Raw genomic sequence first — 57671 nt, forward strand, 5'->3', positions numbered from 1 at the left:
CGGAGCTCGCCACTCTCCTCCGGTGAACCGGAGTTCCGCCGGAGCAGGGAATCCCAAAAAATGTTACCTCCGGACAGCTAGGCTTCGCCGGAGTTAGGCTGCCTGGAAATAAGTCTGCTCCGGCCAACATTCGCCTTGTCGGAACAGCATACCACGGAAGACTCCGTTCTCCGACGCACACCTCCTTCAGTGGAGTTCGCCATTCCACTTCCGCAAATAGGGTTCAAAAAAGGCTATCTCATTTTATTTGAGACAGCCTTTTTCTTAGCGTTCGATGTATAAAGATACTTTCTTTTCGATGCGATTTTGAAAAATGGAAAAGATGCTGCAGATTGCCCAATAGATGAGGGCGACCAGAATGTACATCGTCATGTAGTCGAATTCGCGTCCGCCGACGATCTTCGCGTTCTGGAACATTTCCGGAACGGTGATCATCGCCGCCAAGGAAGAGCCCTTGATCAGATCCAATAGGACATTGCTCATCGGCGGAATCGCGATCCGCAAAGCTTGCGGCACAATCACTTTCCGCATGATGAAGGACCATTTCAGCCCCAAAGCATAAGCCGCTTCCCACTGTCCATGATTGACGGAAGAGAGGGAGGAGCGGATGATTTCCGAACTGTAGGCGGCAGAGCTTAGGCTGAAGCCGATGATGGCGGAAGTTACGGCCGTAAATTGGATGCCGATGAAGGGAAAACCAAAATAGAGCAGAAATAGAAAAACCAACGTCGGTGTCCCGCGCATGAAGGAAATGTAAATCCGTGCCGGCCACTGCAATAGCTTGAAGCGGGACATTCTCATCAATGCCAGAAAGAATCCAAGGAGAGTGCCAATGATCATGCTGGTCAGCGATATACCCAATGTAAAGCCCAAGCCTTTCAGGACAAACGGTATGCTGTCTAAAGCCAGCGATGGATTAAAGATATACTGCCATTGTATGCCAGCCATGTTCCAAACACCTGCTTCCTATTTTACGTCGCTGACATCGATGATCGGGAAATCGTAGTTGAGTTGGACAGAAACATCTTCGCCGCCATAGAATTGTTTAGACAACGCCGTCAAGGTTCCATCTGCTCTCATTTCTTCCAAAGCGCCGTTTATTTTATCTGTCAGTTCGTCGTTCCCTTTTTTGATGGCGTAGTTCGTTTCCGATGGGTTATAGAAGATATTATGCACTTTTACTGGGATATCTGGTAAAGCGGCTGTCGCCATTTTTTGCGCATAATAATCGTTCAAAATGACATCTGTCCGGCCGTTCGCGACATCGGATAAATACATGTCGTTTGTGGCGTTGTCATAGATTTTTTCTTCAGCCCCAAAATGTCTAGCAACCTTCATGTAGGTTGTCGTTGCTGCGCCTGCAGCGATCTTTCCTTTCAAATCTTCCAATGTCTTGATGCCGGAATCGTCGGATTTACGGACGACCATTGCTCCGAAGGAATATTTATAAGGAATTGTATAGTTGTATTTATCGGCATTTTCGCCAGCGCGGTCGATTCCGATTGCTGCAATATCAACGGCGCCGCTGTTGACGGATGTTAACATGCCGTCAACACCCATTTCGGTAAATGCGACTTCCACCCCTAAACGTTTTGCCGCTTCACGGATGATTTCGACTTCGTAGCCGGTCAAATCATTCGTTTCTTTAATATGGTAAGAATTAGGGTACAGCGTGCCTGAGGTAGCCACTTTGATCACGCCGGCCTCTTTGATTGCCGACCAGGAAGTATCCGTATTGCTGCTTGCTGTCGCACTTGAGTCGCTTGATGCTGTAGCTCCGCTGCCGCAAGCCGCCAATGTTAAACCTAATAAAGCCGTTAAACCACCGAATAAAAATTTCTTCTTCTTAACCATCCGTTAAATCGCCCCTTTAAAGTAAGTTATAAACTAGACTAAAGATAGCATTAAACGAGTGTGAAGGCAATAAAAATAATACAGAAAAATTCGTCTGTTTTATGTATAAATTAGTTAATTTTTGAGCAATCAAAACATTTCCGTTCAAAAATTGATACAGAAAACTATTTTTGTTTTTCGAAAATAGTACAGAATTTAAATAGAATGATACAGAAAAAGGACCCTGGAAAGGGTCCTTTTCTGCAGGTAACTGATCTTCAACGGATGCCGCGCACATTCTCGGCATCGAAGCTGAAGAGGATGCCGTTTCCGGGTTCATCCAGCTGGAGGCACTCCACGATGGCCGCTTCGACGGCACCGGCAACGGAGGATGCCACCAAATTCATGATGATGTCTTGACCGGTATCAAGTCCGATGCCGAACAATATCTGCAACGGATCCGTCAACACCCCTTGCCCGTGGAAAAACGTGCCACCGCGCGAACCGGCTGAGCTTGCCGCTGCGACGACCGCATCGCTGGAACCGGCAGGCGCAACAGTAAGAAAGCACTCATGTCGGGATACGGAAGGGGCAGCCTGCACATCCAGGATCAGGAGTTCCCCGTGCGTGCCCAAAAGGTGCGCAACGGGGGTGGAAAAGAGGATGCCGCGGTTCGGTTGTTCAAATTCAAACAAAGTGCTGATATGTTCAATGGCAGGCAACGTATTTTCTCGGGAGCTGACCATAAATAATATTTCTTTTTTCACTTCTTGGAAGCCGATCGTCCGCAACAGATTGCTGGAAACCGTACCGGAAGCGGAGAAGATGGTCCCGCCGGTTATCCCTTTTTTCTTCGCTTCCGTCAAAACCTTGCTGGCTTTGCCGATATTGACGATGACAAAAATGACATCATAGAAACCATCCTTTTCAAGTTGAACACTCACCGCGAATCCCTCCTATATCTTCTTATTTTTTGAAATGATACCCAAAAATTGCAGCGACAGAATCGGCATCATGGCTACCATGGCGATCATGCCGAAGCCTTCCAAAAGAACATTGGCATCCGGTGTGATTTCAGCTACGCCTTGGATGAAGGCCAGAATGAACGTGGCCGTCATCGGACCGGATGCCACACCGCCCGCATCAAACGCCATCCCGATGAATAGGTTAGGTACTCGGTAGGAAAGGATGATTGCCATCAGGTATCCCGGCACGAGGAAATGCCACAGCTCCAACCAAGGGACAAGCACGCGGATGACGGACAAGAGGACGGCCAAGCCAACCCCGATGGATAGGGCAAGTAACACGACAGTACGCTTTACACTTCCATTTGTAACATCTTCTATCTCGTGCGTCAACACATACACAGCGGGTTCCGCCAAAATGACCAAAACACCCAACAGGAAGCCGATGACAAGTACGGGAATCGAACTAGTCATGCCGGCAATCAGCACCCCCAATTTCCGGCCGACTGCCATGAAACCGGCATTGACCCCCGTCAAGAAGAGCACAAGACCGATGAACAGGTAGGCCATCCCGAAGAAGATACGATTGAATGACGCTTTCGGCAGCGTAACTTCGGAAAGGAAAAGGTGGTAGATGATGAAGATGAGCAGAATCGGCGAAACGGCCAAGAGAATTTCGCCGGCGATCTTCGGCAGTTCATGCTGAAAGGGGATTGACCAATGCGTCGTCAAATCGGAACCGGCTGGAATCGTGCCGGAAAGCGGCTCATTCGAATGGACGAATAACCCCATGATCAGGACGGCCAGGATTGCACCGGTGGAGGCGATACCGACCAGACCGAAGCTATCTTTTTCAGCTGATTGGGAGCGGTGGTTCATCGAAGCGACCCCAATCGCCAAAGCCAGCATCAAAGTCAATGGCAAACAAATCGTTTATCAAATAGAAAGTGACACGTTCTTGATTCGGGCAAACGGCCAATATGCATATATTTATAGGCGCGTTTATTCTCCGGGGATTTCATTCGCGGACCGCCGCATATACTTTGACGGAACGGCGGGAAAGCATTAAAATGAAGGAAATAAAGTGTTTCCATGAAAGTTAGGATGATGAAAATGAGCAAAAAAAATAATGGGCTGTTTGGCGCCGCGATGTTGGCAGGGGCGGCCGGTTACCTTTACCTTCAGAACACCTGGATAGAGAAGACGGACTATCGCATCCCGGTCAAGAGTTTGGCAGCCGAAAATGAGGGCTTGAAGATTGTTCAGCTGGCCGATCTGCATATGCCGCGGGAACAGGTGGATCTGGAAAGACTGACCGAAAAAGTCAGGGACGAAAAGCCGGATTTCATTTTCCTGACGGGCGATCAGATTGAAGGGGACCGTCCTTTCGACCCCTTTGCGGCAGAAAAATTCTTCCGTGCGCTCGCCGACATTGCACCGACCTACGCCATCACCGGCAACCATGACCGCCATTCGCCGATGTACAACATTTCGGTCGACATCTATCAGAAAACGGGCATCACGTTCCTGGATGACAAAGCGGTCAGCGTCATGGCAACGGGCAGGAAACCGATCGTCATCATGGGGCTGACCGATAAAAAGGCTGCCGTCCAGAAGATGACGAAGGATTTCTTGAAGAAGATCAAAGTACGCAACGATTGGGTGGGGCAGACCAGATTGCTGCTGGCACACCGGCCGGAAAACTTCCTGCGTTACCATGCCGATCCGGAAAAATCGCCGGACCTCACCTTCGCCGGCCATGCACACGGCGGGCAGGTCCGCATCCCGAAAGTGGGCGGACTCTTTGCGCCGGGACAAGGCCATCTGCCAAAACGCACTGCAGGCGTCTATGTCCTGCTTTCCAATCCGGCGAAAAAAATCGTCATCAGCCGCGGCATCGGAGCATCCTCATTCCCATTCCGCATCAACAACCGGCCGGAAATGGTCGTCGTGACCTTGACAAAGGATACGACGACAGCATAAGGAATCAGAATCAGGGACGGCCGGAAGCGGACGTCCCCAACCAGAATGCCTGCCTGAACCGCCATTTGCCCGCCGATTCAGGCAAATCTTACTGTAAACTTTGGATTACATTCTTTTTATGAAAGCGCATTAATATCTTTTGTATTTCTTGTTAAATTGGGTTACACTTAAGGTAATAAGTAGAAGGAGCGTGGATTATCATGGTAAAGAGCTTAATGGATAGGATGCCTTTGAACGATGGTTTTACAATCCCTGGTATTGGTTTTGGGACATGGGATGTCAGCGATGCTGAAGCCGAAGAACTAGTCTTCATGGCCATCATGCGCGGTTTCCGCCTGATTGACACAGCAAGCATGTACAAAAATGAAGCCGGCGTAGGCCGCGGAATCAATAAAGCAATCAATGCTGGTATTTCCAGAGATGACATTTTTGTGGTTACAAAGCTCTGGGAAGACGAAATGGGCTATGACAAAGCGACCGATGCCATCAAAGCCAGCTTTGCCCGCTTAGGATTGCAACAAATCGACTTATTCTTGATTCACCGCCCTAGCAAAGAGGATGGCGTGAACATCGAAACTTGGAAAGCGCTGGAAGATGCGAAAGATTCCGGACGCGTAAAAAGTATCGGCGTCTCCAACTTCTCGCGCGGCGAATTGAAGGAATTGATGGAAAATTCCCGCATCAAACCTGCCGTTAACCAATTGGAGATCAACCCATTCCACAACATGGAAGAGGTGGATGATTTCGGCTACGACAACAATATCGTGTCCATGGCGTACAGCCCATTGGCAAGAGGCAGAGCCTTGGAAGAAGGTAAAGTCATCAAGATCGCCGAAAAATACAACAAAACACCAGCACAGATCGTATTGAAATGGGCTGTGCAACGCGACATCATTCCAATTCCGAAAACAAAGGATCCCGACCGTATGAAGGAAAATCTGGACCTGTTCGACTTCATGTTGACGGATGAAGAAATGGAAAAAATCACCCGCATCAAACAAGCCAGTAATTTTGAAAGAGGGCACCAAGACCACAATCTCGGCAAGAGAATCGGTGTTGACACCCACACTCTAAAATAATCAATAAGAATATGCCAAAAAGTCAGTGAAACAGCTTTTTGGGACGTAATCCCACATAACTAACGGCTGGAAGTCTTCGGATTTCCAGTTTTTTTTCGGAGTTTTGCAAATCTTGCCATCCTTGGCAGTGGTTAGACAACCTTCTATGGAAAAAAGGTATAATGGAAAGAAAAGAAATGGAATGAGGATGGAACGAGAATGAATTTTCACTACGACGAAGAGGCTATTCGCTATCTGAAGGAAAAGGATGCCGCATTGGGGGCGGTCATCGACCGGATCGGACCCATCGAGCGGCCGATCGACGCGGACCTTTTTTCTGCTTTAGTCAATAACATCGTCGGCCAACAGATTTCGATGAAAGCCCAGGAGACGGTGTGGGGAAGGATGCTGGCTAAATTCGGGGCCATCACACCGGAAAATATCCAGCGGGCGACGGTAGAGGAAATCCAGCAATGCGGACTCTCCACCCGCAAAGCGACCTACATCCATGAAGCCGCAGAAAAAGTGATTACAGGGGAATGCGACTTGGCTGCGCTGAGGGACATGAGTGATAAGGACGTGATCGACAAGCTGTCGCAATTGCGTGGCATCGGCAAATGGACGGCGGAGATGCTGCTCATCTTTTCGATGGGCCGTCCGGACGTGATGAGCTGGGATGACCTGGCCATCCACCGCGGACTCAGGATGCTGCACCATCACCGCAAAATCACGAAGGAACTGTTCCAGAAATATAAACGCCGCTACTCGCCGTATGGTTCGGTGGCGAGCCTCTACCTGTGGGAAGTGTCCGTCGGGATCCTCCCGGAGATGAAGGACTACGCGCCGCTGACGGAAGCCGAGAAAAAGAAGCGCCTGAAGCAGCGCAAAGAACTGAAGCGTGCCGAAAAGCAAACCTTATGACGGAGAGCACCGGTTCCCTTGATAAATAATTTTATGAGCAATGCCCGGCGAAGCACCGCTGAACGGTTATTTTTGAGGAAATCAGTTCGAAATAACCGGCGAAGCCTCGTTCACCGGTAATCTGCCTTTAGAAGAAGCTATAATTCTCGGTGAGGTGGGCCTCGCTGGGTATTTCCAATCAAATAATATCGGAATACCCGGTGAAGCCCTGGTTGCCAAAAGACCTCAAACGTCGCACTGTGATGTTTGGGGTCTTTTGGCGGGGAAACAACTTTTTTCCGTCAAGGTTGATCGGCTTGTACGGCGCTTGAACGAAGGCATTTCTGATTGTGCCGCCCCTAGAACTATTGTATGCGATATTCTCCAAAGGCGGTCGGTTCTCGTTAGTTTCGTTCATCCAGATTCTTACGTACGACGGGTGAAAAAAGCTTTTTGGAAAGCGCTTTCGCTTCGTGTTCAACTGCCTGTCTGCTATACTAAATATGTGGAAAACTGCTCATGGATTTATGCTTAGAAGGAGGAAAAAAGAATGGACCAACTGACGAATGCCTTGCAAGGGTTGTGGGTCTCTCTTGTCAACATGCTTCCCAAGCTCCTCGGCGCCCTGTTGCTGTTGCTATTGGCCTGGATTGTCGCCACACTGGTGAAAAAAGCTGTGGTGAAGGGATTGGACACTTTCAAATTCGATGACAAATTTGTGAAATGGGGGGTTGCGAGCACGAAGGAAGATGCACGCCGCATCTTTGGTTCGCTTGGGAAGGTCTTCTACTACCTGATTTGGCTCTTCTTCATTCCGGGTATTCTCTCGCAGATCGGTCTCTCCAATATCGCCGCACCGATCACCAACATGTTTGATAGCTTCCTGGCCTTCCTGCCAAACCTCTTTGGAGCAGCCATTATCTTGGCGGTTGGCTATTTCGTGGCCAAATTCGTCAAAGAGCTAGTTCAAAGCTTGCTGGAATCAATCAATGTTGACCGTTGGATTTCCAAGTACACCCAGAACACGAATCAGAGTGCGCCATCCGGCCCTACTCAAGTACAGGCACAGAAGAATACGATTGCCCGGGTCCTGGCCAATGTCGCCTTTGTGACAGTCTTGATTCCGGTACTGACTATGGCGCTAGATACGTTGCAGATCCGTTCCATCTCTGTACCGATCGTGAATGTGCTGAACCAGGTTTTGTCGGCTATCCCGAATATACTGATAGCGGTGATCCTGCTGATTGTGGGGACCCTGATTGCCACATTTGTGGCGAATCTTCTCGAAGGACTGTTGGAGAACGCTGGAATCAACCGCTTCTCCCACTACCTGAACCCTAATGGGAAATCCCATCTCAGCCTCTCACAAGTAATCGCGAAGGTTGTACAGGCTGTCATCATTGTCTTCTTCGTGGTGGAGGCACTGCATGCGCTGAAACTGGAGGTGCTGAACACCATTGGGGTTGCGATCATTGGCTACCTGCCATCCGTCCTGATTGGCCTCATTATTTTGGGATTGGGAATCTTTGGCGGGAATGCGCTCTCCGCATTCCTGAAGGAGTCTACCGGCAGCGCCATGATGGGCGAGACGGTCAAATACCTCCTGTATATATTGACTGTCTTCATGACGTTGGATCAGCTGAAATTTGCTTCCACGATTGTGACAACAGCCTTCCTCTTCATCATTGGCGGCCTGGCCGTGGCATTTGCCCTAGCATTTGGTCTGGGCGGCAAGGAATTTGCCAAACACCAGCTCCAAAAACTTGATCACAAGATTGATGAAGAAACAGCGAATCCTTCCGGCGACGCCGAGAAGACGGAAGCAGAAGAAAAACTGTATCCGTTTGAATAACATTAACACTGCAAGAAGCAGTAACCACTACAAGCTGTCTGTTGACATCCTGGTTCCTTTTGGAGCCGGGATGCTCTTTTTTTGTGAACAATTCTCGCCGAGGCTCTGCTCACCGGCTATTATGAGGAAATCAGGGGCAAAATACTCGGCGAAGCCTCGTTCACCGGTAATCTGCCCTTAGAAGAAGTTGGAATAACCGATAAGGCCCCGCTCGCCGGAATTCACGAAACAGAGAAGAAGATACCAGAATCCCCGGCGAAGCCGCGTTCACCGGTAATATGCCCTTAGAAGAAGTTGGAATAACCGATAAGGCCCCGCTCGCCGGAATTCACGAAACAGAGAAGAAGATACCAGAATCCCCGGCGAAGCCGCGTTCACCGGTAATATGCCCTTAGAAGAAGTTGGAATAACCGATAAGGCCCCGCTCGCCGGAATTCACGAAACAGAGAAGAAGATACCAGAATCCCCGGCGAAGCCGTGTTCACCGGTAGTATGCCCTTAGAAGAAATTGAAATACCCGATGAGGCCCTATTTCACTTGATATTGCGTCTGAAAAAGTCAACTGGAATTTAGTTTTTCAAATAACATCCCGCTTTTCTTCACGAAGGCATGGGGTTATCGATAACGAAAACGCGGACGATAGTGTAAAATAAGAACGAAACGGTAAAAAACGAATAAATTACAGGTAAGGGGATATAGCTATGATTTCATTAGGCATCATCGGAACAAGCAGCATCGCGCACGAGTTCGCCAAAGCGGCGATCGATTCAGGGGAATTCCGCATCAAAGCCGTATACAGCCGCACACAATTCAACGCCCAAAGCTTCGGTGAAGGCTACGGCGCGGATATTTTTATGACTGATCTGGAGAAATTTGCAGCATTGGAGGAAATCGATGCCATCTATATCGCGTCGCCCAACAGTGTGCACTTCGAACAGGCCATGCTGGGAATCGCGAACGGGAAGCATCTCATCGTCGAAAAGCCGATCTTCTCGAACACGAAGGAATGGGAAGCAGCCTTTGCCGCAGCCAAAGCCAAGAACGTCTTCGTATTCGAAGCCGCGCGCCATCTGCATGAACCGAATTTCGCCATCGTCAAAAGCGAAGTCGCCAAACTGGGTGAAATCGACGGGGCATCCTTCACCTACGCCAAGTATTCTTCCCGTTACGACCAAGTGCTTGCCGGCGAAGAACCGAACATCTTCTCGCTGAATTTCTCCGGGGGCTCCCTTGCCGATTTGGGCGTCTACTTGCTGTACGCGGCCATCGCCTGGTTCGGCGTGCCTGATGACGTGGACTATGCCGCGAAGAAGATCCAAACGGGCGTGGACGGCGCAGGGACGATGATCTTGCGTTACCCTTATTTCACGGCTACGCTGCATGCCTCCAAAATCTATAATTCCTTTGCCACATCGGAAATTTACAGCGGCAAGAAGACTCTCGTCTTGGACAACGTCAACATGATCCGATCCATCGAAATGATGGACGGGGAGAACGAAGAACGCTACCAATTGGCCGAAGCTTCCGCCGGACATCCCATGGCCGATGAGGTGTGCGCTTTTGCCCGCGTCTTGAATGATGCCGAAAATCCTGTTATGATGGAAGACTATGAACGTTGGACGGAAACGAGCCGCGACGTCAACCGGATTATGGAAACATTGCGCAGAAAAGCAGGCATCGTCTTCGCTGCGGATGAATAAAACGAAACCTATACAAATTGGAAACAATGATGGAGCCTGTGTCCTTTCGCATCGGAAATGGCGCACGCTTCATACAGAAATGAGGACACAAATATGATGATGGAAGAATTGGCAATGCCATTCGAGAAATACTGGCGCGAACTGTCTTTTCAGTTGCCGACACCGATCCAGGAGAATGTCTATAAACCCTTGACCGAAGGCAAAGATGTGGTCGGGTTATCCCCAACGGGAACAGGGAAGACACTGGCTTACGCCATCCCTTTGCTGCAAAAGACCGTAGCGAACAAAGAGTTGCAGCTGATCGTCCTTGTCCCTTCGCAAGAATTGGCGCACCAAGTAGGACGCGTCCTTTCCGAATGGGGCTCCTTGAAGGACCTGAGCGTGCAAGTGATCATCGGTGGGGCAAACGTCAGCCGCCAGATCGATAAATTGAAAGAAAAACCCGAAATCGTCGTTGGGACACCGGGCCGCCTGATGGAATTGGCGACCCAGAAGAAATTGAAACTGCACAACGTCAAGACAGTCGTCTTGGATGAAGCCGACTACCTGTTGAAACAGGAGCATCTCTCTTCCTTGCGCGAATTAGTGAAAAAAATGCCGGGCGAACGCCAAATGGCCTTCTTCTCGGCAACGAACAGCGAAAACCTGAAGGACATCGAGAAATGGTTCAACACGAAGCCGCTTTGGTTCGATACGACCAGCGATGGCCAGTTCACCGATCAAACCGTTCACGGTTACATCGAGGCGCCGAACCGCAAACGTGCGGAAATGCTGCGCCGCCTAGGTAACCTCGAAGGGATGCAAGCATTGGTATTCGTGAATTCCACCCAAGAATTGGATTACTTGGCGCAAAAGCTGCAGTTTGAAGGCATCAACGTGCGCATGCTGCACAGCGAATACGGCAAATCCCAACGGAAGAACGCTTTGGAAGAATTCACCAAAGGGAACGCGACCTTCCTGTTGACGACTGACGTTTCGGCACGCGGAATCGATATCCCGGAATTGCCGTATGTCATCCACTACGATATTCCGTTATCCAAAGAGGCATACCTGCATCGGTCCGGAAGAACCGGCCGGATGGGCAAAAAAGGGATCGTTCTGTCATTGGTGACTGACCGCGCTATTCGTGACGTCAAGCGTTTCGCGCCGCACCCCGATGAAGTGAAAGAATTCTTCATCTACGGCGGCGAGCTTGTCGACACCTTGCCGAAACGCGAAGAAACGAAACCGCGCAGTACAGAAGGGAAACCGGCTGCCGTCAAAACGCCGAAGAAAGCGGTCGAAAGACCAATGGCGGATGAATCAGGGGAATACAGACCCGAACCCGTCAAAAAAGCGAAACCGAAAAAGAAAGTCCGCAACAAATCGCAAAAAAATAAAGGCGCCAGAAGAAAACCGAGCGCCGAGCAATCGGAACAATAAGAAAGATTACGACTCAATCCGCAAATTGTGGATTGAGTCGTTTTTTTTTCGGTAAAGGTAAGGGATTAAAAGAAAGAGTCGCACCGTTGCGACAAAAAGGTAGGACGTGTATAATTTAGAGCGACATAGCGTAGCATTAGCTATTGGGAAACCTACGCTCAGTAGGGAAAGGGAAGGAAACTGTAAATGGTAACCATCAACGACATCGCAAAACAGGCCGGCGTCGCGAAAAGCACGGTTTCGCGCTACTTGAACGGCGGAGCGGTCAGTGAGAAGACAAAGGCGAAGCTGGATGCCATCGTGGCGAGGAACGACTATACGCCAAACAAGTTCGCCCAAAGCCTGAAGGCGAAACGGACGCATATGGTCGGGGCCATCATCCCGCGCTTGAATTCCTATGCGACGAATGAAGCCTTGAAGGGGCTGGAGAACAGCTTGCGTCTTTCCAAAAATCAGCTCCTCATCACCAATGCGGACCAGAACCGGGAACGGGAAATCGAAGCCATCTACACATTGGCCAAGCAAAAGGTCGACGGCATCGTGCTGTTCGCCGCCGAAATCACTCCGGAACACGAAAAGGCCTTCGAGGAAAGCGCCACCCCCGTCGTCATCGTCGGGCAGTCCCATCCGAACTATCATTGCGTCATCCACGACGATGAAAAGGCCGGTTATTCCGTGGGTGCATATGCGGTTGCGAACGGGCATCGAAACATCCTTGTTTTCGGCGTGGATGAGGCGGACCAGGCGGTCGGGATCACTCGCCGCAAGGGAATCGAAAAAGCCTTCGTCGGCAAGGACATCACCTATACCTTCGTCAAGACGAGCTTCTCCATGATGGATGCCTACAAACTGGCGTTGGAGGTACTGCCGGAAACCAAGGCAACCTTCATCATCGGTGCGACCGATAATATCGCCATTGGGATCATGCGTGCGGCCCACGAGCTGCAGATGGACATACCCAATCGGCTCTCCTTGGCCGGCTTCGGCGGCTATGAAATAACGGAAGCCGTCCATCCGCGGATCACGACCGTCCACTTCCCTTTCCATGAAGCGGGCATCTTGGCGGCCGACATCCTGCTGCAGCTCATCGAAGGAAAAGAAATGCCCTATGTGGAAAAACTGGACAACCACCTGATGATCCGAGAGTCGACGCAGGCAATAAAATAAAGGTTTCATGAATGAGAGAGCCTTAGGAATGTTGAGAGACAATTGTCCTCTTACTGTTTCTGAGGGTCTTTTTTTGTAGAACAAGGCGCTGGACATTAAATTCCCGGCGAAAAACTGTTCAATGGGAATAGCAAGTGAAATATATGTTAAATGCACGATGAAGCCCTGTTCATCGTGCATTACAAGAGAAAAGTGCGTCAAAAAACCGGCGAAGCACTGTTCACCGGGAATCAGAAGAGAAAAGTGAGTAAAATTCCCGACGAGCCTTTTATCATCAAAAAACGATTGTTACCCTAATTGCAAAACTGGTTGACAGTTATTTTTTTCTATGTCATTATTGTATTTTAACAATATCCGAATGATGGGAGACAAAGAAATGAGCGAACAAGAACACAATTTATACGCAAAAGAGATGTCCAAGAAAAAATTATCCACCAGGGAAATGGTTTTATGCGCTTTATTTGCCGCACTCATTGCGGTTGGCGCATTTATCCGGGTGCCCGTACCGGTTGTGCCGTTTACGTTCCAATTTCTCTTCACCATGCTGGCCGGTCTTTTGCTGGGGGGAAGACTCGGGGCGACGAGCGTATCGCTTTATCTTATGATGGGTCTTGCCGGCTTGCCTGTATTCGCTGAAGGGGGCGGCTTCGGCTATATCCTGAAGCCGAGCTTCGGTTACCTGATCGGCTTTTGCGTGGCGAGCTACGTGACCGGTGTGATGGCGAACAAGGATGCGTATCCGACGTTCAGGCGTCTGCTTCTGGCGAACTTCGTCGGACTGGCCATCGTTTATGCGATGGGGCTGGTTTATTATTACGTCATTTGCAATTATGTGATCGGCACCCCGATCGCGATGTGGCCGCTGTTCTTATACGGCTTCCTTTTATCCGTACCCGGCGACATCCTGCTCTGCTTTTTGGGCGCATCGCTCGCCAAACGGCTGATTCCGGTCATCAGAAAAGGTCTTTGAGGGAGGGGGAGACAGGGACAATGACAAGACTGGAAGAAATCAAAGACAAGATCTACGCAGGCGAATACATCTCGAAGGCTGAGGCTTTGGAAATCAGCGAAGCGCCGCTCCAGGAACTTTGCACAGCGGCAAATGATATACGGGAACATTTTTGCGGAAATGTTTTCGATATCTGCACCATCATCAACGGCAAAAGCGGCAAATGCTCGGAAAACTGCAAGTTCTGTGCGCAGTCCCAATTCTATCGCACGAAAGTAGACGCCTATTCGTTGCTCGGAACGGAAGCCATCGTGGAGCAGGCCAAATACAACGAGGAGCGCGGCGTGCTGCGCTATTCCATCGTTACATCCGGAAAACGCTTGTCGCGCAGGGAGGTCGACAAGGTATGCGATAGCCTGCGTGCCGTTCAAGAAGAATCCGACATTGCGCTATGCGGCTCTTTCGGGCTTTTGGATGAGACGCAATTCGCCAAGCTGAAAGCAGCGGGCATCACAAGAGTCCACAACAACCTTGAGACCTCAAGGAACAACTTCCCCAATATTTGCACAACCCATACCTATGACGATAAAATCGCCGCAATCCGGGCCGCACAGCAGGCCGGTCTGACCGTTTGCAGCGGCGGCATCATGGGGTTAGGCGAGACGATGGAAGACCGGATCGACATGGTGCTGGATCTCCGCGGACTGGGCATCCGCTCCATCCCCATCAATATGCTCAGCCCCATAGCGGGTACGCCCTACGAAGACAACGAAATCGTGACGGATGAAGAGATGCTCCGCATTGTCGCGGTTATCCGCTTTCTGGTGCCGGATGCCTTCATCCGATTGGCGGGCGGCAGGGGACTCCTTGCCGATAAGGGACGGCAGTGCTTCTTATCCGGTGCCAATGCGGCCATTTCCGGCGATATGTTGACGACGGACGGCATCACGATCGAGCAGGACATGAAGTTGTTGGGCGAACTAGGATTTGAGGTGACGTTGCGGGATGACTAAGGGTCTTTTTGTCACAGCGACCGGTACGGATATCGGCAAGACGTTCGTGACCGCGCTCATCGTCAAAAAGTTGCGTGCTGCGGGATACAACGCAGGCTACTACAAGGCTGCGCTCAGCGGGGTGGAGAAGACAGAAGCCGGGTTCCTTGCCGGGGATGCCGGCTACGTGACCCGGTCAGCGGGCATGGAAGAGGATCCGGGAAAGTTTGTTTCCTATGTCTATGAAAATGCCGTATCGCCGCACTTGGCGGCGCAATTGGAAGGGAATCCCGTTGAGATGCGGGTTGTGAAGGCTGCCTATGCCAAAGCGACAGCCGAATATGACTATGTGACGATGGAAGGCAGCGGCGGGATCGTGTGCCCCATTCGTTATGACAGCGGGGCGCATATCCTTCTGGAGGATATCATCAAGGAATTGAAGCTGAGCACAATCCTCGTAGCCGATGCAGGGCTGGGGACCATCAATGCGGTTGTGCTCACGATAGCATACATGAAGCAACGCAACATTGCGGTGAAGGGGATCATCTTCAACCATTTCCACGCAGGCAACGTGATGGAGTGGGATAACAAGAAGATGGTCGAAGCGCTCACCGGCGTTCCCGTGATCGCCTTCGTGAAGGAGAATGATACGGAAATCAGCATGGATGCGGACGCCCTGGCCGCATTGTACGAATAGGGGGATGGAAATGGATTTAGTGGAAAAGGATTTGAAATACATCTGGCATCCTTGCTCACAGATGAAGGATTATGAGGAGCTGAAGCCGATCATCATTGATAACGGCAAAGGCGTCTACCTGTATGATAAAAACGGGAAGGAATACATCGACATCGTCAGTTCCTGGTGGTGCAACCTGCTGGGGCACCGTAACCCCACCATCAATGAAGCCATCATCAGCCAGTTGGGTCGGTTGGAACACGTAATCTTTGCAAACTTTTCCCACGAACCGGCAATCGCGTTGTGCGAACAGCTGATGGAAGTGATTCCGAAGGGGCTTTCCAAGTTCAACTTTTCGGATAACGGCTCTGCGGCTGTGGAATGTGCGCTGAAGATGAGCTTCCAGTACCAATATCAGACCGGCCACAAAGAGAAGACGAAATTCATGTGCCTGACGGATGGCTATCACGGCGAAACTTTGGGCGCACTGTCCGTCGGGAGCATGGATTTGTACGCAAAAATATATAAACCCATGCTGATGGATACGGTCCACATCGAATCCCCGGACTGTTATCGTTGTCCTTTTGGGAAGAACCGGGGCAACTGCAGCTGCGAATGCTTCGCCTATGCCGAAAAAGCCTTCGCTGCGCATGGGGAAGAAACCTGCGCCATGATCGTGGAACCGCTTGTGCAGGGCAGTGCCGGCATGCGCATTTATCCGGCGCTTTACTTGAAAAAAATGCGGGAGCTTTGCGACCGCTACGGCGTCTTGTTGATCGCCGATGAGATTGCGACGGGATTCGGCCGGACCGGCAAGATGTTCGCCTTTGATCATGCCGGCGTCAGCCCGGACATCATGTGCGTCTCCAAAGGGCTTACGGGCGGATATCTGCCCATGGCCATTACCATCACTACCGATAAAATATACGATGCGTTTTATGCGGAGTATAGCGAAGGGAAGGCCTTCATGCACAGCCATACCTACAGCGGCAATCCGCTAGGGTGCGCTGCTGCGCTCGCCGTCCAGAAAGTCCTCCGGGAAGAGCACATTTTGGAGAAGGCGGCAATCCGTGCCGAGTATACGACCAAGCGGCTGAACGAAGCGCTGCTGGACCATCCGAATGTAGGCGAAATCCGTCATATCGGCCTCATCCATGCCATTGAACTGGTTACCGACAAACAAGCAAAGACAGGCTTTGATGGTAGCCTCAGAATCGGCTATCAGATCTATAAAAAGGCGCTTGAGAACGGATTGATTCTAAGGCCGCTCGGCAATGTCCTCTATTTCAATCCTCCGCTGACGATAACCGAAACGGAAATCGATAAAGCAATCGCCATTTGTGCAAACGCCCTTTCCGAAGTCCTCGGCAAATAGTGCTGTTTGGGTATTCACATTCAAACGGGATCGGACAGCAACGGCTTACGGCTGACTGCAATTTTCCTTTACGTGTTCGCGCATTCTATCACAATGCTAAAAAGAAAACAGTTGCCATCTTATTGAATAATGAAAATGTTGCGCTGATTTATTTGTGAAATAATGTATAATGATAGGATGTTATTTTAAAGGAGGAAAAGAGAGAACATGAATGATGCAAAAAGGTTGAAAAAATATTTGGCGGTTTTAGGGGCATTCGTCTTTTTGGGTTTAGGTGGCTGCGGCCAAAAACAAACGGCGGAAACAGACAGCAGTGCGCAAGAAACAACGGAGCAAACGGCTGAAAAAGGAAACGAAGAGCAACTCGACTATGGAAATCAAGAAGAATGGACCTTTGAGTCAGGGAAAATGCAATCCCCGATCAACATCGAAACGAGCAAAGCCGAAACGATGAGCGAGGACGGCTCCATCACGTTGAACTATCTACAGGATGCCATCGATGTGGTCGATAATGGGCACAGTATCGAAATAAAGGATGGCGGGCAAGCGTTGATTGCCGGACGCAGTTTTGAACTGACGCAATTCCATCTGCATTCCCCAAGCGAACATACGCTGGATGGGGAACACTTCCCGATCGAACTTCATTTTGTCCACAAGGCACAAGACGGCCGCCTGGCGGTCATCGCGGTTTTCTTCAAAGAAGGGACAGCGAATGCTGCCTTTGAAACGATCTTGGATGATGTGAAGGCAAACGAAGGAACAGCTGCTGCGAGCGGGATTAGCCTAAACGTCACCGAGTTGCTTCCGGCGAATAAAAGCTATTACCATTATTTAGGCTCATTGACGACGCCTCCTCTTACCGAGAATGTCGAGTGGTATGTGATGGCGAACCCGGTGGAAGTATCCGCGGAGCAGATCGCTGCGTTCAACGAATATTATGAAGGCAACAACAGAGAAGTCCAACCATTGGGAGAACGTGCTGTTTTGAAATATGAAGAGTAGCGAACACTATTTGATATAATTCCTATCCGACCAAGCTGTTTTCCCCCAGCAAGGCGGGGTATTTGGCGAAAATAATGTCGGGAAAACCTTCCGAAAAGGCCGCGACGTTTTTTTGGATTGCGTCATCCCCAAAATAACCTTCCGCGGTCCCTATGGCAGGTTATTTTGGGGATGACGCTCTATTTTAACCCGCCGAATCGATTTCGGCGGGTTATTCTGTTCTTTCCTCTGTCAGTCAGTCCAACACTGCGACAAGACGTCCTTTTACTTCACCTTTTTTCAATCGCTCCAGACCCTCAGCGACTTCCTCAAAGCTGATTATCGCTAATTGCGGTTTCAATTTACCGGTTTTGAAGTAATCGTAGACACCTTCAATATCTTCCGGGGTGCCGCCGTTGCTGCCTTTCAAGGTCAATTGTTTTGTGATCATGAGATAGGTGCTGACTGTGGATTGCAGAACACCCATACCAACGATGACGACAGTGCCTTTGAAAGCTACGGCATCCAACGCATCGGCAGTAGTTGCCCCGAAACCGGCATAGTCAACGATCAATTCCGGTGCATCCGCTTTCAATTCTGGGACCGTCTCATAAACCTTTTTGCAGCCGATCTCAAGGGCCAGCTTGCGCGCTTCAGGGCTTTTATCGACAGCATACACTTCGCAGCCTTCGATAAGGGCCATCTGAGCAGCGAATTGTCCTAGTCCACCGATGCCGATGATGCCGACTTTCATGCCAGCTTTCGCTTTGCCTTTCGTGAACATAGCATGATAGGATGTCATCCCTGCATCCGTCGCGGCTGCGCCCTGCACAAAACTCACTTCATCCGGCAAATGAACGCACTGGACAGCGGGAACCAACAATTTCGTAGCATAGCCACCATCGCGATAGTAACCGATCGCTTCACCGGTGACGGGATGCATGGGACAAACGCCAACGCGGTCGCCGACTTTGAATTCAGTGACGCCTTCGCCGACTTCGCTGATGACACCGGCACATTCATGCCCGAAGATCACCGGAGCAGCGGGAATCAACGCCATCCAGCCTGGATCTTCCAATGCGGCAACGTCGGAGTGGCACAAGCCCGCAGCTTTCACATCGATGACCACTTCACCAGGTACAACTTTTGGATCATCCTTTTCGATAAGCTTGGGTGCAACTCCAGTTTTTGTAAATAACCAACCTCTCATATACAAAACCTCCTATTAAATTGTACAAATATGATACGTTTACAGTAATTTTATTGCTTGAATATGTCAAAAAAAGCAAAGGTAAACAAATGTAATGACCGCGTATTTTTGTTTGTATAGGCCATTCTTGCTATTTTCGTAATGCGGTTACAAAAAACGAGCTTAAGCGCTATAGGCGTTATTTTTTTGTTATACTGTAACGAAAAGTTCAGTAAGCAGGAGGAAAAAAATGGGAGAGATAGCAGCAAAAGCCGCCTCGCTGATTTTGATCATCGTAATCGGCTATGGCATCAAACGGAAAGGTTGGGTTAGCGCGGAAGATTTTCCAAAAATTTCAAAAATCGTTCTGCGGATCACGTTGCCTTGCGCCTTAGTGACGAGTTTCAATAACTTCGATATCACCTATAATCTTTTGTTCTTGACCGCCCTTGGCATCGTCGCCAATCTGATCCAACAAGTAACCGGTTATCTGCTAAACCACAGGAAGGGCGGCAAGGCGCAGGCGTTCGGCATCGTCAACATCGGCAGTTACAATGTAGGTGCTTTTGCGATGCCATACATTGCCGGGTTGATGGGACCGCAATCGATCATCTTTGCTTCCCTGTTCGATGTTGGCAATTCTTTCGGAGCGGCCGGAATCGGCTATGGTTGGGCCCGTTCGGTTGCGGATGAAAAGGAAAAGACGACCGTACGGGGCTTCCTCAAGCTCATGTTTCTTTCCCCTTTGTTTGACACATATTTGTTTCTGTTATTGATGCGTCTCTTTGATCTGCAGCTGCCGGCTGCGGTCATCACCTTCACGTCCACGGTCGGCGGCGCGAACACTTTTCTGGCGATGCTGATGATCGGGATAGGACTGGAACTGGGATTGGATGCCCACCGATTCAAGCTGGCCTTCAAATATTTGGCCATCCGCTATGGCTTCTCATTGCTTTTTTCCATTCTGATCGTCCTCTTCCTTCCGGTGTCGCTGGTTGTGAAGACGATCCTCTGCATGCTGTTCTTTGCTCCGATCGCTTCCATGGCGACCGGTTTCACCGAGGAAGCGGGTGGGGACGTCGAAACATCCGCCTTTATGAACTCCGTTTCCATCCTGATTGGAATCTTTGCGATGCCGCTGGTTTTGGCGATCATGGGATAACCGACGAGAACGATAGACAATAAGCTTCTAAAATAATGCAAGCCGCATAACACTAGGATTGGTGTTACGCGGCTTATTTTTTTTCGGATGGCTACGGCATTAGGGCAATCCTGACTGGATGGTTTCATTATTTTTGGTAAGTTACGCAAAAACATCAATGCCGAGAACAGATTGCTTGTCATCCGTATTGATAACGCTTTCTGTTTTGGGGTGCTATAATTGTTCTTATAAGAACAATTAATTTTTGTGGAGTTGGCGACTGCTGACAGGGCAACTGCTGAAGAGGGATTCCGAAAAGGAAAGGAACGAGACGATAGTAGAATAGGTGACTGTATTCGACGCTAAATGTAATAATCATACTCTGCTTTGATTCGCAAAAAAATCTAAAAAAGGGGACATCTATCATGCTTATTCAGAAAATTCAGAAAATATCGATCACAATCTTCAGTTTATTTTTGCTTTCCTTCATGGCCACTGGGACGGCATCCGCAAATACAAATATGAAGACAATCGATTATGTTGCTCTGGGCGATTCACTGGCAGCTGGTCAGAATCCATATGGTACCGAACATGGATATAGTTATCCAAACAGCATAAAAAATATGCTGGCAAGTTCAGGGAATCCAGGTAGTTATCAAAACTTTGGCGTATCTGGCTATACAACATGGGATATTCTAAATCAACTTAATAACCCTAAAATCCAGAAGTTCCTTACTAATGCCGAAATTGTAACGCTCGATGTAGGGGCCAATGATATATTAGGTCTTCCTGCAGTTCAAGCTTATTTGGCAGCACCTTCAGCTTCAACACTATCTACTGCACAGACTGTAGTTATGGCAGAGCTCCCAAACATTGGGTACAGAATCGGTACTATAATCAGCTCAATAAAAGGTATAAACCCTACTGCAAAAATATATGTTATGGGTTATTATGACGCATTCCCAAGTAATCCTGAGCTTATAGGTCTTATACAGGGATTAAATGGCGCCATATTAAGTGCAGCTGCTGCAACCGGAGTAACTTATGTTAACACCTGGGGTACAGTTACTCCAGCCGATCTTCCTAATGCTAGTGACATACACCCAAATCACGAAGGCTACAAAGCAATTTCAGCTGATTTTTGTTCAGTTATTGCAGATGATTTTTGGGCAGCTATTGCTACTGGATTATAAACTGAAACAAACTGCCCCGGGTTCAAATTACTCTGAACTTGGGGCTTATATTTTAGACTATCACTACTTTGCTTAGGAAATTCTTTTCCCAAGTAATCTATAATTTGCACCTTTAACTTCAACGTTTTCTGCAAGGAGAAGGGATAGCTTATGAAAAAACGTACGAAAACAGTGAGTGCTTGCCTACTTGCCATAATGATCTTATCTGGCTGCAACAGCGTGACTTCTGCGCAGCAGGGAAGCGCCAACGATAGCACGTCGGCTCAAAGTGTTAGTAAGGAAGCAAACTCGGGAAAGAGTGCCTCGGCACCAACCAGCGAAAGCAAGGCGAATGCCCAGGCGGTTCCGGTGACATTCCCCGACAAAGTCATGGAACAGTATGTGCGGAGGCTCATCAAAAAAGCCAGCGGAGACATCTACAGAAGTGATGTGGAAGCGATCGACTTCCTATATTTGGGGAATAAGGAAATCACCGACATCAGTGGAATCGAATATTTAGTAAATTTGAAGACACTTCACCTGAACAACACCGGAGTAAGCGACATAAGCGGTTTGGCCGGCTTGGAGAATCTGCAATATCTGGACTTGAGCCATACAAAGGTTGAGGACATCAGCGCATTGGCTAGCTTGACCAATCTGGAAATCCTTTATCTGAACGATAATCCGATTGCCGACATCGCTTCCTTGTCAAGGCTGACGAAAATAAAGACACTTTACTTGAATATGACCTCCGTAAGCGACATCAGTCCGTTGGCGAATATGGCCACTCTTCAGACGCTGAATGTGCGCAACACCAAAGTCAAAACGATCGATGCCCTCGCATCCTTGCGGGAATTGAACTATCTCGGCATGGGGAACACACCGTTGGAAACGATCGACGCCCTGACGAATGTGACGAGCCTAACCTTTTTGGAAATGGACAACACCCAAGTTGCTGACATCGGACCATTGGCGGCATTGGTCGATTTGAATGCGCTGTATATGAGAGGCACAAAGGTGAGCGACATCAGTCCGTTGTCTGCATTGACGAACCTGAATACATTGGACATGAACGATACCGCAATAGCGGATATAGCGGTCCTGGCGGCGTTGACCAATTTGACGCGGCTTGGGATGAACAACACCAAAGTCAAGGAGTTGGACGGCTTGTCCGGGTTGACGAAATTGATGCATCTCTCATTGAACAACAACGGCTTAAGCGACATCACAGCCTTGGGCGGCTTGACGGGATTGATAAATCTAGATCTTTCCGATAATCAAATCAGCGACATAGGCAGCTTATCCGGGTTGACGAATGTGCGGCATCTGAACCTGTCCGCCAACCAAATCGAGGACCTCCATGCCTTGGAAAGCCTGGCAAACCTGTGGTATCTAGATGTGTTGAGAAACCCGGTCAGCGATGTCAGCCCTTTGATGGGATTGAACAAGCTGAGCAAACTCTACATAAGCGGCGATGAAATCAGCGCCAACGATCAGGAGCTTTTGGGAGAAACGTTGCCGAATTGCGATATCGACTGGCAGTAAAGTGGATGAGCAGATAACTGGGATGGATTGCCGATTCGTAGCAATTATCCTTACGAATGGAATAAGTAGCTGGAGGAAGTGTTTCCATTTTGACTGTAGTGCTACCTAATGTGCACCGCCAACTGTTAGAAAGAAAACTAACAGTTGGCGGTGCATTTTCTGCTCAGAGTGTTCTGAAGTGACTTTAGCGGAATTGTTTATTAAAATATAGGAAAGCGTATACATCTAGCTGCCAGATTGCCTTTGGATAGGAAAGAAGGAGAACAGATTGGAAAATCAGCCTAACAAAAAGAATAGAAGAGGTTTGAAGATTTTCTTTGGCTTATTGCTCGTGATATTGGTCAGTTTTTCTGTTTATGCGTATTCAGTCTATCACAATGTGAACAATACGGCGGAAGCTATGTATGCCCCCGTCGAGACGGAGGATTATCGGGATTTTTCCGGGACGGCGGCAACTTCAGATTCTACTGCGGCAACGGAAGACAGTACAGCGACTTCCGAAGCGGTTGTGATGTCGGATGAGGGTGCGGCGACGTCAAATACAGCAGCGGCCTCCAGTCCGTCTGAACTTGTGGAACGCGGACAAGCCATATCGATTCTGTTGTTGGGTGTCGATACCGGGGACCTCGGCAGAACCGAACAGGGGCGTTCCGACTCCATGATTGTGGCAACAATCAACCCGACTACCGAAAAGACCACCTTATTGAGCATTCCGCGTGATACCTATGCGGAGATCATCGGTCATGGGACCTGGGACAAAATCAATCACGCCTATGCCTTCGGAGGGACAGCCATGTCCATCAATTCTGTCCAAAAGCTGCTGGATATCCCCATCGATTTTTATGTGACAGTGAATATGGCAGGCATCAAAGAGGTTGTGGATGCGGTCGGCGGAATCGATGTGAACAGCCCGCTAGCCTTCAGCCAAAACGGCTATGACTTCGTGGTAGGTGCGAACCATTTGGCTGGGGAGGCTGCATTGGCATTTTCCAGGATGCGCTACGAAGATCCGGCAGGGGATACCGGGCGCCAAGGCAGACAGCGCCTGGTCATTGAAGCGGTCCTTAAAAAGATGGCTACACCCGAAACCTTGCTGAACTATCAGGATATCCTGGCATCGCTTTCCACCAATGTGCAGACAAACTTCCAGATGTCTGATTACTTAATGCTGCGAAGCAACGAATATCTGGCAGCTGCAAATAACGTCCAGCAAGAACAGCTTGGCGGAGCGGGCGGCATGATGGACAGCATCTACTATAACTTTGTGGATGATGCCGAATTGGCGCGCGTCCAATCCATAATGCAGGCACAGCTCGAGTTGGAATAGGATGAGTGACGAAATATCTAAGGAAAGGATTTCCGGCGTACCGATCTTGGATCAGTGGGAATTAATCGAATAGAAAATAATAAAGGAACCGGGGCATATCATATTGATATGCTCTTTGCTTTTTGTCTGGTAGGGAGGACTGTGGGGAACCCGCCGAAAGAGGTTCGGCGGGTTGAAATACAGGGTACTACCCAACACTGACCCGCCACAGATGCCGCGAAAGGTTATTGTTGGGATGTAACAGTCCAAAAAACCGCCGCCGACTTTTCGGAAGGTTTTCCCGACACCTATCTGCACCGAATAACCCGCCGGCTCTACCCGAATCAGCATACGGGAAAAGGAGCTGTTACATTTTTTTTCTGAAGTTCACCTGATTGGCCTGGCGTGGTCGGGTGGACAGGCTGATTGTCCATCAAATCATCCGTGGATTGGTATTTTTGTTGTCGTCAGGTATGCTTAATCGCCAAAAAAATAATCTCGAAAATATTTTTTGAAAACGCTTGACTTTATTCGTGAAAGGGGTTACTATTTGGATATAGAGGAACCGGTTCCGGATGAACGGAAGCAAGCTCTTATTCTTTTAATTGAAAAAGGAACCGGTTCCGAAAAATGCAACTATTTTATCAGGAAAGAAGGAATAGGCAATGGATTACAAGAAAATAGCGGATGAGTTACTGAAAGATATCGGGGGAAAAGAAAACGTACAGGCAGCCACCCACTGCGCCACCCGTTTGCGTCTCGTATTGAATGACGAGGACAAAGTGGATCGTGCGAAATTGGAAACGCGTGACGAAGTCAAAGGAACCTTCTCGACAGGCGGACAATACCAGATCATTCTGGGTGCCGGAACAGTCAATGAAGTTTATAAAGAATTCATCAAAGCGGCCGGCATCGATGCCATGTCCAAAGAACAGGTGAAGACGGCAGGCAGCAAAAAACTGAATCCTCTGCAACAGGCAGTCAAGACGCTTTCCGATATCTTCGTACCGATCATCCCAGCCATCGTAGCTTGCGGGTTAATGATGGGATTGAACAACGTCTTCACCGCACCGGATCTGTTTGTGACCGGAAAATCGCTGATTGAAGCTTATCCCGCCATCTCAGGCCTAGCTGCCATGATCAACACCTTCTCTAATGCCGCATACGTCTTCCTGCCTATCCTGATTGGATTCAGCGCCACGCAAAAATTCGGCGGCAATCCTTATCTGGGAGCGGTACTGGGTATGTTGATGGTCCATCCGGATCTATTGAACGCTTACAGTTATCCGGCAGCCATCGCCGACGGTACGGTACCTTACTGGAATATCTTCGGATTTGAAATCGCAAAAGTCGGCTATCAAGGAACGGTATTGCCAATCCTGTTTTCAGCCTTCATCCTTGCGAAAATCGAATCGTTCCTGCACAAACGGATCCATTCTTCATTGGACAACCTGATCACACCATTGGTTTCGCTTTTCATCACCGGCTTCTTGACCTTCGTTTTGATCGGCCCACTTACGCGTACGGCAGGGGATGCTATGACGAGCGGCTTGGTTTGGCTCTATGACACAACCGGCCCGGTAGGCGGCTTCATCATCGGTCTGTTCTATGCACCACTCGTCATCACTGGTATGCACCACAGCTTCATCGCAGTGGAAACGCAGTTGTTGGCAGACATCGCAAAAACCGGCGGAACGTTCATTTTCCCGATTGCAGCTATGTCGAACGTATCACAAGGAGCAGCGGCATTGGCCATGTTCTTTATCTTGAAAGATGAAAAAACGAAAGGTTTAGCTTCCGCATCTGCCATTTCGGCCTATCTAGGCATCACGGAACCGGCCATGTTCGGGATCAACCTGAAATATCGCTATCCATTCTATGCGGCAATCATCGGATCCGCCATCAGTAGCGCCTACATCACTTTATTCAAAGTGAAGGCAGTCGCATTAGGTGCAGCTGGTATCCCAGGAATCATCGCGATCACGCAAGGCAAGCTTTTCCATTACGTCATCGGCATGCTTATCGCAACGGTGATTACCTTCAGTCTGACGTATGCATTCAGCACAAAAGAATGGTCAAAAGCGGTTGAAAAAGGAGGGAAGGCTGCCGGAACACCAAAAGCTTTTCGCTTATTCAACAAGGCAGAATAAGGAAGAATGGCTTACCGACACAACCGGCCGCCGTTTCATGCATAAAAGAAAATTTGAAGAGCGTGATTGGCAATTGTAAGGAAATTTCCGCAGCGAAGCCCATCATAAGGGGAATCACGCTGCGGTTTTCCTTATGAAACCATTACGTTCAGAAAGGAATATCACAAATGAAAGAATGGACTCGCGCGGAGCGCTATAAAAAAATAACGGATCATCCGGAAGAATACTTTGTGGCATTGGCGGAAAAGGTGGATGCGTCTGCGTTTCGGCAGCACTATCATATCCAACCCCATACAGGGTTATTGAATGATCCGAACGGGTTCATCCACTTCGACGGCAAATGGCATCTGTTCTACCAATGGTTTCCTATGGGGCCGGTACACGGCTTGAAGCATTGGTACCATGTGACTTCTACGGATCTGGTCCATTGGCAGGATGAAGGGATCGGGCTTTTGCCCGATACCGCCTACGATAGCCACGGCGCCTATTCGGGCAGCGGCTTCGTCAAGGACGGTCAGCTGCACATCATGTACACCGGCAATGTCCGCTCAAAAGAGTGGGAACGCACGCCCAACCAGATCGTTGCGCGCATGCAGGCGGACGGCAGCTTCGAGAAATTCCTTCCGCCGGCCATCCAAGGCATCCCGGAAGGCTACACCGATCATTTCCGCGATCCGAAAGTGTGGAAAGTGGAGGATACGTATTACGCCATTTTGGGAGCCCAGCGGACAGATGAAACAGGAACCGCAGTCGTCTACGAATCTGCGGACGCTTTGTCCTGGAAGCTGAAAGGGGAACTGGACATTCAATTGCCGGACTTCGGCTATATGTGGGAATGCCCCGACCTGTTCGAAATCGATGGCCAGATGGTATTGCTGTTCTCGCCGCAGGGCCTTGAACCAGAGGGCGACCATTACCAGAACATCTTCCAGACCGGCTATGTCATCGGCAAGGACTTCCAACTGGACAGCTTGGATTTGGAAAATGATGGCTTCCACGAGCTGGATGCCGGCTTCGATTTCTACGCAACCCAGACGGCTGAGAGCCCGGACGGAAGGCGCATCCTGACCGCATGGATGGGGCTGCCGGAAATGGCGTACCCGACCGACCGCGAAGGCTGGGCGCATTGCCTGACTTTGCCGAGGGAATTGGGCATCCGCAACGGCAGGCTGATCCAACGGCCGGTCCGCGAATTGGAAGAGCTGCGCACCAGCAAATCTATTGCCGAAGAGGGGACCCTGAAAGGCAAAATAGCCTTCGAAAGGGAAGGCCGCAACAGCTATGAAATGAAGCTGACGTTGGACTTGTCGGAACAGGCACCGGTGACGGTCAATCTCTGCGAAGACGATGACCAGGAGAACCGCTTCAGCATCACAATCGATCCAACAACCAAAAAAATAACCATCGACCGCAGCGCCTGCGGCATCCCGTTCGGCGAAGAATACGGCACGGCCCGTTCGCTGCGATTGGAAGAAATGGATCAGGTAAGCCTGCACATTTTTGTGGACACAAGCTCCATCGAAATCTTCGTGAACGACGGCGAAGGCACCTTCACCTCCCGTATCTTCCCGAACGAGGGCGAGAAGAACATTTCACTCGAATCACCAGAGAAAACTACATTCAACCTGGAAATCTGGGAATTGGGATGACAAAAAAGCTGAGAGCCTAATGGTTTCTCAGCTTTTTTTGCGGTAACGCCATAATGGGACAGCATTATGCTATATGAAGTATTCTTACATCCTGTATCATTTTTTCGAAATTATGGATGTTGATAAAAATAATTATATTTTTTGGAACTCTTTTAAATATTATAAAAAAATGGGATAATAAACCTTATCTGTTCTATCTTTTGCAAAAAGTGCTGATGAACCCAAGACCATATCGGATAAATTCTGATAGGAATGCGAAGCAAAGAATAAAGAATCAAGTAAATATAATTAAATTTGAAACGAAAGAATTCAGTGTAGTCAATTTTGATCATTGGAGGGGATTAGGTGAATGCTCTTTTTTACATATTCTTGCTTTATCTAGCATGGAAAGTTATCTATTCTTTTCATGATTCAGGCTGCCTGTTTGTACTATTTCTGATTTTTTTGATTTTTACATTGTCTTTTCCATTTAACCTTATTCCAATTGCGTGGATCTGGTTCCGGTACATACATATCGTAAACGGATCATCTGCATATCAAGAGTATGTAAAAAGAGAAAGTGCCCAAAACGCACAAGGTGATAAAAGGACAACACAAAATCAAAGCTACACAAATAACACAAATCAGAATCAATACAAGCAACGTTCTGAATACGGCTATAACAGTCAATACTCTACACATTTGAGCACATTAGGACTTTCAACGAATGCTATCCACTCTCATGATGAAATTAAAAAACAGTATCGGACCTTAAGTAAAAGATACCATCCCGACTCGCCTAATGGGAATGAAAAAATATTTATCAAAGTCCAAGAAAGTTATGAGTATTTACGGGAACATTATCCTGAACATTAGATTTACGCAAAGAAGCTATTTTAAAAAAGTGAAACCTTACCCGAAAATGGGACACTCAAAAAAGTGTTCCGTTCGCGGGTTATTTTTGATAATGCGAAAATGATATAATGAACGAAAATCATCCGACCGGGCCCATTTCTGGGATTGACAGTCGGATGGAAGCTTTACTATCGGCAGAAATGACAAATAGAAGGGGTGTCAACAGATGGAGTGGATCTATCAACAACCGGTGAAGATTGTGTTCGGAAACGGGAAAGTCAATGAATTAAAAGGGGTTATCCAGGAATTGGGCAAGGCAAACGGGATACTGGTATGCTCGCGTTCTTTCAAGAAGTCCGGTCTGGCCGACAAGGTTTTCGAACAGGCGGAAGGGCTGCTGACCGCAGTCTTCAGCGATGTCTCGGCTAACCCGGAAGTGACCGAAGTGGATGCCTGCGCAGCGCTCATGAGGGAACAGGGCAGCGGCTTTGTGGTGGCGCTGGGCGGAGGCAGCGTGATGGACTTGGCGAAGGCGGCCGCAACGATTGCGACCACGGAAGATTCCATCACGCTCTATCACGGAACAGGCAAAGAGCTACCTGCAGCACATCTGCCTTTGATTGCCGTACCGACGACTGCCGGGACCGGTAGCGAGGTGACTGGTGTTGCGGTGCTGTCGGACCATGCGTCGGGGAAAAAGGCGCCGATCAGTTCTCCGAATTTTTACCCGGAATATGCCGTCATCGATCCCGAGTTGACGTATACGTGTCCGCAAGCGGTGACCGCCAGTTCAGGGATAGACGTCCTGTGCCAAGCCATCGAGGGCTACTGGAGCGTGAACCATCAACCGATCTGCGACGCGGCCGCTGTCCATGCTGCCAAATTGGTCTTTGACTATCTGCCACTCGCCTACCAGGAGCCTTTCAATGCGTCAGCCCGCGAAAAGATGGCGGAAGCCTCCATCGTGTCCGGATTGGCGTTTGCGATTCCGAAGACGACCTCGTCCCATGCCGTTTCGTATCCGCTGACGAATGTGTATGGCATTCCTCACGGGGAAGCGTGCGGATTGACGATCGATTATTTCACCAGAGTGAACGCACAAGGCAAAGACGGCCAACGGGTAGAAGACTTCGCGAAAGCGGTCGGCTTCGCGGATATGGATGCCATGGCGGATGCGATCATTGAGCTGAAACGGGAAATTGGCTTGCGAACGGACCTGACGGATTTTGACTTGTCGCAAACGCAAATCGATGAACTGGTCCAACTTTGCCATCACCCGAATCTGGACAATAACCCCGTGAAGATTACCAATGACATCCTCTATGATCTGTTCGATACATTAACTTCACAAGCAACAAAAAAGCAGCCATAACCGGCTGCTTTTTTGTTGCTTATGACATGTAGGAAGTTTCAAAAGAAAAACGAGCAATATTCTCGGTGAAACCCCCTCCGTCGAGATTTCAATGGAAAAGCGAACAGTATTCCCGACGAAGCCCCATTCATCGAGAATTTTAAGAGAAAAGCGAGCAAAATTAATGGTGAAGCCACGTTCGTCGGGATTTTGAAGTGGAAACGACTTCATATCAGCCCGACAGCGAGCAAAATACCGACCAAGGCCAACATGACGCCCACGATAATCTTCACCACCCGTAAGGTTACTTTCCCCAGAAGTTGCGCACCGACGAGTGCACCCGCAAAAGCGGCAACGATCGCAGCGGCAACCAATGCCCAGTCGGCATCCCTGCCAATGGTGTTCAGATGCCCGAAGTAAACGGAAAGCCGGGTAAGGTCGATCAAGAAGGCAGCGACGACTCCGGTCGCGATGAAGGCTTCCTTTTCGAGACCCGCTTTGCTCAGGAAAGCGGAGCGGAAGGCGCCTTGGTGCCCGGACAGTCCCCCGAAGAAGCCGCTGAGTGCGCCGCCCAACGGCAGCCATTTCTTATCGAACGCCATCTTTTCGAAGCGCGGGAGCAATTCCAAAAGGGAAAAGCCGATCATCAGGAGCCCGATGACGACCTTGACCGCCGTTATCTGGAATCCCTGTTGGCCGATCGTATAGCTTGTGATTGGCGGTAATTCTGAAAAATAGTTCAACAGCCAAGCGCCTGCGAAAGCCGCAACAATACCGGGCAGGGCGAATTTCAGCAGCACTTCCTTGTCCGCTTTCCGCCCGACAAGCACCAGCTTGAAGGCATTGTTCGCAAAATGGACGACCGCCGTCATGGCTATCGCCGTTTCCAATGGGAAAAACAATGCGAATGCAGGCAAAAGGAGAGTACTCAGCCCGAATCCGGAGAAAAGTGCCAGGAACGATGCACCAAGGGCAACAAGACAGACAATCACATACATCATTTTTTCCACAACCTTTGCTTTTGTCATATGAAAAAATACTAGGAAAGTTACTGCGGACATCGGCAAGACAGTTTGTTTCGTTACTTCTATTGTGCGCCCAATGGAGCGGGTGATGCAAGTGATACGGCGCAGAATACGCATTCACCTTTTTCTATCAAAAGATGAAGTCCATTATGGATGCGGAGTCCTTTATATAATGGCGAAAATCTTTCCAGGCCCACAAGTTTGCCGTAGATTATCCGAAACGGACGGCTGGGCTGATTCTGTTGGGGACACCCGCCACACTGGCTTCACGGCCGAATCTGTTTGCGGAATTGACGGACCCGCTCGATCCCGACTTTGTGAAGAGTTTTGCGGAAAGCGTCCTTTCACACCGGCCGTTTTCAGCACTTGGAAATCGAGGATCAGCCCGTTCAGGACGATGGCGTATTCCAGCAGGCGCTTTTCCGAAAATTTCGTCCCTTTGTCCAACTCGGGCCGGTTCAGGAGGGTGTTCTGGATATCCATAAAAGTAATGATGTATTGGATCAGTATGTGCCGTGGTCGAAAAATATCCATGCGACATGTAGTAGCAAATAAAGAAATAGCCGGATACTCGCGAAAAGATCGCATGGTATACGGCTATTCATGATGCGTACCAATGGGTTTTGTATTTTTTTATATTTCGGACTTACCTTCAAATATACAAAAATACAAAAACCAGACAGCCGCCTCTCTAAAAATAAGAGAGGCGGCTGTCTAGGTTGGTATGGTTTCAGCTAACAAAAAACGGAGGCATAGCTGCAGGTTCTGTAGGTAATTTAGCAATCAGCTTTAACTATAGCTGATTTTCAATAACGCTTTGACGACTAAGACTGTTCTCATATACTTTGAAGAAGGGGTAATAAATGAAGATGCTTAGAACAACTAGACCGCAATAAAAGAGAACGTTTCTGAAGTCCATAGTAGCTAAGTATGCTTGCGCAAAGAATGGCGTAAAAGAAGGATCAATGATATACCCCATGGAAATGATACCACTTAGTTGGGCATAATAAGTCAAAACTAGGTTAATGATAGGTGTCAATAAGAATGGAATGGCCAAAATTGGATTAAAAACAATTGGCAAGCCAAAAATAACCGGTTCATTAATGCCGCAGATACCAGGTATTAACGAAATCTTACTCAAAGTCTTAAGGTGAACCAACTTACTGCGCAGCATCAAGATAATCAATCCTAATGTTCCGCCGGCACCACCTAGAACAGAAATTCTGAACATCTGTAAGTTCATTGCAACAGTTGCTGCATGACCGTTAGCAATTAATTCACTGTTGATACCAGTATTTGTAATCCCAATTGAAAATACAATGGGGAAAATGATGGAAGTTCCATTGATTCCGAAAAGCCATAAAAAGTTACCAAATGTGACGATAGCAATGAATCCCCACAAATTCCCGGAAAAACTTAATGCAGGGGTCAGCAATAACATAATGAATTGCGGGAAAGTACTACCAGTCAAAGCAATAATGATTAAATTTGTTCCATAAATCAAAATGATATTCAGAAACAGCGGCAACATGGAATTAACGAATGCTGTGACAGCTGGGGGAACCGTGTCTGGCATAGAAATCTTCCAGTTCCAAACTTCTACCATCCGAGATATTTCCACGACTACCAAACCGATAATGATGGCTACAAATAATCCATTAGTGCCAAGAAACTCAGTTGAAATCTGCCCATCGACACTGCTTGCAACAACAAGCGTAAAAATTGCCAGAGAGATCATCCCATTCATGGCAGCATTTAACTTGTACTCTCGTGCTAATGAATAGGCAATTCCGAAAGCACAAATTAAACCGAAAATACCCATTGTCATATTGTAGGGAGCAGTCAGAAGCTCATAATTTGCGGAGGCAAAGTGTTTCCAAGCTGCTAAAAAGCGCACGAATATATTTGCTGTTTGTGGGTCATACAAATCAATATTAATGGGTGGGTTGGCAAAAATTAAGAAAAGCGATCCTACAACGATGAAGGGAAGCCCGAACATCATACCTGAGGAAATGGCTTTTAAATGAATTTGATTGCCTATTTTTGTACCTATCGGACTTAACATGCGGTCTAGTTTTTCTAAAAAGGAATCCTTCTTGTTCATTACATCGTCTCCCTATTATCCTATATTTGCCAACTATTGAATACGAATGCGTTTGGAACAGTGTTATTAGGGTCATATTTTTTCAATATGGCTTCGTAATCTTCTTTATAGTGATTGGTCACTTCCATTTGAGGGACGACTTTACTGGCTTCGTTTAAGAAATGGAATGAATCTCGACCCATTTCCATACCGCGAGTCGTATGCTTATCCAAAGCGAAGTCAGGCACCTCAGGAACATATCCCATAGCAAAACTTTTGATGACAATATTTTTTAGTAGATCTGTTGAGCGATCTTTTTCTGATTCAGTTAGGACGCGGATAGCATGAAAGAAAAACATTGCGCGATCGGCTTCATTGTAAGCAAATTCTTTTCGCATTTGGTTGAAGTTATTCACCATCACTGCAGCATTAGGATTTCCCATGCCAATGTCTTCAACAGAGATAGCTAACAGTCTGCGCCAAAGTTTTTCTTCGAATTGAGGCGAGGTGATGTACATTTCATATGCAAATTCACAAGCTTCTTTTGTCATACCGCGACGGATGCATTTTTGTAGACTTGAGATCACCTCATCTCCGTTCAAATTATTTCTCGTGGTTGTTCTAGCCCACGGATCAGCAATATACTTTTCTTTCATAGGTATCGTCTCCATTTCTTTTTCTTGTGATATGATAGGTTTTAAAGAGGTGATCAGTATGAATATTGAAAATTTGTCAAATAAATATAATTTAAATGAAACGGAAAAAAACATTCTCTTATTTATCGAAACACACGCGAAAGAAATCAAATCACTAGGGATCCGCGGTGTCGCGAAGCAGTGTTATACCTCGCCAGCTACTATCATCAATTTAGCCAAAAAAATGAATTTCTCTGGATACAGTGAGCTGGTTTTCAAAATCAAAGGAAATGAGGTAATGGACAAGGAACTTGCTTTGTCTGAAACGACGAAAACATTATTTTATAAAAAGTTAGCAGAACGCTACTATGAGGAATTTGAGAAGATAATGAATGATTATCAAGACAAAACGATCATGATTTTAGGTTCTGGTTTTTCTCAGATTATTGGCAATTATATAAATGAGTCTCTAATCATCAATGGCTTTCGAAGTATTTCGAATTCTCACTTAGAATTGATTCAAAAGGAGTATGCAAAAGAGACACTAATTATTGTAGTCACAGAATCAGGTGAAACGTCTCGATTAAAAGAATTAGTGAAACAAGCAAATGAAAATGAGATTGAGGTGTTAAGTTTCATTGGCAATGCGAATTCAGCTATTGCGGATTATTCCAGATTAGCTATAGCAACCAATGATAATATTCAATTTTCAAAGAATCCTCATGAACCACATCTTTTTTACGGATCTATTTTACTTATTTTCGAATTCCTGCTAAGCAAATATTTAAAGCAAACCATCAGCTGATAAATTCATCTTAACAGGTCAACAAGCGTTAGCCTAGCTTATCAGGCCATTCTAAAACCTGTTTTAAAATCTAAAAACACGTTCAAAACATTAAAAAATAGGAATACCTAGTTGCTTTACAAATGCAGAAAAACAAGGCAGCCGCCTCTCCAACGATGGATGAGGCGGCTGCCTTGTTTTTAGTCTGTAAAAATATGAAAAGCACGTATGTCGGCTGAACGAAGAGCGGGAAATGCGAAAGAGGCTGGACAAAAGTCCCAGCCTCTTTAGTGCTATTACCCAAAAAATACCCGTATCAACACAACAGCCATTAAAACCTGTATCACTCCAACAGCCAACCCATACAGCATGGCTTTCGGTCCTTCCTTGACGATGTCGGCGAATTTGACGCGCATGCCGATTGCGGCCAAGGCGGCGACTTCGAACTGCGAGCTGATTGCTTTCGAACCGGCCAGGACGGGTTCCGGCACGCTACCGAAGCTCCTGATAAGGAACAGGATGAGGAAACCGAAGATGAACCAAGGCACACCGACGGAAAGCTTAGCCTTTTCAGCCGGCTTGGCGATGTCGACGGCCGACCGCGAGAAGAGCGGCTCGCCGTCGACGGTGTTCATACGTCCATAAACGAGCGCCACACCAACCAACAGCAGCACGCGCATCAGCTTGAAGACAGTCGCCAAGGAGACGACCTCGTCATTCACCAACTTGGCGGAAGCGATGACTTGTCCGATCGATTGCACCGTTCCGCCGATCAGCGCGGAAGTCTGGATGGTTTCGCTCTTGTAGAGCAGGGCGGACAGTAGCGGCAAAAGGACCATCAGGAAAGTCCCGGTCACATTGACGATGGTGATGGATATGCCTTTTTCCTTGTCTTCGGCCTTCACGATCGGTGCTACGGTACCGATAGCGGAAGAACCGCAGACCGCATTTCCTGCACCCATCAACAGGGAGAACTTCTTGTTGAAGCCCAATGCCTTGCCCAGATGATAGGTGACGAAAATCGTCAGTCCCATCTGCAGGACGATGAAAAGCAAGCCTTTCGCACCGGCCGTCTTCAGCACCTGGAAGTCGAGGATCAGCCCGTTCAGGACGATGGCGTATTCTAGCAGTCGCTTTTCCGAAAATTTCGTCCCTTTGTCCAACTCGGGCCGGTTTAGGAGGGTGTTTCCCAAAAGAATACCCAGTAGGATGGCGATCAGGGCAGCTCCGAGCGTCGGTAGGAATCTCGCCAATAGCTGGCTCACGGCGGAAATGAGGATGCTCACGGCCAATCCTGGTAGGATGCCATCCAGCTCCTTTTTGATTGCGTTTATTTTCATGTGTTGCTTACACTCCCGTAAAATGACATATGATAGAGTTATTTTACCTGAAGTTTTGTATAAATAAAAATAATGATTTATTATATAGGTATAAGAATAACTAATGGGAGGATCCGCCATGCTGGATTACCGCTACAAAACCTTCTTGACGCTCGTCGAGGAGCTGAACTATACCCGCGCCGCCAAAAAGCTGAACATCACGCAACCGGCCGTCACGCAGCATATGCAACACCTGCAGCAGGAACTGGGCGTCCAGCTGTTCCGCTATGAGGGCAAACAGCTTATCGTCACGGAAAAAGGGAGATATCTCCAGGAACAACTCATCCTTCTGAATCAGGACGTGCAACGGATCCGGAAGCAGCTCACCCAGAATGATGATGCGCCGACCTTGTCTTTCGGTGCCACCTTGACGATCGGCGAGTATGTCATGCCGAGCCTGATCGGGAGCTATCTGGGGGCACATCCCCGCCACCACCTGTCGATGATTGTCGATAATACCGCCACTTTGGTCGAACTGATCAAGAAAGGAAAAATCGATTTCGCCCTCATCGAAGGGGATTTCAACCAAAGCCAGCTCGGTTTCGAAAAGTTCTCCGAGGAGCCCTTTATCGGCATCTGTTCAAAAGACAGCCCGTTATGGCGAAGAGAACAGCCCCTTTCGGCTATCTTCCAGGAGCATCTCTTCGTCCGGGAAGAGGGGTCGGGTTCGCGGCGGATACTGGAGAACGCTTTGTTGCAGGAGGGGACGAATCTCAGCAGTTTCGAACAATCGACCATCATCGGCAGCATCGGATCGATCAAAAATTTGGTAGGACAGAACCGTGGGATTTCTTTTCTGTACCGCATCTCCGTCCAAGAGGAACTGGAGAAGGGGACGCTGAAGGAAATCCCCATCCGCTACTTTGCCGTTTCGCACCCCTTCCATGTCATCCATCTGAAAGAGAACCGGGATTTGGATAAGCTGCGTCATTTTATGTCCTTTCAATCTAACAAATTTTAAAGTGTCCCGCTATCCTCATTTCGGGATATTTCCGCCTCTTTTCTTCCTCATCATTCGGCTTTACGGGGCTATTTTGTGTTTCCGCCAAAGCCACGTTGCGCGTACGTTCTTTTTCGCGAAAAAGGGCAGCGCTGGACGGTTCCAATCCAAATGCGCCGCTCTGTGAATAAGCCACTTGTCCAGCATTAAACCTTTGACAATAGGTGCGTAGTAGTGTAATTTACTATAGGGACTTTACGATAGAAGACAGCTTTTGCCTTCACGTCCGTGTGTCTGTGTAAAGCGATTCCCATAAGGAAAAGTGCACTAACAGAAAGAGGGAAAATAGAAATGAAAATTTTTGACTATGAAGACGTCCAATTAATTCCGAACAAGAGTATTGTTCAAAGCCGCTCAGAATGCGACACGACTGTAGTACTTGGAGGCCGCACGTTCAAATTGCCGGTGGTGCCTGCGAACATGCAGACCATCCTGGACGAAGAACTTGCAGAAAAATTAGCCAGAGAAGGTTATTTCTATATCATGCACCGTTTTGATGAAGCAAGCCGTTTGCCATTCATCCAATCTATGCATGCAAAAGGTTTGTTTGCTTCCATCAGCTTGGGAATCAAAGAAGCCGAATTCGATTTCGTAAATGAATTAGTGGCTAAAAAAGCCGTACCTGAATATACAACCATCGACGTGGCGCATGGCCATTCCGACGAAGTCATTCGCATGATCAAACACGTCAAAGAAGTGATGCCGGAAACATTCCTGATCGCCGGAAACGTCGGCACTCCTGAAGGCGTCCGTGAATTGGAAAACGCCGGAGCCGATGCTACAAAAGTAGGGATTGGACCTGGTAAAGTATGCACAACGAAAATTAAGACCGGTTTCGGGACAGGTGGTTGGCAATTGGCTGCAGTCAGCTGGTGTGCAAAAGCTGCCAGCAAACCGATCATCGCTGACGGCGGGGTCCGTACAAACGGAGATATCGCAAAATCGATCCGTTTCGGCGCAACCATGGTTATGGTAGGCTCGCTATTGGCAGGCCACGACGAATCACCGGGCCAAACCAAAGAAATCAACGGCAGACTGTACAAAGAATACTTCGGCAGTGCTTCCGAATATCAAAAAGGCCAGCGCAAGAACGTGGAAGGCAAGAAAATCTTGACGCCTTACCGCGGAACCATCGTCGATACATTGAACGAAATGCGTGAAGATCTGCAATCATCCATCTCTTATGCAGGTGGGAAAGACATCACTGCCATCCGCAAGTGCGACTATGTTTTGGTTAAAAACTCCATCTACAACGGCGACAGCAACCAAGGCATCATCGAAGCCGGCCGCAGCTCATTCGGCGAAGGCGATACGATCCTTTAAAACTGCAAAACTATTTCTGAACACAATCCATATAGAAAGAGACCCTTACATGAAAGTGTAGGGGTCTCTTTCTTGAAACAAAAGTTTATTTTTATAATTTTATTTATAGCGTAATAGGGAAATAGTTAAGCCTATGAACAAGATGGCAATGCCATAATGCTTGAAAAGCAGGCACAGTCAACTCATTTGTCAAAAATTAAAAGGATATTTGATTATGTATGCGTTTACATTATTAAAGCAGGGAAAACACAAAAAAGTACAATTTCGTATTTTTTATATATTTATAACGGAAAATTAACTTTTTGCGAAGGGTAATGTCAACATAAAATATATTTTGGATAATGGTAAATCCATTAGGAAATTAGCTTAATTGCAAAAAAACATTTAATTTAAACATATTTTAAAAATGAATGACGACAAATTGGATGAATATAACGAATTAAAGAGTTTTTTTTTACATTTTATCAGGAAATGGAAATCTGAAAAGAAGGATGCTATACTATGTTCAACAAAGGAAATTCTTTGTTGGCAGTACAACAGAAGTTTGAGAAACGACAAGGATGACGATCGGCCAAAGATTGTCATTGCCGCAAAAGACACTTGCTGGGGGTAGATTTGTATTAATCAATTAACATTGAAGCAGTCACATGCTATTTCTCTGGTAACCCATAGATGCGATCCTTTTCTCCGATTTACAAACCTTCATAATAATTAAACTGTTTTTACAAGAAGATGACTCATCCTCAATCAATGATGAAATTCCTCGCTACAAATAATGAATAATGCAATCTATTTTATGGGTTTGTCAGGAAAAACGTGGATGAAAAAACTGCTTCACGCAATCTGCAGGTTAGGACATAACTGTCCTGGCCTGTTTTTCCTTTTTCGAGAAGTCCGGGGCTGCCTGTGTTGGATTAACGAGCAAAGGGATACGGTCATCGATCGGCTCTGCGTACGTAATTTATCCTATAATTAACTTTTGCCACAGAAAGTGCTCACCTGGATTTGCACCTGAACAAACATCATACTTATCCTATTAACCAAATGATATTAGGGGAATACTTTGCTGGTGCTTTTGCCACTTGTTCATGCTGAATATCCTTGCTGGACAGGTTGGCATCAGTAGTGATTTCCTTTAAAAACAAACTACTGCTACCCATTACTCCTAGAACTATGGACAAAACAATAAACTTTTTCATGATAGCTACCCCTTTTCTGAAAAATATTTTTTCTTGATAATTACATTATAAAGAAGAGAAATGCAATCTGGTATAATTAGTCGTATAATACTATTAAAAAGAAGAAGGTGCAGCCAATGAAAAAAGAGTTCGGAGAAGTTCTTAAAGATATCAGGATAGATAGGGGGTATTCTCAACAGTATGTCGCAGAAGGCATTATGGGGCAATCAGCTTACTCAAAAATAGAAAGAAGTGAAATGGAACCTACTTTTCGAAAATGGTTGGCAATCCTGGAAAAACTGAATATTTCAGTAGATGAGTTCCGTTACATATTAAACAAAGAAGACTTGACCACAAAAGAAAAGCTAATCAATGAATTTTTCTCCTTGAATTATAATCACCTTGATGATTTAAAATGGCTTAAAGATGAGATAGTTGCCTACTTAAAGGAAGAGGAAGACTATCTGTTGAGAGACCTTTACTACGCATGTGAAAGCCTGATAGTTTTAAATGAAACTCAAAACGTAGAAAAAGCACAATTCTTTGCCAAAAAAATTTGGGAACGTATGGAGAAATTTGATAAATGGTATTTATTGGATATCCGATTAATAAACACCATATTATTTATTTTCCCGATTGATGTAGCCGTGAACATCGGTGAAAGAGTAACCGAACAATTAGTCCCTTACCATAATCTAAAGGAAGCTGAAATTCCATTGATCAATGTAGATATTAATTTAGCTGTTTTGCTGTTTGAGGATAAAAAATATCATGAAGCACTTTCCTACTTGGAAAAAGCGATTCCCTTATGCAAGAAATATCAAAAATATATTCAACTAGCACTTGCCTATGCCAGAAAAGGGATCATCTTACAAAAAACAGGGAAAATGGATGAAGGTGCCGAGCACATCGAGAAGGCATACGCTATATTAAACGCTATCGAAGACAGGAAACTAATAAATGACTTAGAAAAAGAAGTTTCGCATTACATGAGTATGTAATGCGAAACTTCTTTGGTTGCGTTCTGAAACGCAAGGCTTAAAATTGCTGTGTGCTTAGATGCGTTTCATCACACTCTCTATTAGTTGAGTTCTGAATTGCAGAGGATTCCGCCTAAGTGGTCTAGTCCGCATGGGCAAAATAAAAAGCCCAGCTTTCCAATAAGTTGGGCTTCGTAAACGTGTTCTGAAAGTCAACTCCGGCATGCGTTTCGCTTTTTTCTGTGGTTGCTCTGCGAGCAATCCTCAAAAAAGGTTCCAACGATCCGGAGCTAAACGACTTTCATCACACTCTCTATCATTACGGTCCTAAGAAGAATTGAACTTCCGACACCTCGTTTAGGAAACGAGTGCTCTATCCGCTGAGCTATAGGACCAATACAACACTAGTTATTTTCTCACTTATCCGGGTAATTGTCTAGACCATATTGACCGAAATTTCCGATTAAATGATAAAAAAAGCCTGAAAGGGGGCCTTCAGGCTTAAGAAGTGGGCAGAATCATTTGTTTTCCAGGGTATCGATGCGGGTTTCCAGCTCAGCGACAACCGATTGTAGGGAGGACACTTCTTCGTTAAGCGTGTCCACTTCGTGCTGGAGCATTTCGATGTCGGAGGGCACAACTTCACCTTTGTTCGGTTCGCTCAGCTGCTGGAACAGGAACGTAAGCCCAAAAATAAGCACGACCGCCCCGAATATGTACAGCCAACTTTTGCGCGAGGTATCCTTCGGGTTTCGCGTCGGCTTCAAATCTTCCAAGTTCTCAAGCGTTTTTTTTGTATCTCCCACAGGTAACACCTTACTTTCGTATAATGGCAGTATCTTCGTGTGATGATTTACCTTCATTATAGCCTATCGCCTGATGGAAAAAAAGCGAGGCCCCCTGCGGTAAGGAATTTTTAAATATTCCCGGCGAGCGCGGATGCTCCGACCAAGGAGACGTTCGCCGGGGAACAGAGTCTTCCGGGGTACCCAGCCCCGGCGAGGGGAATGTTAGCCGGGGCAGATTTATTTCCGGGCAACCGAACTCCGGCGAAGCCTAGCTGTCCGGAGGTGATATTTTTTTTTGTCTCTTCTCCGGCGAAAGTGCGGTTCACCGGAGAAACGCGGCTGCTCCGACCAAGGAGGCGTTCGCCGGGGAACGGAATCTTCCAGGGTACCCAGCTCCGGCGAGGGGAATGTTAGCCGGGGCAGATTTATTTCCGGGCAACCGAACTCCGGCGAAGCCTCGCTGTCCGGAGGTGATATTTTTTTGGATTCTCTTCTCCGGCGAAAGGGCGGTTCACCGGAGGAGCGCAGCTGCTCCGACCAAGGAGGCGTTCGCCGTGGAATGGAATCCTTCGGAGTGCACTGCTTCGATGAGCAATCTGTTGGCCGGAGGAGACTCGATTCCGGGCAACCGAACTCCGGCGAAGCCTAGCTGTCCGGAGGTGATATTTTTTTTGGATTCTCTTCTCCGGCGAAAGCCCGCTTCACCGGAGGAGTGCACACTTTCGCGGATAATCCACCGCCAGCCCCATCCACCATCCAAAAAAGCCTCCCCGTCGCCGGGGAGGCTCACATGCACTTAATAAATTAGAACGCCCAATCGCCATTGCGGAAGATTGGCATAATCGAACCGTCTTTGCGGATGCCGTCGACGTCCATATCGGGCGAACCGATCATGAAGTCAACGTGGATATTGGATCGGTTCAGGCCGGCTGCGGCCAATTCGTCTTGGGTCATCTCCGTGCCGCCGATGACGCTTGTTGCGTAGGCGGAGCCCAATGCCAAGTGGTTCGAAGCATTTTCGTCGAACAGCGTGTTGAAGAAGACGATGCCGGATTGGGAGATAGGGGATGGATCCGGAACAAGGGCAACTTCACCCAAGCTGCGCGCGCCATCGTTATCCCAGATCAGGTGCTGCAGAACATCATCGCCTTTTTCCGCAGAACAGGTTTCTACTTTTCCGTCTTTGAAGGTGAAAATCATGCCGTCGATGATGTTGCCGTTGTAGCTCAACGGTTTCGTCGATTTCACGACACCGTCGATTCTGCGGCCGTCCGGAGCCGAGAAGACCTCTTCCGTAGGCATGTTCGCGATGAAGTCTTCGCCCTGGGCATTGACGCTGCCGGCGGATTCCCACACGTGGTTTGCAGGCATGCCGACCGTCAAATCGGTGCCGGCTGGCGTTGTGTAATGCAAAGCATCGAATTGTTCGTCGTTCAACACTTGCGCTTTCGTCAACAGACGCGCTTCGTGTTCATCCCAGGCTTTCACTGGATCCGCCTCATAGATGCGGCACGTTTTGAAGATTTCGTTCCATAAGGCGTCGACTTGTTCCTCTTCGGTCGCCAATGCAGGGAATACTTTCGCAGCCCATTTCGCGCCGGCAGCGGAAGCGACCGTCCAAGAAACTTTGTTTGCTTGCGTGGCGATGCGTTGTTCGTGGAACGCCAAGCTGGCAGCCTTTGTGGCGGCAGCCAATTTCTTGCTGTCGACGCCGTTCAGTGCATCCGGATCGGAAGAGCGGACCGAAAGGCGGCTGGCTTTCTTCGCGATCAAATCAAGCGATTCATCGATTTTGTATTGTTCGATATTCGTCAGGCGTTCTTCGGAAGTATGCAAATATTTCTCGCGCGTGATTTCGTCGTCCGCCCATTTGACGATGACTTCTTCAGCGCCCAAGGCATAAGCCTCTTTTGTCAACAGACGGGCAAAGGGTGCCTGATCGACGTCGACGTTGATCAAAACCGTGTGGCCTTTTTGGACGTTGATCCCTTTTGAAACCAACAGTTTTGCGTATTTTTTTAGATTTTCTTCGAAATGTGGTAATACCATTTGCTCTTCACTCCTAAAATTTTCAATTATATAAGCAATATCATAGCACAAATGCAGGCGAAATGGCCAGAAGACGCACTTCCAAGCCTTCCAGAATGGCAAAACAATGCCCGCAAACGCAAAAAAAACCTCAGCCGAAGCTAAGGTTTAGTCTATTTAACCTTGGGGGGATTAAACAGAAGCAATCAAAGTAACTTCGATTGCATAAATATAATCTCATATTTCATAGGAGAACGCAACACTTTTCCAATTAAAAGTATCGAAATTGCCATCCTTGTTGCAATTTTGCTGTACCGGAAAATGCCCAGGAGGGTACCCGAAAGGCATCGCAGCATCGCCTTATGCTCATGCCGTTTCTTCTTCATCACCGAGCACCGCCAATGTCGTCTCCAGTTCGTGTTTCTTCTGCGCCAACTCTTCCATCACCTGTTCGACGCTGTCCTGCAGTTTCTTCAGGTTTTCGAGATTCTTCTCGATGATGGCTTTCGTGCCCCAATCGGAGAAGAGATTATCGAAGAAGATGTCCAGCGCACGCTGGGTGGAGGAGATGGTCTCCAGGTCAGTCTCATAGACGTAATCCAAGTCCTTCAATTCCCGCGCAAAACTGTAGACCGTCTGTTCCAGATGCAGGACCGAAGCCTCGGCCGCGTCCAGCTTGTCGTATTTCAGGAAATCCAGAATCCGTTTGCTGTCTGTGATCAGATCCCAGGCCGAGATGGATTCGGCCGCGTCCAGATTCGACACCATATCGGCGATTGCTTCCAGGACGCTGAAGCCCGCCTGCTGCGCCTCGTTCGTTTCCTTCCATTCGTGCTGAAGGGCGAGGATCTGCTGTTGCTGTTCGCTGATGACTTGCTGCATATCCGGATGCTTGTGCAGCAAGTCATCCCTGATGTTGCGCAGCCGCAGCTTCTTTTCCTCGATGTCGCACTCAATCTCCTTGATGTGCCGGATGGAGGCGATCTTCATTGCATAAGCCTTGTCGAACTCCACCTTGGCGCCGATGATTTCCTTGTATTCCTTCTGGTAGCGCCGGTCGAAGTTGCCGAAAAACTTCAGCAACGTATTGGACAGGCTGTCTGCGGTCAGCTTCTCCAAGTCGCGGTTCTGCTTCTCCAGGTTCGCTATCGCCTTATCGAGCTCCTCCTGATACGTCTTCAGGTTTTCTTCGGCGTTGAACAGCTTCCGCGCCAATGAACCCAACTGCAACATCAATATTTCATATTCCATGCCTACGTCCATCGGTAGGTACACCGCCTTTTTTTAAAAAAGGAAGAGCCAGAAACAGGGGTACCCCGGATACAGAACTCTTCCTTAATGTTTTATTTTTTTTTAAACGCTTCGACGATACTGTTGGAGAATTTTTGCAGGTTCGCAATGTCTTCCTCTTCCGCATTCAAGTCGATCTTCACGTTCTCAGCGCCGATTGTTGCGCCGACCTTTTTGAATTGCGCTTCGAAATCATCGACAGCCTTGCAGTAATATTCATAGAACGTATCCCCCGAACCGACCACACCGGCGATTTTTCCGGTAAAGTCGACGTCTTCCATATCTTCGTAGAAGTCCATGAATTCATCCGGCAGATCGCCGTCTGTACCGTATGTGTAGGTAGCGATGATGTTGATGTCATACTTCAAAAAGTCATCCGGTTCCACTTGGGTGCATTCCTTGACTTCGACTTCCACCCCTAAACCTTCCAGTTGATCCGCAACGATATCGGCGATTTCTTCCGTGTTCCCTGTCAAACTTGCGTATACGATTAATGCTGTTGCCATACTATTCCTTCTTTCATTGTACGATTCTCTTCATACCAAAAGTATACCAAAGTTCGACCGAAAAGGCAGTGAAAATGTCGGGAAATGCGATCCGAATCTTTCGACGCCCCAAAAAACCGGTGCAGCTGCAAGGCGGAACATCAAAAAGACATCTGAAAACGGAAATGTCTGTTGAAAAAAAGGTTGGAACCGTTATAATGGAAAGGCATACACAAAGTACCATTGGAGGATGACAATGATAGCTGAATATACAGAACATACAATAGAGGAAAACGAAGATCATTTCCATTACACAGTAGGGGTGGAGGCTGGCGGCACCGTGACGCGAGCGATCGCCTACAACCGAAACGGCGAAGAAATCGCATCCGTCGAGACGGGCTTCGGCAATCCGCATCTGAACAGGGAAGAGGCATTCCTGAACATCGAATCAGCCATCCAAACGATTTTGAGCGACACGGGCATCGAATCCTGCCGCGGGATTCTGCTTGGTGTGGCCGGATTGGACGAAACCCAGTCGCGGGAGGAGTTGGAGGAGCAGTACGCAGACTTGCCCATCCCGATCGTCGTAGTGAACGATGCCCAGCTGGCATACTACGCCAAGCTGAAGCACGAGGACGGCATCATCGCCGTGGCGAATATCGGCTCGATCCTGTTCGCAAAAAAAGACGGGAAGTTCATCCGCCATGGCGGATGGGGGGATCGATTGGGCGATGAAGGGAGCAGCTTCGACATCGTCAAAAAGGCCGTCCAACAAATGCTGAAACGCAAGGAAGAAGGGCACGGTCCGTCACCGCTTGACCGCGAACTGCTGGAGAGCTTCGGCGCGACGAATGTCTTCGAACTGGTCAGTAACTTTTACGGCAACACCAAGGATTATATCCTTTCCCATGCGGCGGTCATCACCCGCAGCCGCGAACCGGAAGCCATCGCCTTGATGGAGGATGCCGGCAGAACCATCGCAACGGCCATCGACCGGTTGGCGCGCCAAGTCGGCTTCGGCGAAGAGCTGCTGCTGGGAAGCAACGGCACCGTCATGAACAACGGCATCATCGCCAAGACCGTCACCGAATCCTTGGAGGGAGCGGGCTACCGCGTCACCAACGTCCGCAAAGACGTCGATCCGACGATTGGCGCCTACCATTATTTCTACGGACAATGACTACCATATATCAAAAATGATAAATACCGTCGCATGGAGCGAAAGCTTCCGTGCGGCGGTGTTTTTTCGATCCATTCCCGGAAGACCCCGCGCTCCTCCGGTGAACCGCATTTTCGCCGGAGAAGAGACTCCCCAAAAAATATTACCTCCGGACATCTAGGCTTCGCCGGAGTTCGGTCGCCTGAAAATAAATCTACTCCGGCCAACATTCGCCTTGCCGGAGATGGGTATCCCGAAAGATTCCGTTCTCCGCTCAACTCCTCCTTGGTAGGAGCATCCGCGCTCCTCCAGTGAAGCGCACTTTCGCCGGAGAAGAGACTCCTAAAAAAATATTACCTCCGGACACAGCTAGGCTTCGCCGGAGTTCGGCCGCCCGGAAATAAATCTGTTCCGGCCAATATTTCCCTCGCCAGAGCAGGGTACCCCTGAAGGTCCCGTTCCCCGGCGAACGCTTCCTTGGTCGGAGCATCCGCGCTCCTCCGGTGAACCACACTTTCGCCGGAGAAGAGACTCCCCAAAAAATATTACCTCCGGACAGCTAGGCTTCGCCGGAGTTCGACCGCCCGGAAATAAATCTGTTCCGGCCAACATTTCCCTCGCCGGAGCAGTGTTGTTCTTTGGTAAAGACATCCTTGTCGGATCTACTTTATCGCAAAAGGCAAGAACTCCGGTGAAGCCAACGTTCACCGGAGTTCTTGCCTTTCACCATTATCTATGGATTATACATAGTAGCGTCCATGTCCTTTACCAATGGGACGATAACTGCTCCTGAGTATGCGGTAGACGCAATCTTTGTTTGCCACGCCGCACCAATCCGCTATGCGGACGGTTGTGATCTTTTCATTCGGAAACAGCAAACGGAATTCTTCAACATTCTGTTTGATTATATTTGTAGCACTCGACTTCTTCTTGCACACCGGACAAAGGACGGATTTTCCTCCTTTGAAATGCACTGCCGATCCGCAAGCATAACAAACTAATTCTTTATGGAGTTTTTCGTAGCAGAATTCTGGCATCTCGTCCACAAAGTTGTCCGGATTGTGCAGCTTTTTCAACATATCTGCCAGTCGGCTTTGTTCCGGTTCCAACTTGCCTTTCAGTTGGAGCGTCTTGAAATAATGCGGTAACTGACTAGGAAGCAGATAATCCTCATTTCGCTGCGCACCCAACAGTGTAAACTCCGGGTTGACGTAGGCAATATACGCCTCAATTCGCATCTGAATTCTCAAAGCAGCAAGTAGAATTTCCAATCTGGCTCTGGTTTTCTGCAACTGCAGTGTCGGATTTTCCAAGGTAACACCTGTTGTTTTGGTAAATGTCACTGGCCCCCAATAATGCACACCTTGATAGTTTTTCACTTCAAATAGCAATATTCTGTCGGAACAAATCACCAATGAATCAATCTGGAAGATGGATCGATTATGTTTCAACAGCAAATCGTTCAGCACCAGACAGTGCGAATCGAGCGCATCGGTGTACTCGTCAAATCGGCATTCGCCTTCAAACCCTTTCTTCAGACTCATATAGTATTGATAATCGTCATTACTCAGTTTCATGCGCCTATACAATGCTTCGTAAATATCGAGAAGTCGCGGTTTAGCTCGTTCTTTGTATGCGATAGTGCTCACCTCTTATCCTTGTTCACCATTAATATACGTCAATAGCGAACAATTGCTTCAGTATTTGGATGAACATATTCCGACAAGAAAGGTTTTGACAGGGATTGAATGTTTTGCTGACATAGCTTCTCCGGTGAACCACACTTTCGCCGGAGAAGAGACTCCAAACAAAATATTACCTCCGGACAGTTAGGCTTCGCCGGAGTTCGGTCGCCCGGGAACGAGTCTCCTCCGGCCAACATTCCCCACGCCGGAGCAGGGTATCCCGGAAGACTCCGTTCCCCGGCGAACGCCACCTTGGTCGGAGCATCCGCGCTTCTCCGGTGAAGTGCACTTTCGCCGGAGAAGAGACTCCAAAAAAATATTACCTCCGGACAGCTAGGCTTCGCCGGAGTTCGTCCGCCCGGAAACGAGTCTCCTCCGGCCAACATTCCTCCCATCGGAGCAGAATCATTACCGGCAACCTCAACTCCGGGGAACCCACGGTTCACCGGAGCACGCGGCGGCCCCAACACGGTCGCCGCTGTGCCGGGATTCTTCTGCTTGTGCAAAAAAGTTTTAACAAAACCGACACATATCGCTTTACAAATTATACCTACCGGGGTATTATAGTGACAACAAAACAAAAAACATAAAACTTTGTGAAATGAGGATTATATATATGAAACGTAAAATTGTGATCATCGGCGGCGTGGCCGGCGGAGCTACTGCAGCGGCGCGCTTGAGAAGACTGAATGAGGAAGACGAAATCGTCATCTTCGAGAAGGGCGAATACATTTCCTTCGCGAACTGCGGCTTGCCGTACTACATCGGCGGCACCATCCAAGAACGCGATAACCTGTTGCTGGAAACGGTCGGCGGCATGGCGAAAAAATTCAATGTCGACATCAAGAACTTCAGCGAAGTCATAAAAATCAACCGCGACAAGAAAACAATCTCGGTCAAAAATGTGCAAACAAACACAATTACAGAGGAAAGCTACGACAAATTGATCATCTCGACCGGCGCAAAGCCCATCAAACCGGCAATCGACGGCATCAACAAAGCGGAGAACGTTTTCACATTGCGTAACATTCCTGATATGGACAAGATCAAAGCTTATATCAACGAGCACCAAGTCAAGAAAGCAACCGTCATCGGCGGCGGCTTCATCGGCCTGGAAATGATGGAAAACCTATGGGATTTGGGCATCCAAGTATCGTTAGTGGAAATGAGCGACCAGGTCATGGCACCGATCGACTTCGAGATGGCGCAATCCGTCCACGCCCACATCGACATGCACAACGTCAACTTGATCTTGAATGACGGCGTCAAAGCCTTCGAAAATAACGGCTCGCAAGTCCGTTTGAACAGCGGAAAAGTCATTCCGACCGACATGACCATCCTGTCCATCGGCGTGATGCCGGAAAACAATTTGGCTCTCGATGCAAAATTGGAAACGGGCGTAAGAGGCGCCATCGTCGTCAACGACCAGCTGCAGACATCCGATCCGGATATCTTTGCTGTAGGGGATGTCATCGAAGTAACAGACTTCGTCAACGGCAGCCCGACCGTCGTGCCATTGGCTTGGCCGGCTAACCGCCAAGGCCGCTTGGTGGCTGACCACCTGAACGGCATGGACGTCCGCTACAAAGGCACGATGGGAACATCGGTTGCGAAAGTATTTGAATTGACCGTTGCGTCAGCCGGAAACAACGAAAAGACATTGAAACGCGTAGGCACCGACTATAAAGTGGTCCATATCCACCCGAACTCACACGCGGGCTACTATCCAGGGGCTTCCCCGTTGGACATCAAATTGTTGTTCGGCTTGGACGGCAAGATTTTGGGTGTGCAGGCAGTAGGGATGGAAGGCGTCGAAAAACGCGTCGACGTCATCGCGACAGCCATGAAACTTGGCGCGACCGTCTACGATTTGCCGGATTTGGAATTGGCATACGCACCGCCTTATTCATCCGCCAAAGATCCAGCAAACATCGCCGGCTATGTGGCTTCCAACATCTTGGAAGGTACGATTGATACTTTCCAATGGCATGAAGTGGATGTCCTAATCAAAAAAGGCGCCTTCCTGTTGGATGTCCGCGAAGACTTTGAATGGGCGACCGGTGTCCTGGGCAATGCCTACACGATCCCATTGGGTGATATCCGCGACCGCATGAGCGAATTGCCGAAAGACGAAACCATCTACGTGTTCTGCCAAGTCGGCCACCGCGGCTACAACGCAGCCCGCATCCTGATGCAAAACGGCTTCACCGTCAAGAATCTGGACGGCGGCTTCAAGACGTACAAACAAGCCAATACGACTTTGACTTATAAAGAGGAAATTCCGGAAGCAGCTGTACATGTGCAGCCTGCCCATGCGACCGCACCGGCACAAGCAGCAGCCAACACGATCCAAGTCGATGCCTGCGGACTGCAATGCCCAGGCCCAATCCTGAAGGTGAAGGAAAATATGGACAAGATGGTTGACGGCCAAGAATTGATCATCGAAGCTTCCGACTTCGGCTTCCTGAGCGATATCGCTTCATGGACGAAGAACACCGGCAACACCTTGATCTCGAAAGAAATCGACGGCAAAATCGTGCGCGCCCACATCTCTAAAGGGAAAACGGCTCCTGCAGTTCCAGCAACACCGGTAGCCGGCTTCAACCCGACAGCGATGGCGGCCCAAGCAGCGCAAGCACCAGTCCTGCAGGAAACAAAAGACGGCGCGACGATGGTTGTCTTCAGTGGAGACTTGGACAAAGCCTTGGCCTCCTTCATCATCGCCAACGGAGCGGCAGCGTACGGCAAACAAGTGACGATGTTCTTTACTTTCTGGGGCTTGAACGTCATCAAGCGTCCGGAAAGAGTGAACGTGGCGAAACGCGGCATGGAAAGAATGTTCGACATCATGTTGCCGAACCACGCCGGCCAATTGCCAATCTCGAAAATGAACATGAGCGGTGTGGGATCGAAGATGATCCAAGCTGTCATGAAACAAAAGAACGTCGACAGCCTGCCGGTCATGATCGCCCAAGCGCAAAAAATGGGCGTGAAGATGGTAGCCTGCACGATGAGCATGGACATCATGGGCATCAAAGAGGAAGAAATCATCGCCGGCGTAGACTTCGGCGGCGTAGCAACCTACATCGGCGACACGATGGATGCAAACTTGAATTTGTTCATCTAATAAGATTAATCCGGGAAATGGAAGAGTACCCCATACCCATGCAATGACAAAAGAAGCCTTCCCGACAAACCATTTGGTCGTCGGGAAGGCTTCTTTGTCTATAGGCATACAACTAGGAGATTCGGATAAAACCATTTATGATGGAAATAGATAAGCAACAACAAATGGATATGCATAAGGAGGGATACACCATGAGCATCGGCTATGCTTGTCTGAACATCGGGACACCGGGCACCAAGATGAGAAGCGTGATGCAGCGCAATGCAACAGCCGAGAAGCTGACGGAAATGACCGCTCACAATCTCGCCGCGTTGGAGAAGATGATCGACTACAACTGGAAGAACAACATCAAGCTGTTTCGCATCAGTTCGGATTTGATCCCGTTTGGCTCCAGCCCAGTCAATAGGTTTCCCTGGTGGGATATCCACCAGGAGGCATTCCGAAGCATCGGGGCGAAGATAGAGAAGAGCGGGATGCGGGTGTCCTTCCATCCGGGACAATACACCGTCCTGAACTCGCCGACAGAGGATGTCGTGGCGCGCGCCATCCTGGAGTTGGACTACCACAACAAAATGCTCGAGTATCTGGGTGTCGGCAACGCACACAAAATCGTCCTGCACGTCGGCGGCATCTACGGAGACAAGACGGCCGCCATGGAACGCTTCGCCGCGAACTTCGAAAGTCTGTCGGATGCCGTCAAGCACCGGCTAGTCATCGAGAACGATGACCAGCTCTACAACATCGAAGAAGTGTTGGAACTTGCGAACCGGTTGGAAATACCGGCGGTTTTCGACAATTTGCACCATGCCGTCAACCCACCGCCAGCCGGAGGAACGGACAGCTACTGGACCCGCGAAGCCGGCAAGACTTGGAAGGAAGAGGACGGCAAACAAAAGATCCATTATTCCCAACAGGCTCCCGGGAAACGGCCCGGTGCACATACCGATACCATCGTCTTGGACACATTCCTTACTTTCTACGAAAAGTTGGAAGACAAACAGATTGACATCATGCTGGAAGTGAAGGACAAGAACCTTTCCGCCGTCAAATGTGTCAATGCGATACTTCCCGAAAAAAGGCTATCCTTGCTGGAGAAGGAGTGGGGCCGCTACAAGTACACCATCCTCGAAAAATCGGCGGCTGATTACCAATCGATCCGGACGCTCTTGAAGGACAAGACCGCCTATCCGGTTGTAGAGTTCTACCGGCTGATCGAGGATGCCCTCGCCAAGGAAACCCTCCCGGGCAGTGCCGAGAATGCAGCTTTGCACGTATGGGGCTACTTCAAGAATAATGTTACCGAAAAGGAGAGGGACCAGTTCCGGAAAAAATTGGACAACTACCGCAACGGCACAGGTAGCCTCGGTACGGTAAAACGTCAGTTGTTCAAATTAGCGATTGAGCATGAAGAGAAGTATTTACTGCAATCGTTGTATTTCTATTTCGACTGAACCCAATCAAAGAAAAATCAAACCCGGGCACGTTCCAATGCCTTGGCTTGATTTTTTTCAGTATTCAGATGTTAATCTATCACAGAAATCCTATGATAACCCGGCGCCACGCCCCGAACTCCGGCGAGAGCCGGTTCCGCCGGAGAAGAGTACACCCGTAAATCCGCAACTCCGATGAGCACCCGTTCACCGGAGGACAGGCTTCACACACGCCCCATCTCCGGCCAGCAATCGCTCACCGGAGAAAACCGATCACCGGCAATTGCAACTCCGGCGAACGTACTGTTCGTCGGAGCACACGACGCCACGCCCCGAACTCCGGCGAGAGCCGGTTCCGCCGGAGAAGAGTACACCCGTAAACCCGCAACTCCGATGAGCACCCGTTCACCGGAGGACAGGCCACGCCCATGCCCCCATCTCCGGCCAGCAATCGCTCACCGGAGAAAACCTATCACTGGCATCCCCACCTCCGGCGAACGTACTGTTCGTCGGAGCACGGCAACACCACACTGGCAGACGAAAGAATGCAAATACTGGAGCGCTGATATTTCTTCCCGAATAGGACATTCCTGAAAGAATTCTCCATCAGTTAAGAAAATATCTGAACAACAACATCATTTAAATAACCAAATAATCGGGTCATCTTATTGTTTTGACCCATTTATTTGGTTATGATGGAGTCAAACAAACGGAGGATTTGCTATGTCTTCTGCACTTAAACTATCTGAATTGGAAAATTTCCTTAAACAGAATCAATTAGTGACGACACAACAACTTTTAGAATTTTATCGGACTTTTGAACCGGACTTAAAAGTTAATACGTTGCGTTGGCGCATTTATCATTTGAAGCAAGCGAACATCATTTATAGTCCGAAAAGAGGGGTCTTCGCTTTGCAGGAAAAGAAGGTATTTATGCCTGAACAGACAGAAAATATGAAGGATCTGGCACGGCTGATCCAAGAAAAGTATCCTTATGTCAATTTTTCTTTATATCCTACTGAGTGGCTGGCGGGTCTTACAGGACATATGTATCAGTCCAAAAATATCATTTTGGAAGTGGATATAGATGCGTTGGATTCCGTTTTTCATTTTGTGAAAGATCGATACCCAAATGTATATCTTAGTCCGGATAAAGGGATTTATGATCTCTATACATCGCCTCGCGAGGAAAATATCATCGTCAATAGACTATATGTAGATGCCCCTTTGAATCGAATACGAGGGAATTATCATCTGCCGAAGCTGGAAAAATTGTTGATTGATCTCATTGTCAATGAGCCCATTATATTGCCTATTGGCGTATCCGAAGTGAAAACAATCCTCACCAATGCACGCAGTAGTACAACTTAAATTATTCAACCATTTTGCGATGCGCTAGAAAAAGGCGCGTTGAAAAGAAACTGATTCCCTTTGGATTAATGGAAAGAGAATCTTAGGATTCCTGATTTACTGCTTATTTGGTTAATCAAGCAGTTCTATCAGAAATCGTCACAAATACAATGTAAATATATTCGCATTCTATTTTTACGATAGGATGGATTTTAATGTTTATAAATGGAGGAGGGTATTTTCTGTGGACAATGAACTGGAAAGATTTATTAAACATAAGGAAAATCAGTATTTCGATCGAAAGAGCGCACGAATAAAACCAAGAGATATCATCAAACACATAGTTGCGTTTGCGAATGCAGATGGTGGTAATTTGGTTATTGGAATAGAAGATAAAGGCGAAGTAACAGGGTTTAACTTTCAAGGGGCTAGTAGTCCTGATGAATTTATTTTAGCAATCAATACGATGACTAAACCCAATCCTGTGTTTAGATATAAAGAAATTGCTATTAATAACGAATCCGGGAAACAAGATTCATTGTTGATTATTGAGGTGGAACCGAGTATAAATTCTGTTATATTTGCATCAAACGATGAAGTCTATCTGCGTATCGGAGATAAAAGTGTCAGATTAACACATGACCAGATTACTAATTTAGAGTTTGATAAAGGTCAAAGAATGTTTGAAGATTTAGAAATCGTTGATAGTGGCCTTTCTGATATAGATGAAGGTTTAATGGCTGCATATAAATCGTTAAAGCGGGCTGAAACAATTCCTACTGAAACTATATTAAATGGGCGAGGATTAATGAAAAATGGGAACCTTACAAATGCGGGAATGTTGCTTTTTGGAAAGAATACATTCTTGCATTTACCCAATTCAAGAATTCGGTTTTTAAGGTATGATGGGAAAAAGAGTGAGACTGGCAAGCGTTTAAACATCATCAAGGAATTTGACTATGAGGGGCCAATTCCAATGTTGATTGAAAAAATAACGAAAGATGTCAAGTCACAACTTCGTGAATTTCAATATTTAAAAGAGGATGGGAAATTTACTGTGATTCCGGAATACCCTGAGTTTGCTTGGTTTGAAGGTATCGTAAATGCGTTAACACACAGAGACTACTCTTTTAAAGGTGATTATGTAAGGATAAGTATGTATGATGATAGGTTAGAAATTTTTAGTCCAGGTGCTTTGCCCAATGTAGTTACTATTGAAAATATGAGACATACAAGATATGCTCGTAATCCAAGAATTGCACGTACTTTATCAGAGTTTGGCTGGGTCAAAGAATTGAATGAGGGTGTAAACAGAATTTATGATGAAATGCAACTGTCGTTTCTAAACGACCCTAAATATAGTGAACCTAACAAGAATTCTGTGCTACTCGTTTTGGAAAACAGCGTCACTTCTCGTCATCTAAGGGATACAGATAGATTAGATGAATATATGGGAAATCTGAATTTTGATAGTTTGGACAGAGCTGAGACTGCGGTTATTGCATATTTATACAATTATGACAGAATCACGGTAAAAGAAACCGCCGAGCTATTAGGGAAAAGTACGGGGTACAGCAGGGTCTTATTGCGAAAAATGTTACAGAAAAAGCTGGTTGCATGGCATGGAACAACCCCTAAAGACCCCACTCAGTACTACTCTTTAGAAAACATCGTATCTAAATCATGACAAAGTAATGTAGAGTAATGTAGAGTAATGTAGAGTAATGTAGAGTAAGTTGATATATTCCCAACACCGTATACTATAATCATTGGATGTACGAGGGTGATAATCCAAAAAACAGCATAAGCGAATAGATACACACTGCTAAGCAAAGGCGGGGTGATCACGATATTCAACGCGGAAATGGTTCGGAAATTCAACGAAACGGACTTCAAAATCTATGAATGCATTTTCCAGAACGAATCACTCATAGTCTGCATGACGATCCGTTAGTTGTCGGAATATGCGGACGTGTCGACCGCATCTACGGCGACAAGACGGCCGCCAGCCGAAGGGACGGACAACTACTGGATCCGCGAAGCCGGCAAGACTTGGAAGGAAGAGGACGGCAAGCAGAAAATCCATTATTCCCAACCAGCCCCCGGGAAACGGCCCGGTGCACATACCGACACCATCGTCTTGGACACATTCCTGGCTTTCTACGAGAAGCTGGAAGACAAGCAAATCGACATCATGCTGGAAGTGAAGGATAAGAATCTTTCGGCCGTCAAATGCGTAAATGCAACACTTCCCGAGAAAAGGCTGTCCCTGTTGGAAAAGGAGTGGGGCCGCTACAAATACACCATCCTCGAAAAAGCGGCGGCTGATTACCAATCCATCAGGACGCTGTTGAAGGACAAGTCCGCCTATCCTGTCACGGAGTTCTACCGGCTGATCGAGGATGCCCTCGCCACGGTAAAGAGGCAACTACTGAAATTGGCGGAAAAATACGAAGAAGTTTATCTGCTGCAGTCGCTGTATTTCTATCTCGACTGAATCCAATCAAAGAAAAAATCAAGCCAAGGCACGTTCTCCAATGCCTTGGCTTGATTTTTTCAGTATTCAGATGTTAATCTATCGCAGAAATCCTATGATAACCCGGCGCCACGCCCCGAACTCCGGCGAGAGCCGGTTCCGCCGGAGAAGAGTACACCCGTAAACCCGAAACTCCGATGAGCACCCGTTCACCGGAGGACAGGCCCCACCCACGCCCCATCTCCGGCCAGCAATCGCTCACCGGAGAAAACCTATCACTGGCATCCCCACCTCCGGCGGACGTACTGTTCGTCGGAGCAACCGACGCCACGACCTAGGCCGATTGCGCGGTTCTTTTGATGCTATAGCGCTACCTTGATGACGACTTTCTTGATAGGCTTCGGTTCTTCAATAGCGATGCCCGGCATATGCGCATCTTCTGGTGTGAACACCGCGAAGAAGCCTTCCTTCACCTGAAGCAGATCGCCAACGGCAACCAGGAAATAGACATCATCCGCAGGTCTGTCTTCCGTTTTGGTTGTGCCCGCGATGTTCGTGTAGCCCATCTGTTCTGCGCCCTGCACGACATACTGGATATCGGTGTATTTGTAGTGGGCTTCCCAACGGCATTCATCCAAAGGTTTCGTCTCGTATTCCTGTACCAAGGCAAAAACAGCGTCCCCATCGATGTCATATCTTCCGACTGGCAGAGTCGCGACATCCGTTTCCTTCAGGAAGGTAAGCCCCTTGTAGATCTTTTCGTTGAAATCCTTGTATAGTTCCATATTCGCAAGCGTATCAATAATCATAATAAACGTTCCTCCGTGTCAGTGAAATTATATGAATTCTTAAATTATAGTTCACTTTTTCTACTTTGGGTAGGGCTTACAGCCTCTCAAAAGTGAACGTTTTGTGCCAATGTGTCATTTTATCTCTTACGCAACGGAATTAGTTAAAAGTGCGTATAGTGCCCAAATGATATAATCGAATAAAGCGTTCAATCAGAAAAGGGGAATAGTTATATGGTAGAAACAGTATGGGGAATGATCGGCTGCGGGGATGTGACGGAGAAGAAAAGTGGGCCGGGGCTGTACAAATCCAAAGGCTCGCGGCTGAAAGGGGTATACAACCGGACGGAAGCCAAGGCGCATGATTGGGTGAAACGCCATGGACACGGACAGGTATATGAAACAATGGAGGAGCTGCTGGCAGACGAAGAGATCACGGCCGTCTACATTGCCACACCGCCGGCAACGCACTTCGACTATGCGATGAA

The 57671-nt window shown here is 47.9% G+C and carries 47 protein-coding genes and 1 tRNA gene (1 of these 48 running past the window's edge); 31 read left to right on the top strand and 17 right to left on the bottom strand.

All coding sequences use genetic code 11. The annotated features are described in order from the left end of the window. Positions 1 to 264: 264 nt before the first annotated feature. From BM101_RS03660 to BM101_RS03675, 4 genes are all read right to left on the bottom strand, one after another. On the bottom strand, positions 265 to 948 hold the full coding sequence (locus BM101_RS03660; RefSeq protein WP_087033531.1) for an amino acid ABC transporter permease: 684 nt from the start codon (positions 946 to 948) through the stop codon (positions 265 to 267). Between the two features lie 18 nt (positions 949 to 966). Beyond that, complete coding sequence (locus tag BM101_RS03665) at positions 967 to 1854, bottom strand: transporter substrate-binding domain-containing protein (protein ID WP_087033532.1); 888 nt, start codon at positions 1852 to 1854, stop codon at positions 967 to 969. Positions 1855 to 2111: 257 nt separating this feature from the next. Then, positions 2112 to 2777 carry a hypothetical protein gene (locus tag BM101_RS03670; RefSeq protein ID WP_087033533.1) on the bottom strand — a complete coding sequence of 222 codons (666 nt, stop codon included), beginning with the start codon at positions 2775 to 2777 and terminating at the stop codon, positions 2112 to 2114. A 12-nt stretch (positions 2778 to 2789) separates the two neighbouring features. Beyond that, entirely contained in the window at positions 2790 to 3707 is a 918-nt protein-coding gene (locus BM101_RS03675; RefSeq protein ID WP_087033682.1) for a DUF1538 domain-containing protein, read from the bottom strand. Positions 3708 to 3911: 204 nt separating this feature from the next. Here BM101_RS03675 and BM101_RS03680 point away from each other — a divergent pair, with 204 nt between their 5' ends. The 12 genes from BM101_RS03680 to BM101_RS03735 all read left to right on the top strand — a co-directional run bounded on the left by BM101_RS03680 (position 3912) and on the right by BM101_RS03735 (position 17874). After that, on the top strand, positions 3912 to 4781 hold the full coding sequence (locus tag BM101_RS03680; protein WP_177194355.1) for a metallophosphoesterase: 870 nt from the start codon (positions 3912 to 3914) through the stop codon (positions 4779 to 4781). A gap of 200 nt (positions 4782 to 4981) precedes the next feature. Beyond that, entirely contained in the window at positions 4982 to 5860 is an 879-nt protein-coding gene (locus tag BM101_RS03685) for an aldo/keto reductase (RefSeq protein WP_087033535.1), read from the top strand. 198 nt (positions 5861 to 6058) lie between these two features. Beyond that, the gene (locus BM101_RS03690; protein ID WP_087033536.1) at positions 6059 to 6760 is read left to right on the top strand and encodes a DNA-3-methyladenine glycosylase family protein; all 702 of its coding nucleotides are present in this window, start codon (positions 6059 to 6061) and stop codon (positions 6758 to 6760) included. Positions 6761 to 7289: 529 nt separating this feature from the next. Beyond that, positions 7290 to 8591, top strand: a complete 1302-nt coding sequence (locus BM101_RS03695; RefSeq protein ID WP_087033537.1) for a mechanosensitive ion channel — start codon at positions 7290 to 7292, stop codon at positions 8589 to 8591. 701 nt (positions 8592 to 9292) lie between these two features. Continuing rightward, positions 9293 to 10291, top strand: coding sequence for a Gfo/Idh/MocA family protein (locus BM101_RS03700; protein WP_087033538.1), 999 nt, complete (start codon positions 9293 to 9295; stop codon positions 10289 to 10291). A 93-nt stretch (positions 10292 to 10384) separates the two neighbouring features. Continuing rightward, positions 10385 to 11713: a DEAD/DEAH box helicase gene (locus tag BM101_RS03705; protein ID WP_087033539.1), complete on the top strand. Its 1329-nt coding sequence runs from the start codon at positions 10385 to 10387 to the stop codon at positions 11711 to 11713. A 186-nt stretch (positions 11714 to 11899) separates the two neighbouring features. Further along, complete coding sequence (locus BM101_RS03710) at positions 11900 to 12880, top strand: LacI family DNA-binding transcriptional regulator (RefSeq protein WP_087033540.1); 981 nt, start codon at positions 11900 to 11902, stop codon at positions 12878 to 12880. A gap of 376 nt (positions 12881 to 13256) precedes the next feature. Further along, positions 13257 to 13850, top strand: coding sequence for a biotin transporter BioY (locus tag BM101_RS03715; RefSeq protein WP_218149871.1), 594 nt, complete (start codon positions 13257 to 13259; stop codon positions 13848 to 13850). Between the two features lie 20 nt (positions 13851 to 13870). Continuing rightward, entirely contained in the window at positions 13871 to 14842 is a 972-nt protein-coding gene (gene bioB, locus BM101_RS03720) for a biotin synthase BioB (RefSeq protein ID WP_087033541.1), read from the top strand. After that, positions 14835 to 15518 (top strand): dethiobiotin synthase, encoded by a 684-nt coding sequence (gene bioD, locus BM101_RS03725; protein WP_087033542.1) that lies wholly within the window; start codon positions 14835 to 14837, stop codon positions 15516 to 15518. Before bioB ends, bioD begins: the two co-directional genes overlap by 8 nt. 10 nt (positions 15519 to 15528) lie before the next feature. Beyond that, complete coding sequence (gene bioA, locus BM101_RS03730) at positions 15529 to 16872, top strand: adenosylmethionine--8-amino-7-oxononanoate transaminase (RefSeq protein WP_087033543.1); 1344 nt, start codon at positions 15529 to 15531, stop codon at positions 16870 to 16872. A 207-nt stretch (positions 16873 to 17079) separates the two neighbouring features. Then, entirely contained in the window at positions 17080 to 17874 is a 795-nt protein-coding gene (locus tag BM101_RS03735; protein ID WP_087033544.1) for a carbonic anhydrase, read from the top strand. Positions 17875 to 18109: 235 nt separating this feature from the next. Here BM101_RS03735 and BM101_RS03740 read toward each other — a convergent pair whose 3' ends face one another. Then, complete coding sequence (locus BM101_RS03740; protein WP_087033545.1) at positions 18110 to 19063, bottom strand: zinc-binding dehydrogenase; 954 nt, start codon at positions 19061 to 19063, stop codon at positions 18110 to 18112. Between the two features lie 229 nt (positions 19064 to 19292). Between BM101_RS03740 and BM101_RS03745 the strand changes: the two genes are divergently transcribed. The 8 genes from BM101_RS03745 to BM101_RS03780 all read left to right on the top strand — a co-directional run bounded on the left by BM101_RS03745 (position 19293) and on the right by BM101_RS03780 (position 30211). Further along, positions 19293 to 20204: an AEC family transporter gene (locus BM101_RS03745; protein ID WP_087033546.1), complete on the top strand. Its 912-nt coding sequence runs from the start codon at positions 19293 to 19295 to the stop codon at positions 20202 to 20204. Positions 20205 to 20608: 404 nt separating this feature from the next. Further along, positions 20609 to 21376: an SGNH/GDSL hydrolase family protein gene (locus BM101_RS03750; RefSeq protein ID WP_087033547.1), complete on the top strand. Its 768-nt coding sequence runs from the start codon at positions 20609 to 20611 to the stop codon at positions 21374 to 21376. A 150-nt stretch (positions 21377 to 21526) separates the two neighbouring features. Beyond that, on the top strand, positions 21527 to 22900 hold the full coding sequence (locus BM101_RS03755; protein WP_087033548.1) for a leucine-rich repeat domain-containing protein: 1374 nt from the start codon (positions 21527 to 21529) through the stop codon (positions 22898 to 22900). 268 nt (positions 22901 to 23168) lie between these two features. Further along, the gene (locus BM101_RS03760) at positions 23169 to 24227 is read left to right on the top strand and encodes an LCP family glycopolymer transferase (RefSeq protein ID WP_245825779.1); all 1059 of its coding nucleotides are present in this window, start codon (positions 23169 to 23171) and stop codon (positions 24225 to 24227) included. 644 nt (positions 24228 to 24871) lie between these two features. Continuing rightward, a complete protein-coding gene (locus BM101_RS03765) occupies positions 24872 to 26356 on the top strand; it encodes a sucrose-specific PTS transporter subunit IIBC (RefSeq protein ID WP_087033549.1) in 1485 nt (494 codons plus the stop codon). 167 nt (positions 26357 to 26523) lie between these two features. Next, the gene (locus BM101_RS03770; RefSeq protein WP_087033550.1) at positions 26524 to 28005 is read left to right on the top strand and encodes a glycoside hydrolase family 32 protein; all 1482 of its coding nucleotides are present in this window, start codon (positions 26524 to 26526) and stop codon (positions 28003 to 28005) included. 345 nt (positions 28006 to 28350) lie between these two features. Next, complete coding sequence (locus tag BM101_RS14535; protein WP_087033551.1) at positions 28351 to 28860, top strand: J domain-containing protein; 510 nt, start codon at positions 28351 to 28353, stop codon at positions 28858 to 28860. A 205-nt stretch (positions 28861 to 29065) separates the two neighbouring features. Then, a complete protein-coding gene (locus BM101_RS03780; RefSeq protein WP_087033552.1) occupies positions 29066 to 30211 on the top strand; it encodes an iron-containing alcohol dehydrogenase family protein in 1146 nt (381 codons plus the stop codon). Positions 30212 to 30417: 206 nt separating this feature from the next. Here the strand turns inward: BM101_RS03780 and BM101_RS03785 are convergent, their stop codons facing one another. From BM101_RS03785 to BM101_RS03800, 3 genes are all read right to left on the bottom strand, one after another. Then, positions 30418 to 31218, bottom strand: coding sequence for a sulfite exporter TauE/SafE family protein (locus tag BM101_RS03785; RefSeq protein ID WP_218149872.1), 801 nt, complete (start codon positions 31216 to 31218; stop codon positions 30418 to 30420). Between the two features lie 790 nt (positions 31219 to 32008). Beyond that, complete coding sequence (locus BM101_RS03795) at positions 32009 to 33319, bottom strand: PTS sugar transporter subunit IIC (protein WP_087033554.1); 1311 nt, start codon at positions 33317 to 33319, stop codon at positions 32009 to 32011. A 20-nt stretch (positions 33320 to 33339) separates the two neighbouring features. Then, on the bottom strand, positions 33340 to 33954 hold the full coding sequence (locus tag BM101_RS03800; RefSeq protein ID WP_087033555.1) for an AAA family ATPase: 615 nt from the start codon (positions 33952 to 33954) through the stop codon (positions 33340 to 33342). 58 nt (positions 33955 to 34012) lie between these two features. Here BM101_RS03800 and BM101_RS03805 point away from each other — a divergent pair, with 58 nt between their 5' ends. Further along, positions 34013 to 34738, top strand: coding sequence for a MurR/RpiR family transcriptional regulator (locus BM101_RS03805; protein ID WP_177194357.1), 726 nt, complete (start codon positions 34013 to 34015; stop codon positions 34736 to 34738). Positions 34739 to 35013: 275 nt separating this feature from the next. On the opposite strand, the gene BM101_RS03810 is transcribed toward BM101_RS03805, so the two are convergent. After that, positions 35014 to 36057, bottom strand: coding sequence for a YeiH family protein (locus BM101_RS03810; protein WP_087033557.1), 1044 nt, complete (start codon positions 36055 to 36057; stop codon positions 35014 to 35016). 118 nt (positions 36058 to 36175) lie between these two features. Here BM101_RS03810 and BM101_RS03815 point away from each other — a divergent pair, with 118 nt between their 5' ends. Together BM101_RS03815 and BM101_RS03820 are read left to right on the top strand one after the other, a co-directional pair. Further along, positions 36176 to 37057, top strand: a complete 882-nt coding sequence (locus BM101_RS03815) for a LysR family transcriptional regulator (RefSeq protein WP_087033558.1) — start codon at positions 36176 to 36178, stop codon at positions 37055 to 37057. Between the two features lie 330 nt (positions 37058 to 37387). Next, complete coding sequence (locus BM101_RS03820) at positions 37388 to 38419, top strand: GMP reductase (RefSeq protein WP_087033559.1); 1032 nt, start codon at positions 37388 to 37390, stop codon at positions 38417 to 38419. Between the two features lie 1028 nt (positions 38420 to 39447). On the opposite strand, the gene BM101_RS14035 is transcribed toward BM101_RS03820, so the two are convergent. Beyond that, complete coding sequence (locus BM101_RS14035) at positions 39448 to 39618, bottom strand: hypothetical protein (RefSeq protein ID WP_177194358.1); 171 nt, start codon at positions 39616 to 39618, stop codon at positions 39448 to 39450. A 116-nt stretch (positions 39619 to 39734) separates the two neighbouring features. Between BM101_RS14035 and BM101_RS03825 the strand changes: the two genes are divergently transcribed. Further along, entirely contained in the window at positions 39735 to 40598 is an 864-nt protein-coding gene (locus BM101_RS03825; protein ID WP_087033560.1) for a helix-turn-helix domain-containing protein, read from the top strand. A 301-nt stretch (positions 40599 to 40899) separates the two neighbouring features. Here BM101_RS03825 and BM101_RS03830 read toward each other — a convergent pair. The 5 genes from BM101_RS03830 to BM101_RS03855 all read right to left on the bottom strand — a co-directional run bounded on the left by BM101_RS03830 (position 40900) and on the right by BM101_RS03855 (position 45189). Further along, positions 40900 to 40972: transfer RNA gene (locus BM101_RS03830), tRNA-Arg, on the bottom strand. A 123-nt stretch (positions 40973 to 41095) separates the two neighbouring features. After that, on the bottom strand, positions 41096 to 41383 hold the full coding sequence (locus BM101_RS03835) for a coiled-coil domain-containing protein (protein ID WP_143084416.1): 288 nt from the start codon (positions 41381 to 41383) through the stop codon (positions 41096 to 41098). Between the two features lie 786 nt (positions 41384 to 42169). After that, on the bottom strand, positions 42170 to 43414 hold the full coding sequence (locus tag BM101_RS03845) for an aminopeptidase (protein ID WP_087033563.1): 1245 nt from the start codon (positions 43412 to 43414) through the stop codon (positions 42170 to 42172). Positions 43415 to 43759: 345 nt separating this feature from the next. After that, positions 43760 to 44656 carry a hypothetical protein gene (locus BM101_RS03850; protein WP_087033564.1) on the bottom strand — a complete coding sequence of 299 codons (897 nt, stop codon included), beginning with the start codon at positions 44654 to 44656 and terminating at the stop codon, positions 43760 to 43762. An 80-nt stretch (positions 44657 to 44736) separates the two neighbouring features. Then, a complete protein-coding gene (locus BM101_RS03855; protein ID WP_087033565.1) occupies positions 44737 to 45189 on the bottom strand; it encodes a flavodoxin in 453 nt (150 codons plus the stop codon). Positions 45190 to 45424: 235 nt separating this feature from the next. Between BM101_RS03855 and BM101_RS03860 the strand changes: the two genes are divergently transcribed. Continuing rightward, positions 45425 to 46348, top strand: coding sequence for a BadF/BadG/BcrA/BcrD ATPase family protein (locus BM101_RS03860; RefSeq protein ID WP_177194359.1), 924 nt, complete (start codon positions 45425 to 45427; stop codon positions 46346 to 46348). A gap of 719 nt (positions 46349 to 47067) precedes the next feature. Here BM101_RS03860 and BM101_RS03870 read toward each other — a convergent pair. After that, positions 47068 to 47904, bottom strand: coding sequence for a nuclease-related domain-containing protein (locus BM101_RS03870; protein ID WP_087033568.1), 837 nt, complete (start codon positions 47902 to 47904; stop codon positions 47068 to 47070). Between the two features lie 724 nt (positions 47905 to 48628). Here BM101_RS03870 and BM101_RS03880 point away from each other — a divergent pair. The 5 genes from BM101_RS03880 (at position 48629) to BM101_RS03900 (ending at position 56416) form a co-directional block, all read left to right on the top strand. Then, a complete protein-coding gene (locus BM101_RS03880; RefSeq protein WP_087033570.1) occupies positions 48629 to 51139 on the top strand; it encodes a CoA-disulfide reductase in 2511 nt (836 codons plus the stop codon). Between the two features lie 137 nt (positions 51140 to 51276). Continuing rightward, a complete protein-coding gene (gene uvsE, locus BM101_RS03885) occupies positions 51277 to 52590 on the top strand; it encodes a UV DNA damage repair endonuclease UvsE (protein ID WP_256212119.1) in 1314 nt (437 codons plus the stop codon). Between the two features lie 702 nt (positions 52591 to 53292). Further along, positions 53293 to 53940, top strand: a complete 648-nt coding sequence (locus BM101_RS03890; RefSeq protein ID WP_245825781.1) for a winged helix-turn-helix domain-containing protein — start codon at positions 53293 to 53295, stop codon at positions 53938 to 53940. 223 nt (positions 53941 to 54163) lie between these two features. Beyond that, positions 54164 to 55606: an RNA-binding domain-containing protein gene (locus BM101_RS03895; RefSeq protein WP_245825783.1), complete on the top strand. Its 1443-nt coding sequence runs from the start codon at positions 54164 to 54166 to the stop codon at positions 55604 to 55606. A gap of 267 nt (positions 55607 to 55873) precedes the next feature. After that, positions 55874 to 56416, top strand: a complete 543-nt coding sequence (locus tag BM101_RS03900) for an apurinic/apyrimidinic endonuclease family protein (protein ID WP_087033573.1) — start codon at positions 55874 to 55876, stop codon at positions 56414 to 56416. A 341-nt stretch (positions 56417 to 56757) separates the two neighbouring features. Here BM101_RS03900 and BM101_RS03905 read toward each other — a convergent pair whose 3' ends face one another. Beyond that, positions 56758 to 57204, bottom strand: a complete 447-nt coding sequence (locus tag BM101_RS03905; RefSeq protein ID WP_087033574.1) for a YhcH/YjgK/YiaL family protein — start codon at positions 57202 to 57204, stop codon at positions 56758 to 56760. Between the two features lie 213 nt (positions 57205 to 57417). On the opposite strand from BM101_RS03905, the gene BM101_RS03910 reads away from it, so the two are divergent. Continuing rightward, positions 57418 to 57671: the beginning of a Gfo/Idh/MocA family protein gene (locus BM101_RS03910; RefSeq protein ID WP_087033575.1), read on the top strand. The gene runs 736 nt beyond the window's last position; 254 of the gene's 990 nt are visible here — the first part of the coding sequence; its start codon is at positions 57418 to 57420; its stop codon lies off the right edge, out of view.

It is taken from the genome of Trichococcus palustris, from assembly GCF_900114465.1.
GTDB classification, from domain to species: domain Bacteria; phylum Bacillota; class Bacilli; order Lactobacillales; family Aerococcaceae; genus Trichococcus; species Trichococcus palustris.

Coding starts and splice junctions, on each gene's coding strand:
- BM101_RS03660 (WP_087033531.1), bottom strand. CDS start 948: ATGGCTGGCATACAATGGCAGTATATCTTTAATCCATCGCTGGCTTTA.
- BM101_RS03750 (WP_087033547.1), top strand. CDS start 20,609: ATGCTTATTCAGAAAATTCAGAAAATATCGATCACAATCTTCAGTTTA.
- BM101_RS03785 (WP_218149872.1), bottom strand. CDS start 31,218: ATGACAAAAGCAAAGGTTGTGGAAAAAATGATGTATGTGATTGTCTGT.
- BM101_RS03710 (WP_087033540.1), top strand. CDS start 11,900: ATGGTAACCATCAACGACATCGCAAAACAGGCCGGCGTCGCGAAAAGC.
- BM101_RS14035 (WP_177194358.1), bottom strand. CDS start 39,618: ATGAAAAAGTTTATTGTTTTGTCCATAGTTCTAGGAGTAATGGGTAGC.
- BM101_RS03745 (WP_087033546.1), top strand. CDS start 19,293: ATGGGAGAGATAGCAGCAAAAGCCGCCTCGCTGATTTTGATCATCGTA.
- BM101_RS03665 (WP_087033532.1), bottom strand. CDS start 1,854: ATGGTTAAGAAGAAGAAATTTTTATTCGGTGGTTTAACGGCTTTATTA.
- BM101_RS03820 (WP_087033559.1), top strand. CDS start 37,388: ATGAAAATTTTTGACTATGAAGACGTCCAATTAATTCCGAACAAGAGT.
- BM101_RS03705 (WP_087033539.1), top strand. CDS start 10,385: ATGATGATGGAAGAATTGGCAATGCCATTCGAGAAATACTGGCGCGAA.
- BM101_RS03700 (WP_087033538.1), top strand. CDS start 9,293: ATGATTTCATTAGGCATCATCGGAACAAGCAGCATCGCGCACGAGTTC.
- BM101_RS03780 (WP_087033552.1), top strand. CDS start 29,066: ATGGAGTGGATCTATCAACAACCGGTGAAGATTGTGTTCGGAAACGGG.
- uvsE (WP_256212119.1), top strand. CDS start 51,277: ATGATGGAAATAGATAAGCAACAACAAATGGATATGCATAAGGAGGGA.
- BM101_RS03695 (WP_087033537.1), top strand. CDS start 7,290: ATGGACCAACTGACGAATGCCTTGCAAGGGTTGTGGGTCTCTCTTGTC.
- BM101_RS03770 (WP_087033550.1), top strand. CDS start 26,524: ATGAAAGAATGGACTCGCGCGGAGCGCTATAAAAAAATAACGGATCAT.
- BM101_RS03735 (WP_087033544.1), top strand. CDS start 17,080: ATGAATGATGCAAAAAGGTTGAAAAAATATTTGGCGGTTTTAGGGGCA.
- BM101_RS03855 (WP_087033565.1), bottom strand. CDS start 45,189: ATGGCAACAGCATTAATCGTATACGCAAGTTTGACAGGGAACACGGAA.
- bioA (WP_087033543.1), top strand. CDS start 15,529: ATGGATTTAGTGGAAAAGGATTTGAAATACATCTGGCATCCTTGCTCA.
- BM101_RS03825 (WP_087033560.1), top strand. CDS start 39,735: ATGAAAAAAGAGTTCGGAGAAGTTCTTAAAGATATCAGGATAGATAGG.
- BM101_RS03815 (WP_087033558.1), top strand. CDS start 36,176: ATGCTGGATTACCGCTACAAAACCTTCTTGACGCTCGTCGAGGAGCTG.
- BM101_RS03685 (WP_087033535.1), top strand. CDS start 4,982: ATGGTAAAGAGCTTAATGGATAGGATGCCTTTGAACGATGGTTTTACA.
- BM101_RS03800 (WP_087033555.1), bottom strand. CDS start 33,954: ATGAAAGAAAAGTATATTGCTGATCCGTGGGCTAGAACAACCACGAGA.
- bioD (WP_087033542.1), top strand. CDS start 14,835: ATGACTAAGGGTCTTTTTGTCACAGCGACCGGTACGGATATCGGCAAG.
- BM101_RS03715 (WP_218149871.1), top strand. CDS start 13,257: ATGAGCGAACAAGAACACAATTTATACGCAAAAGAGATGTCCAAGAAA.
- BM101_RS03890 (WP_245825781.1), top strand. CDS start 53,293: ATGTCTTCTGCACTTAAACTATCTGAATTGGAAAATTTCCTTAAACAG.
- BM101_RS03810 (WP_087033557.1), bottom strand. CDS start 36,057: ATGAAAATAAACGCAATCAAAAAGGAGCTGGATGGCATCCTACCAGGA.
- BM101_RS03795 (WP_087033554.1), bottom strand. CDS start 33,319: ATGAACAAGAAGGATTCCTTTTTAGAAAAACTAGACCGCATGTTAAGT.
- BM101_RS03860 (WP_177194359.1), top strand. CDS start 45,425: ATGATAGCTGAATATACAGAACATACAATAGAGGAAAACGAAGATCAT.
- BM101_RS03675 (WP_087033682.1), bottom strand. CDS start 3,707: ATGCTGGCTTTGGCGATTGGGGTCGCTTCGATGAACCACCGCTCCCAA.
- BM101_RS03755 (WP_087033548.1), top strand. CDS start 21,527: ATGAAAAAACGTACGAAAACAGTGAGTGCTTGCCTACTTGCCATAATG.
- BM101_RS03680 (WP_177194355.1), top strand. CDS start 3,912: ATGAGCAAAAAAAATAATGGGCTGTTTGGCGCCGCGATGTTGGCAGGG.
- bioB (WP_087033541.1), top strand. CDS start 13,871: ATGACAAGACTGGAAGAAATCAAAGACAAGATCTACGCAGGCGAATAC.
- BM101_RS03740 (WP_087033545.1), bottom strand. CDS start 19,063: ATGAGAGGTTGGTTATTTACAAAAACTGGAGTTGCACCCAAGCTTATC.
- BM101_RS03690 (WP_087033536.1), top strand. CDS start 6,059: ATGAATTTTCACTACGACGAAGAGGCTATTCGCTATCTGAAGGAAAAG.
- BM101_RS03870 (WP_087033568.1), bottom strand. CDS start 47,904: ATGAAACTGAGTAATGACGATTATCAATACTATATGAGTCTGAAGAAA.
- BM101_RS03765 (WP_087033549.1), top strand. CDS start 24,872: ATGGATTACAAGAAAATAGCGGATGAGTTACTGAAAGATATCGGGGGA.
- BM101_RS03905 (WP_087033574.1), bottom strand. CDS start 57,204: ATGATTATTGATACGCTTGCGAATATGGAACTATACAAGGATTTCAAC.
- BM101_RS03805 (WP_177194357.1), top strand. CDS start 34,013: ATGAATATTGAAAATTTGTCAAATAAATATAATTTAAATGAAACGGAA.
- BM101_RS03850 (WP_087033564.1), bottom strand. CDS start 44,656: ATGGACGTAGGCATGGAATATGAAATATTGATGTTGCAGTTGGGTTCA.
- BM101_RS03880 (WP_087033570.1), top strand. CDS start 48,629: ATGAAACGTAAAATTGTGATCATCGGCGGCGTGGCCGGCGGAGCTACT.
- BM101_RS03845 (WP_087033563.1), bottom strand. CDS start 43,414: ATGGTATTACCACATTTCGAAGAAAATCTAAAAAAATACGCAAAACTG.